Source organism: Rhodococcus triatomae, assembly GCF_014217785.1.
Taxonomy (GTDB): Bacteria; Actinomycetota; Actinomycetes; order Mycobacteriales; family Mycobacteriaceae; genus Rhodococcus_F; species Rhodococcus_F triatomae.
In genome coordinates this window covers 1,652,966-1,709,043 of sequence record NZ_CP048814.1, presented here as the reverse complement: position 1 = coordinate 1,709,043, position 56,078 = coordinate 1,652,966, and the positions used below count along the sequence as shown (strand labels likewise).

Here is a 56,078-nt window from a genome sequence, read left to right as displayed (position 1 = left end):
CAGCCACACGTTGAGCACTGCCGTCCCGGTCGCGATCCGCGCGAACCACGGTGCCGCAACAGTTTCCACGAACGCGTCGGCCACCTCGTTGCGCCACACGAACGAGCTCCACAGAGGATGCTCGACCTTGTCGATGCGCCCGACGATCGCCCACTTCGCGGCCACGGTGACCAGCGCGGCCACCGCGCCCGCCCCGAGCAGCACCACGCCGGACGCCACCGCGGCGAGCCAGAACCCGACACCGGCGAGGGCGTCGAGCGTCAGCAGCACCCCGACGCCGATTCCCACACTGACCATCACCGGAATCAGCCGGCACGTCTCCACCGCGCCACGCGCGATCTTGAGCCGCGTCGGCGGCTCGAACGTGCGGGACATGTCGGTCTCGCCCGGGGACCGACGCAGTCGCACCGGCGGGCTGCCCAGCCAGGAGGACCCGGACTTCGCCTTCGACGGAGCGGCGGAGAGTACGGCGACGAGACCGTACTTGGGGACCCGCCGACCGGGCGCCGTCATGCCCGAGTTGCCGAGGAACGCGCGTTTGCCGACCTTCGCCGACTCGATGTGCATCCAGCCGCCACCGAGCTCGTAGCTGGCGACCATCGTGTCGTCGGCGAGGAACGCGCCGTCCGCGACGGTGGTGAACTTGGGGAGCAGCAGCACGGTCGACGCCTCGACGTTCTTGCCGACCTTCGCGCCCAGCAGGCGCAGCCACGCCGGCGTGAGCAGCCCGGCGTAGAGCGGGAACAGGAAGGTGCGGGCGGCGTCCATGATGCGTTCGGTGGCCCAGACCTGCCAGCCGATGCGGCTGCGCACCGGGTGATATCCCTCGTGCAGCCCGATCGCGAGCGTCCGTACCGCGGCCACCGTGAGCACCGCGTACGCGGCGAGAGCGAGCAACGTCGCGAAGGGCACCGCCGCCAGCGCGGGCAACACCGCCGCCGAGACCGTCGGCGCATCGTGGACGGCCCAGCCGACCAGGACCAGCCCGACCGCGAGGCCGACGAGCGGCATCCCGGCGAGAACCACGGAACTGATGCCGTAGACCGGTACCCACCAGCGGGCACGTGGGGGCGCCTCGTCCGGCCACGGCGTCTTCGCCTTGCCGACCTTCACCGCGCGAGACCCCGCCCAGTACTGGTCCGCCTTCACTCGGCCCGACACCGCGGAGCCCGCGGCGACGTGGGCGTTCTTCCCGATCCGCGTGCCCGGGAACAACGTCGACCGGGCGCCCACCGACGCGCCGGCGCCGATCCTGATCTCGCCGATGTGGACGACGTCGCCGTCGATCCAGTGTCCGGACAGGTCCACCTCCGGCTCGACCGAGCAGCCGTCCCCGAGATCGAGCATGCCGGTGACCGGGGGGAGGGTGTGCAGGTCCACACCGGCACCGATCCTCGCTCCCAGTGCCCGCGCGTAGTAGGTCATCCAGGGTGCACCGGACAGGTTGGCCGCGCCGCTCGCCTCGGTGAGCCGCTGGGCAGTCCACAGCCGGAGGTGGACGCTGCCACCGCGCGGGTACGTTCCGGGCTCGACGCGCCGGAGCAGGAGCCTGGCCCCCGCCACCGAGATCGCCATCCGGCCGAGTGGTGTGAGGAAGGCGACGAATGCCACCAGCACGATCCACCACGACAGTGTCGGCGCCCACGGGACGGGCGCGAACCACGCGAGAATGTTGTTGGCGATCGCCAGCCATGTCACCCATTGCAGGCCGGTGAGCGTCACCAGCGGCACGGTCGCCGCGAGTTGCGCCCACTGACCGGCCCGCGGTGTGGGGACGACCGTGCGCGGTTCGACGGCCGCGGTCGGTGCGAGTTCGTCCAGGTAGTCGGCGAGCGCACCCAGTCGGGGCCGGTCGTACAACTCGGCGACGGTGACCTCCGGGAACCGTTCGCGCAGCGCGGTGACGAGCTGGGCCGCCGCCAGCGAACCCCCGCCGAGTTCGAAGAAGTCGTTCTTCGGTCCGCTGATCCGGGCACCGAGGATGTCCGCCCACAGGCCCGCGACCCACGTCGCGGTCTCGCCGAGTCCGAGCGCGTCCATCGAGTCGTCGTCCGCACCGGGAAGCGGCCACGGCAGCGCGTCGCGGTCCACCTTCCCGGACGTCCGGGTCGGTAGCTCGTCGACGAGCGCCAGCCGGGGAACCAGCGCGGCGGGCAGGTGCTCGCCGAGCGCGGCGTGCGCGGCGACGAGGTCGAAATCGGGGTCGGTGCCGGCCAGGTAGCCGATGAGCACCTGGTGGCCGGCGCCGGTCCGGCGGACCGCGGCCGCGGCGCCCGCGACGCCGGGAAGATTCTGCAGGGCATTGTCGACCTCGCCCAGCTCGATGCGACGTCCGCCGAGCTTGACCTGGTCGTCGGCGCGGCCCTGGAACCGCAGGCCGGATCGTTCGAGCCGGACCAGGTCGCCGCTGCGGTACGCGCGGTCCCAGCCCAGCGACGGCATCGGCGCGTACTTCTCGGCGTCCTTGGCCGGATCGAGGTAGCGAGCGAGACCGACGCCACCGATCACCAGCTCGCCGACCTCGCCCTCGGACACCGGCGCACCGTCGGCATCGACGACGGCCAGGTCCCAGCCGTCGAGGGGGAGGCCGATGGTGACCGGCCCGGTGCCGTCCAGCAGCGCACCACACGCGACGACCGTCGCCTCCGTCGGTCCGTACGTGTTCCACACCTCGCGGCCCGGCGTGGCGAGGCGCTCGACCAGTTCCGGCGGGCACGCCTCGCCACCGAAGATGAGCAGCCGCACAGCCTCGAGCGCCTCGGCCGGCCACAGCGCCGCCAGGGTCGGCACCGTCGACACGATGTTGACGTCCCGGGTGACGAGCCACGGGCCCAGGTCCATCCCGCTGCGCACGAGCGAGCGCGGCGCCGGAACCAGGCAGGCGCCGTGGCGCCAGGCCAGCCACATCTCCTCGCACGAGGCGTCGAAGGCGACCGACAGCCCGGCCAGGACGCGATCCCCGGGGCCGATCGGGTTCTCGCGCAGGAACAGTCGAGCCTCGGCATCGACGAAAGCTGCGGCATTGCGGTGGGTGACCGCGACGCCCTTCGGGGTTCCCGTCGACCCCGAGGTGAAGATGATCCACGCGTCGTCGTCGAGGGAGGGCGGGCGCACGTCCGGGGCAGTGTCACCGTCGGCCGTGTGATTGCCTCCGGTTCCGGTCTCGATCCCGCTCCCGGTGATGATCGCGGCGACACCTGCCTCACCGAACACCAGTTCGGCGCGCTCGTCGGGATCGTCGGCATCGACGGGGACGTACGCGGCGCCCGCCGAGAGCACCGACAGGATCGACACGTACAGCCGGTGTGAGCCGGACGGCATGCGGATCCCCACCCGGTCCCCGGCGCCGACCCCGGCCTCGGTCAGCGCCTGGACCCCGAGATCGATCTCGTCGAGCACCTCCCGATAGGTCAGCTCGAGCGTGCCGTCGTCGATCGCGACCGCGTCCGGATCCGCCTCCGCGCTCGCTCGGAAGATGTCGACGAGCGTGCGTGCGGGAGGTGCGAAGGAGCCCCGCAGCAACTCCTGCGGGACCTGCTGCGACGGGACCTGGTCCGTCGGCGACTGAAGAGACAATCGACTTCCTTCACTGGAGACGCACTGGGCGTTCACGGCAGACACTGGGCGACAGGGTTGTCGCCTGCGACCGGCAGCCGCGTTCCGTGGTTATCTCACGGTTCGGTAACCGGACGGTGAACGAGCCCGAGAACTCGTCCTCCTGGTTCATTCTTCACCCGTCACCTGTCCCGTGCCCGCTGTGTGTCGATGTGCAGGGTGTGTCGAAGTGAGTGTGCCCACTTCGTCGTCTGGGTAGAGGGCGCTGCGCCCTCCGGTCGGGACGGGGATTCTCGACACGACGAGGCGAAAGCGGAGGAGGAAGCCGTGAACTATCTGGCATTGCTGATGGGTGAGGAAGAGGGTCCGGAGTGGGTACCGGGGACCCCCGAGTTCGAGGCCTCGGTGGCCCGGCACGAGGCGTTCTGGGAGCAGTCGCAGTCCGCGATCGTCGGCGGTGGCGCCCTGCACCCGACGTCCGAGGCGGTGACGATCCGGAACGACGGGCACGGGCGACTGGTGACGGACGGCCCGTTCGCCGAACTGGCCGAGGTGATCGGTGGCTTCTACGTCCTCGAGGCCGACGACCTCGATTCGGTGCTGGAGCTGGTCCGGGCCATCCCGGACACGGCCTCGGGGCACACCGAGGTGTGGCCGTTGGCGGAGTGGTCGCCGGCCTCGGACACGTCGGGGCTGTGGCTGGCGCTGATCCGGGAACCGGCGGCCGACGCCACCCCGCCGGGCACCGCCGAGTGGGAGCGCGGGGCAGCCGAACACCGCGAGTTCGGGGAGTGGGCCGGCGACGCGATCCGAGGCGGCGGCGCGGTGTACCCACCACGCGCGGCAACCACGGCGAGCGTGCGGGACGGGGAACTGCTGCTCAGCGACGGCCCCTACACCGAATCGGTCGAGGTGGCCAACGGCCTGTACGTGCTCCGGGCGCCGGACCGCGACACGGCGGTGTCCCTCGCCTCTCGGATCCCGCTGGGCGAACGGGGCTGTGTGGAACTGCGCCGAATCGTCGACGAGACCGGGTGAGGCGATGGGCACGGGCGGGAGTCGTCTGCCTTCCGGCGACCCGGATCCGGCTCGGATCTTCCGGCAGGAGTTCGGGCGGTCGGTGGGTGCGGTCACCCGGATGTGCGGCGATCTGTCCCTGGCGGAGGACGCCGTGCAGGAGGCGTTCGCCGAGGCGGTCCGCCGGTGGCCGGAGACAGGTGTGCCGGAGCGGCCCGGTGCGTGGATCACGACAGTGGCACGCAACCGCGCTCTCGACCGCCTCCGCCGGGAATCGGGGAGGGCGGGCCGGGAGAGGGAAGCGATGACGATGTGGCCCGCCCCCGACCCCGAACCGGAGCCGGGATGGACCGTCCGCGACGACCAGTTGCGCCTGCTGTTCACCTGCGCGCATCCTGCGCTGTCCCCGGCCTCACAGGTGGCGCTGACACTGCGACTGGTGTGCGGGTTGGGGACGGGGGAGATCGGCCGGCTCCTGCTGTCCGCGGAAAGTTCGGTGGCGCAGCGGATCAGCCGTGCCAAGGCCAAGATTCGCGAGGCGTCGATACCGTTCCGGGTGCCGCCCGATCACCAGCTGCCGGAACGGACGGAGCAGGTTCTGGCGTGTATCCACCTCGTGTTCACCGAGGGATACGCCGCCACCGCCGGAACGGTCCTCGTGCGCGACGAGCTGTGTGACGAGGCGATCCGGCTCGGAAAACTGTTGTGCGAGTTGATGCCGGACGAATCCGAGGCGTGGGCGCTCCTCGCGCTCATACAGTTCCAGGACAGTCGTCGCGGTCAGCGGGTGGACGTCCGCGGTGACGTCGTCCCGTTGGAAGAGCAGGACCGCAGCCGGTGGGACCGGGCCGAGATCGGTGCCGCGATCGCCTGTCTGCGAGCGGCGTCGCGCCGTGGTGCCGGGCGCTACGGTGCGCAGGCCCGGATCGCCGCGGTGCACGCCCTCGCGCCGTCGTGGGAATCGACCGACTGGGCGGCGCTGGTCGACGCGTACGACGCACTCCTCGGCTACGGCGACTCGGCGGTGGTTCGACTGAACAGGGCTGTGGCACTGGGGTTTCGGGACGGGTTTGAGGCGGGAGTCGCGGAGGTGGACCGGTTGGAGTCGGCGCGTTCACCGCTACCCGCGCACGCGATGTCCGCCGTCCGTGCGGACCTGTTGCGCCGCGCCGGACGGCTCGAGGAGTCGCGAGTGCACTACCGGAACGCGATCGCCGGAACGGTGAACGAGAATCGGCGGCGATTCCTGGAACGCCGCCTGGCCGAGGTGAGCCGCGAGTGAGCGGACGGGGGGTTTGACAGCGCGCCGGACTTCTGCCAACCTCTCTCACAGGTCATGAGTACCAGCATCAAGCCCCGGCTCGCTGGTCGGCAACCCTCCTCCGCGGTGGGGTGCTCCGGGTGACGACCTGGCTGCGGCTCAGCAGAGCCCGGCAAGCGCGGACTCCGAGGTGATCCACGTCCCATTTCCGTGGGCGCTGCCGTTCCCGACGAGTCCCTGACCACGAGGGATTTCGACATGACTGCTGTACTGGATCGCTGCACCACCGACATCGCCCCGCTCGCCGAGGTCTCGGGCACCTGTGTGCCGCTCCCGAGTGGCGCACAGTGCCGCTACGCGAACTTCGACTACGCGGCCAGTGCCCCGGTGTTGGCGCAGGTCGGCGCCCGGATCGGGGAACTGGTCCCCACCTACGCCAGCGTGCACCGCGGCGCCGGATACGCGTCGCAGGTGTCGACCGACGCCTACGAGCAGGCCCGCGTCGCGGTCGCGGAGTTCGTCGGTGCCCGCACCGGGGGAGGCCCCGGCGACGACGTCGTCGTCTTCACCCGCAACACCACCGACTCGCTCAACCTGCTGGCGGCGTGCGTGCCCGGTGACGTCGTCGTCCTGGACGTCGAACACCACGCGAACCTGCTGCCGTGGAAGAACTCCCGGGTGGTGGTCGCCTCCGACACGATCGAGGAGACGATCCGCTCCCTGGTCGGCGAACTCTGCTCCCGCCCGGCCGCTCTGCTCGCGGTGACCGGCGCCTCCAACGTCACCGGCGAGATCCTCCCGGTGGCACGGCTGGCCGAGATCGCCCACGCCTGCGGTGCCCGCATCCTGGTGGACGCTGCCCAACTCGCTCCGCATCGTCGGATCGACCTGGCGGCGAGCGGGATCGACTACCTCGCCTTCTCCGGACACAAGCTCTACGCACCGTTCGGTGCCGGCGTGCTGGTGGGTCGGCGTGACTGGCTCGATGCCGCGGCGCCGTATCTCGCCGGCGGGGGTGCCGTCCGCGACGTGACCCTGGACCACACCGAGTGGGCGGCGTCGCCGGCCCGGCACGAGGCGGGCACGCCCAACCTGTTCGGTGCGGCCGGACTCGCGGCGGCCTGCGAGGCCCTCACGGATATCGGGTTCGACGAGATCACCCGGCACGAGGCGGCACTCACCGCGCAGCTCACCGAGGGATTGCGCTGCATCGACGGTGTGCGTCTGCTCCGGCTGTGGAGTGATGCCGAGGACTCTGTCGGGATCGTCACCTTCACCGTCGACGGCGTCGCGCCGCGCGAGGTGGCCGCCTACCTGGCCGACCACGGGATCGGAGTCCGCGACGGCAGGTTCTGCGCGCACCCCGTCCTGAATCGGCTCGGCCTGCCGGGCGGCGCGGTGCGTGCCAGCCTGGGGCTGGGCACCGGGTCGGAGGACGTGCGGCGGCTGGTCGACGCCCTCGCCGAACTGGCGACCCGCGGCGGCGCGCACGACGGTGCCGAGCGGGTGACCGGCGGCACTCCCACCGGCGGCGAAACGCGCTAGCATGGGCCGCATGACATCACGGACCGAGAGCGCGGAGCGCGCTCTGTGGTGCCGTCGGCACGTGGATCTGTGCCGTACCTCGTCGGGTATGTGTCCGAACTGACCGATTTTCCGTCAGCGTCGTTCACCTACACATTCCTCGAGGAATCCCCATGTCGCACACCTCTCTCCGTACCCGTACCTCGCTCCGCCAGTTGCACGTCGCAGTGGAGCTGGCGGGCTCCGGTCACCATCCCGCCTCGGCATCGGCCGTCGGCACCCGTCCGGTGATCGGCCCGGACTACTGGCTCGACCTCACTGTTCCCGTCGCCGAGAGCGAACGTCTCGACCTGTCCGCCTACCCGCGCCACGTCGTGCGGATCCGGGCAGCCGACCTGCGTGAGGCTCAGATCGAACGAGCCCGCATCCGCACCGAACTCGCCGACGACGGGCGGGACCCCGACGACGTCACCGTCCTCGTCGATCTCGAGGTCCTCATCGCGGCGGACGCGCGCAGCGCCCGCAGGGAACTGGCCCGGTTGGACTCCGAATGGGGCGCACCGCGCACCCCCGTCTCGCTGCAGTACGTCGGCACTCCGCTCGGTCTCGCCGGGCTGATCGCCGACATCACCGCAGCCGGTGTCGCGGACGGCGTCACCCTGCTTCCGCTCACCCTTCCCGGGGTGCTCGAGCAGGTCGTCGACACCACCTTGCCGTGGCTGGAGAGCCGCGGCCTGACCACGACATCGGAGGCCGTCGATCAGGCGTTGCGTAGCTTCGGGCTGGCGCCGCGCGAACGCGAACTGGCGTCCTGAGCCGGAGCGTTCCGGTCCGCCCGGCCGGATCTGTTCGGTCAGAGCTCCGTCGGTTTGTGATAGCGACCCCGGTGATAGAGCAGCGGGGCAGACGCGGTCTCGTCCTCGTCGTCGGAGTGGACGCGGGTGACCAGCCCGACGACGAGGGTGTGATCGCCCACGGGGATCAGCTGGTCCACCTCCGCTCGCAGCCAGCTCGGGGTGCCGTGCAGCACGGGCTCGCCGGTGTCCAGCCGCCCCCACAGTGATTCGTCCGCGAATCGCTCGGCCGCGCTGCGGGAGAATCGCTGGGCGAGATGTTGCTGGTGTTCACCGAGAAGGTGGACGACCAGTGAGCGCGCCCCGCGCAGCGCCCCGATACTCGACGACGTCTCGGCGATGTTGAACGTGACCAATGGAGGGTCCAGCGACACCGAGGCGAACGACGTCGCGGTGAATCCGACCGGCCCTGCGCCGGCGTCGAGGGTCACGATCGTGACTCCTGCCGGATGGCGTCCGAGTGCTGCCCGGTAGTCCTCGGCGCTGATCCCGTTGGTCATGATTCCCCACTATAGAGGCGGGGAGTTGCCGGGACCGGTGTGCGTCAGTCGACGTCGATCGCGAGCCCGGCGGTGATCCGCAACAGTTCGGGGAAACTGGTGCGGAAGACGGTCTGCGGGTGACCGGCCGCCGCCCAGAGTTCCGGGTACCCGGCGAGGGCATTGTCGAGATACGTCGGCAGATTGGTGGGGTGGCCCACCGGGGCGACCCCACCGATCGGCTGGCCCGTCACTGCGCGCACCACGTCTGCGGGTGCCCGCGTCAGTGTGCCCTCGAGACGCTTTCCGGTGCGTTCGAGATCGACCTGGTGTCCACCCGAGACGAGGAGTAGGACCGGGTCGTCGTCGAGGAGGAACACCAGCGACTTCGTGATGGCACCCACTGGTACGCCGAGTGAGCTCGCCGCCTCGTCCGCGGTGTGAGTGGACTCGGACCGGGTGACGATCACGCCGTGGTGTCCACGGGCGATCAACGTGGCTGCGACGTGAGCCGCGTTGCGGTGCAGTGGCGTCGGCATGTACTCAGCGTAGAAGCTGCCGCCGCCGTCGCGCTCGCCGAGCCGTGAATCCGAACAGCAGCGACAGTCCTACTGCCGAGTAGATCGCCAGTGCGAGAGCGGGTTGCCCGAGCCCGGTGCCGCCGAAGTACACGACCGAACGCACCCCCTCCGTTCCGGCGCCGGGCGTGATCCACCGGCCGATGGTGGCGTAGAAGGCGGGGATCACGTTGGCGCCGAACGCCCCTCCCGCGCTGGGATTCCCCAGGATCACGAACACGGCGATGGCCAACGGGACCGCGGCGATGCCGAGTGACGCCCGAAGTCCGAGAGTGAAGACGGAGGTCGCGAACACGACCCCGGACCCGAGGACCCACAGCGGAAACCAGTGTCCGGCGAAGGTACCGAGCAGATGCGTGGTGATGAGTGCTCCCAGCGCACCGGAGACCAGCGAGTAGACCAGGAGTGCCGCGGTGTGCGCCGCCGCCTGTGCCAGCGACGTCGGCGCCCCGATGAACAGGCCGATCGCCGCGGCGAGGAGGTATCCGCCGACCACCCACCCGATCGCCAGGTAGAAGCCGGACAGCCCACGATTGTCGTGGACGCCGACCGGGATCTCGTCGCGCACGTCGAACTGACGCCCCTGGCTCGCCTCCACCTGTGCGATCACGGATTCGAGGGCCCCGGCGATGGAACTGCCACCCGCACTCGCGACCACGAGGGTGTCGCGCCCGTCCGCTCCGACGACGAATGCGCCCTGGATCTCGCGGGCGTGCATCTGTGCGCGGGCCGAGGCGGTGCTCGGTAGTACCCGGGTGTCGAGGGGGTTCCCGTCCAACTCGTCGAGTTGCCCGGCGACCTCGGCGACCACGTCGTCGGGCACGCCCTCCCCGGCGACGACAGCGATGGCGATGTCGCGGGGGACCGGCTGGTGGAACGCGGCGACGTAGCTGAGGATGAATCCGAGTTGCAGTGCCAGCACGCCGATCAGCAGGGCCGCCATGACCTTGGGGACCCCGTATCTGGCCACCGGGTCGTGCCGCTCGTGCGGGTGTGCCTCCTGCTCGTTCGCCGTCTCCTGCTCGCCCGCTGCTGTCACCGCACCGTCCTTCCGCGTGAGAATCGTCTGTTCCGGAATCTCGGGAGGCAAGGCATTGCCGATACCCGAGGTATTGAATACCGTAGGTATCGTGACTCGGGATGGTCAAGAACAGTGGGCGACGTCACCGCGGCCGGGTCGCGGCGTGGTACGAGCGCGTCTACTCGACGCGGCCGCCGACGAGTTCGCCGAGCGCGGATTCAGCGCGGCCCGGCTCTCCGAGGTCGCCCGCCGCGCCGGCTTCACCAAGGGCGCGGTCTACTCGAACTTCGCGTCCAAACAGGATCTGTTCGCGGAGTTGTTCGCCCAGCGATCCCTGGAACTGGCCGGCCGTGTACTCGCCGAGATCGGTGGAATGGACCCGGCCGACGCCGTGGGGCACAGCGGGCAGCAGATCGCGTCGTCACTGGTGCAGGATCCCGGGTGGTCACTGCTCGTGCTCGAGTTCGGGCTGCTCGCCGCGCGGGAACCGCAGATCGCGCAGGCCTATCTGCGCGAGCGCCGGCACCTGCGGACACGCCTGATCGAGTTGATCGGCGAGCGCGCGCGCGAATGGGGTGTGGAGAACGCCCTCGACGTCCGCACCACGGCGATCTCCCTGATGGCGTTGATCTCCGGGCTGGTCCTCGAACACTCGGTGGACCCGGAGGAAGTGGATCGGAACGCCATGGGGGCCGCCGTCACCGCGCTGTTCGCCGGCGCCGTGGCGCGCGCCGGCCTCGCCTGACCGCCGTTCGGGCCGGGTCTCGTTCACGCCGGGACGGCGGTGTGACCTTCGCCGGGACGGCGGTGTGACTCAGGCCGGGACTGCGGAAACCTCCGCGAGGAAGCCGTCGATCTGTGCCCACGTGGTCTCCCGGGAGCGGACGCCGGCGACGATACCCAGGTGGCTCCCCGGCACCGTGTCGTAGCGGAGTTCCTTCGCACCGGTGAGTGCCGTCTGCCCGGCCTCGACCGATGCGGTCGGGGCGATGACGTCCTCGGTGCCGGCGATCAGCAGCACCCGGTTCCTGATGTCGGCCAGTTCGACGATCCGGCCGTCCAGGTCGAAATAGCCGTCGGCCAGAGAATTTCCGAGGATCAGCTGCGCGCACATCTGCTGGAAGAACTTGGCGGGGTATCCCGGCATCGACCCCATGAACCGGTCGATCGACTCCATGTGCGCCAGCGACTCGGTGTCGTGCAGATTGCGAGCGATGAACATCGGCCGCATCAGTTCCCGCGGCAGTGCCGTGAACCGGTAACTGGCCTGGACGATCGGTGAGGGGAGCCCGCCCAGGAGCCCGGTCGTCGAGGTGAGCGGGCGGTCTCCGGTGAACCGGCCGATGATGCGCAGCGGCGCGATCGTCGGGATACGGGTGTAGTCGATGGGCGTGCCCAGCGCGACGATCGATCCGATCGGCAGGTCGGGCCGCGCCGCAGCGGACAACAGCGAGAGAGTGCCGCCGAGGCTCCAGCCGACGACGTCCACCGGGCTGCCGGAATGGTGTGCCGACACCGTCTCGATCGTCCGCGGCAGGATGTCGTCCGTCCATGCCTCGAATCCCATTCCGCGGTCGGCGTACCGCATCTCGCCGTAGTCCACGAGATAGACGGGGCGGCCGCCCGCGGCGAGGTGTGCCGCCAGGGACTGGCCGGGCCGCAGATCGAAGCATGTTGCCGGAGCGGCGAGTGGCGGGACGAGGAGGATCGGAGTGCCGCCGTCCTCGGCGGGTCCGGTGAACCGGTAGAGGTCGCTGTGGTGCCCCTCGGCGATCCGCGTCGACGGGGTGGGTTCCGTCGGCCGGATCCCGCTCCCGAACGACAGGCCCCAGGCGTTGCGGGTCATGGTTTCCAAGGTCGGTCGCAGGCCGAAGTCGAGCACGCTTCCCCCGTTTCGAGTCGAACACAGATTGGTGTGACGGAAATATACAGATACACCCCTCGAATCTGCAGATCGGGCACTTCCGGGTGGTCCTCGCCCGGCAGTTGTTACCCTTCGGTAATGACCGATGAGAAGTCGTGGACTGCATTCACCGTCGAGCGTGAGGGCGCGGTCGCGCAGGTGACGCTCACCGGGCCCGGCAAGGGCAACGCGATGGGCCCGGACTTCTGGTCCGAGCTGCCGCAGATCTTCGCCGAGCTCGACGCCGACCCCGAGGTGCGCGCCGTGGTGCTCGCAGGCTCGGGAAAGAACTTCTCCTACGGGCTCGACCTGCCCGCCATGAGCGGCGATTTCGGTGCGGTACTCGCGGACAAGGCGCAGGCCGGCCCGCGCACCGAGTTCCACGACCTGATCAAGCGCATGCAGTCCGGCGTCAACGCGGTCGCCGATTGCCGCAAGCCGGTCGTCGCTGCCATCCAGGGCTGGTGCATCGGCGGGGGAGTGGACCTCGTCAGCGCCGCCGACATCCGGTACGCGAGTGCCGACGCCAAGTTCAGCATCCGCGAGGTCAAGGTCGCGATCGTCGCCGACATGGGCAGCCTCGCACGGCTGCCCGCGATCATCGGCGACGGGCATCTACGGGAGCTCGCGCTCACCGGCAAGGACATCGACGCGGCGCGCGCGGAGAAGATCGGCCTGGTCAACGACGTGTTCGCCGATGCGGACGCGGCGCTCGCCGCGGCACGTGAGACGGCACGGGAGATCGCTGCGAACCCGCCGCTCGTCGTGCAGGGCGTCAAGAACGTCCTCGACCATTCGCGGTCCGCGAAGGTCGACGACAGCCTGCGCTACGTCGCCGCCTGGAACGCCGCGTTCCTGCCGTCCGAGGACCTCACCGAGGCCATCACGGCCGTCTTCCAGAAGCGTCCGCCGGAGTTCAAGGGCTCCTGAGCTTCCACCCCGTCGTCAGGAGGCGGAACGCTTGGCCCGGCGTGAGGTGGTGAGCACGCCGGTCACCAGGCCGACCACGAACACCGCGAGCAGGGTGAACCACATCGGCGACTGCACGGTGATCCAGAACAGGTTGATGGACGTCGAGTCCCGGTTCTGCAGAACGAAGATCACGGCGAGGGCCGTCAGTGCCAGCGCGACGATGCGCGCGGGGGTGAACACGGCGGCCAGCGTGTTCGACTGTCGATTCGATTCGGTCACGGCGTACTCCCTCGTGCGAGCCCGGATGGTGCGATACGCCGAATCCTTGCGCACGACGGGAGTTCCCGCGCCGTTTCCGGCCGTTCGCCCCGGCGGGACACGGGCGAGGAGCGGGCCGCGCCCACCGCTCGTCCGGGCCCTTGTCCGGCTACCATCACTCCTGCGCTGCGGAAACGAGGCTGGGGCCGAACGTGCGATCGTTCGCCGCGGTCGGGCCCCGACCCGGACGTCCGAGCGGCAACCGATACGTGCTGCTCCGACGGGGAGCCGGCCGCGACCGAAGGAGCCCCACCCATGCTCGACTCGATCTGGGATCTGTTGTGGTACACGATCGTGGTGTTCGCGTTCGTCGCCTACCTGCTGATCCTCTTCCAGATCCTCGGTGACCTGTTCCGCGACAAGGAGATCTCCGCCGTCGCACGGATCATCTGGATCGTCTTCCTGGTGCTGATCCCGTACCTCACCGCGTTCGTCTACCTGGTCGTGCGTGGCCGCGGTATGACCGAACGGCACATCGAGGCCGATCGGAGTGCGAAGGATGCGGCGGACAGCTACATCCGGGACGTGGCAGGAAAGACCCCCGCCGACGAGATCGCCACGGCAAAAGCTCTTCTGGACGCCGGGACGATCACCCAGGCCGAGTTCGACCAGCTCAAGGCGAAAGCACTCTCCTGAGGGTGCCGACACGACGAAGCGCCGCCGACGGAAGCCGTCGGCGGCGCTTCGTTCCTCTTGCGGTCCTCGCGCGGGCAGCGCGAGTGGATCAGTGCCCGCCCTGTGCCTTCAGCCGGTCGAACGCCTCGGTGATGACCTTCTCGGCCTCGGCCTTGCCGACCCAGTCGGCGCCGGAGACGTGCTTGTTCGGCTCGAGGTCCTTGTAGTGCACGAAGAAGTGCTTGATCGCGTCCAGCTCGAACTGGGACACGTCGCCGATGTCCTGGACGTGGTCCCAGCGGGGATCTCCGGCCGGCACGCACAGCACCTTGTCGTCGCCACCGGCCTCGTCGACCATCTTGAACATGCCGATCGGGCGGGCCTCGACGATGACGCCGGGGAACACCGACTCCGGCAGCAGCACCATCGCGTCCAGCGGGTCGCCGTCCTCGCCGAGGGTGTTCTCGATGTACCCGTAGTCCGCGGGGTAGCCGAAGGACGTGTACAGGTACCGGTCCAGCTTCACCCGACCCGTTTCGTGGTCGACCTCGTACTTGTTGCGCTGACCCTTGGGGATCTCGATCGTGACGTCGAACTCCACGCCGCTTCCTCGCTGTCGTATCGGTGATGATTCGTCGGGAAGGATACCGCCCGGCGATAGGGTGTGAGGTCGCACAGTGGAACGTCGCACGGTGGGGAACTCGGTGCCACCGGGTGCCGCACCGGGTGGTGCCGGGACGAGAGGGAGGCGCGTTGGCTGGCCAGGACAGCAAGAAGGTCGGCAGGTTGGAGGAGCGGCACCGCCGCAACATGCGGATCCTCCTCGCGACGATCGCGGTGGTTGCCGTCGCGATCGCGGCAGTCGTCATCGCCGTCGACCGGACGCGCGGTACCGGGGACGCGGTCTCGGCACTGCCCACCCCGCCGCTCGTCACCGCGGCGCCGCAGGTCGTCCCCCTGCCGGGTGGCGCCCCCGCGCCGACTCCCGCCGGGCTCGCGGCCGCGTTGGGTCCGGCAGCGGCCAACCCCGACCTCGGGTCGTTCAGCGGCACCGTGAGCGATGCCGAGACCGGGCAGGAGCTGTGGAGCGTCGGCCCCGAGTCCCCGAAACTCCCGGCGTCGACCACGAAGGTGCTCACCGCCGCCGCGGCCCTGCTCACTCTCCCCGGCGACCAGCGGGTGCCGACCACACTCGTCGAGGGGGACGAACCGGGGCGGATCGTGCTCGTCGCCGGCGGCGACCCCACCCTGACCGCGATGCCGCCGGGCACCTCCGGCTACTACCCGGGTGCCGCGCGAGTCTCCGATCTGGTGGAGCAGATCCGGTCCCAGGGGGTGCAACCCACCTCGCTCGTCGTCGACACCGGGATCTACAGCGGACCCGCGATGGCGTCCGGCTGGTTCCCCGAGGACGTCGGAGCGGGCTTCATCACCCCCACCGAGCCGGTGATGATCGACGGTGGCCGGTTGGACCCGCTCCGCGACGAGTCGCCGCGCAGTCCGTCACCGGCACTCGACGCCGGCCGCACGATCGCGTCGGCGCTGGGCATCGACCCCGCGACGGTCGTCGCCGGTTCCGCAGCGGAGGGCGCGAACGTCCTCGCCGAGGTGCGATCGGCCCCACTGCGTGACCGACTGCAGCAAATGATGGAACACTCGGACAATGTGCTCGCCGAGGCCATCGGTCGCGAGATCGCGATCCACGCCGGCGCGGCCGGGTCGTTCGACGGCGCCGCCGCGGCGATCGGCCAGGCCCTCTACACGGCGGGTTTCGACATGACCGGCCTCGTCATGCACGACGCCAGCGGTCTGTCGGTGGACGACCGGGTCACACCGCGGTTGCTCGACCAGATCCTCACCGCCGCCGCCGCGGGTGAACACACCGAACTGCGCCCCATGCTCGACTACCTGCCCGTCGCCGGTTCCACCGGCAGCCTCTCCGACCGGTATGCCTCCGGGAACCGGGACGGTGCCGGCTGGGTGCGGGCCAAGACCGGCACCCTCTCCGAGGCCAGCGGACTGGCGGGCTACGTCGTCGACCAGAGTGGTCGGGTCCTGACCTTCGCGCTGCTCTCCAACGGACGGCCACCACACGAGAGCAGGCCCGCGCTCGACGCGCTCGCCGCGACGCTGCGCAACTGCGGGTGCACATGAACGGGGTGGGGCGATGACCGAGATCGAGAGGCAGACAGACGACGGGGACACCGGGGACAACATGTTCCACGGCGCGGTGGACTGGGGCCTGGCCGCGAAGGCCGGTGTGCGCCTGGCCCGCAAGGGGCCGGCGATGACCCGGTACACCGCCGACGCCGCGGATGCGGAACTCGCCGACGCGTCGAGGCGCGCCGAGGGTCCCGTCCGCGACGTCACCGGCCTCGCGGACGGACTGCCCGTCCCCGACGCGCTGGTGCTCGACCGCGCCGGCTGGATCGAGGCGGCCGCGAACTCGATGGCCCAGCTGACCGGTGGGGAGGGCAGCAGCGGACTGATCGTCGGAAAGCCCGCCGGGTTGCAGGCCGGTGCCATGCTCGCCTACCTCTCGTCGGCCGTGCTCGGGCAGTACGACCCGTTCACGGACGACGGCACCCTGCTGTTGATCACCCCCAACGTCGTGGCGGTCGAACGGGCACTGAAGGTGCCGCCCAGCGACTTCCGGCTCTGGGTGTGTCTGCACGAGGTCACCCACCGGGTGCAGTTCTCGTCCTCACCGTGGCTCGCGGACTACATGCAGCAGACGGTGGAGACCCTCGGCTCCGGTGCCGACGAGTCCGTCACCGACATCGCCGGGCGTCTCGCCGACGCGGTCCGCGGCAGAGGCGAGGGCGCGGACGGGTCGGTCGGCGGCATCGTCGGACTCCTCCGGGCCACCCAGGCGCCTCCGCAGCGTGAGGCGCTCGACCGGCTCCTCGTGCTCGGCACGCTTCTCGAGGGTCACGCCGACCACGTCATGGACGCCGTCGGGCCCGCGGTGGTGCCGTCGGTGGCTCGCATCCGCTCGGCCTTCGACGCGCGTCGCCACCGCAAGAGCAACCCGGTACAGCGGCTGGTGCGCGCTCTGCTGGGAATGGACGCGAAGATCGCCCAGTACGTCCGTGGCAAGTCGTTCGTCGACGCCGTCGTGAACCGGGTGGGAATGCAGCAGTTCAACGCCGTGTGGGCCGGGCCCGACACGCTGCCGCTGCTCACCGAGATCGAACAGCCCGACGCCTGGGTGCGGCGGGTGCTGGGCTGACCGTGCGACTCCCGGAGGAGCCCGCGATCCTGGAGGTCCGCCACGCCGTACGGGCCTGGCTGGCCGCACACGCACCGACCGGCCCCGTGACGGTGGCGCTGTCCGGTGGAGCGGACTCGCTCGCGCTCACCGCGGCCGCCGTCGCGGAGGCGGACGTCGTCCACGCCGTGGTGGTCGATCACCGGCTGCAATCGGGTTCCGCCGAGGTCGCGGATCGGGCACGGCAGCGGGCGCTGACGCTCGGATGCCTGTCCGCGGAGGTCGTCTCCGTCGAGGTGCAGGGGCCCGGCGGGGTCGAGGCGGCGGCCCGGCGTGCCAGATATGCAGCGCTCGGCGCGGCCGCACACGGCCGGCCGGTCCTGCTCGGGCACACCCTCGACGACCAGGCCGAGACGGTGTTGCTCGGCCTCGCCCGCGGCTCCGGCGGGCGATCGATCTGGGGCATGAGTCCGTTCGACGAGCCGTGGGGACGCCCCCTGCTCGGTGTCCGGCGCGCCGTCACCCGGACCGCGTGCCGGGAGCTGGGCCTGGACCCGTACGAGGATCCGCACAACTCGTCCCCCGACTTCGTGCGGGTGCGGCTGCGCGCCGAGGTACTGCCCCTGCTCGAGGACGTCCTCGGTGGGGGTGTGTCGGCGGCACTGGCCCGGACGGCCGATCAGCTCCGTGAGGACGGCGCTGTCCTGGACGTGCTCGCCGCGGATGTGGGTGGGGACGCGCGTGGGAGCGGTGACGAAGGCGTCGACGTCGCGGCCCTCGAGCCGGCCGCGCCGCCCGTCCGCAGGAGAGTCCTGCGGTCCTGGCTCCTCGACGCGGGTGCAACGTCCTTGACGGACAAGCAGTTACGGGCGGTCGACGATCTGGTCGGCCGTTGGCGCGGTCAGGGCGGGGTGGCGGTCGGTGGGGGTTCGCCCGAGGCGAGGTTGGTGGTCACCCGGCGGCATGGCAGGCTGAGCGTCGGACTGGACGACCGAGGAAGGGTATGACGGCGTGTACGAGGGCGACATCGCATCGGTGCTGATTTCCGAGGAGGAGATCCAGCAGCGCACCGCCGAACTGGCCGCGGAGGTCGCCGGGCGCTACCCGGACGGCGGACCCGACGGCGACCTGCTCCTCGTCGGCGTGCTCAAGGGCGCCATCTTCTTCATGACCGACTTCGCGCGGGCCCTGACGATCCCTTCGCAACTCGAGTTCATGGCCGTCAGTTCCTACGGCTCGTCCACCTCGTCCTCCGGTGTGGTGCGGATCCTCAAGGATCTCGACAAGGACATCGCCGGACGGCACGTGCTGATCGTCGAGGACATCATCGACTCCGGGCTGACCCTGTCCTGGCTGATGCGCAACCTCTCCACCCGCAACCCGGCTTCCCTCGAGGTCGTCACGCTGCTGCGCAAGCCGGAGGCCGTCAAGGTGGACATCGAGGTGGCCCACGTGGGCTTCGACATCCCCAACGAGTTCGTCGTCGGATATGGGCTCGACTACGCGGAGCGGTACCGCGACCTGCCGTACATCGGCACCCTCGACCCGAAGGTCTACGGCGGCTGACAGGCCACGGCAGTCGAACCTGCCGGAAGTGCCGGGGCGAATCTGCCGGAAGAACCGGGCGGGCACCCGGCGGGCATGACCAGGTGACCTCGCTCTCCTTATACTCGCCGGATGGGTGAGCCCGCGAACAGTCCCGAGACCGCCGTCACGATCGCGCAGCGCGTCCGCGCGGGCACCCTCGACGCCGCCGACGTCGTCGAGAGCACGCTCGATCGGATCGCGCGCCACGACGACGTCTTCCACGCGTTCGTGGACGTCCACGCCGACGAGGCTCGCGCTGCGGCAGTCGCCCTGGACCGGGCGCCCGACCGCGCCGAGTTCCCGCTCGCCGGAGTCCCGGTGGCGATCAAGGACGTGGTCCCGATGGCCGGCCACACATTGCGCGAGGGATCCGCCGCGGCGCCCATGGAACCCGCGACCACCGACCACCCCGTCGTGACCCGGTTGCGACAGGCGGGCGCGATCCTGGTCGGCCGGACCGCCGTTCCGGAACTGTGCGTGTGGGGCACGACCGACGTCCCGGGGCGGATCACCCGCAATCCCCGCAACCCCGCCTACACCGCAGGTGGGTCCTCCGGCGGCGCCGGCGCCGCGGTCGCCGCGGGCATGGTGCCACTGGCCCACGGCACGGACGGCCTCGGTTCCATCCGGATTCCCGCGGCCAACTGCGGAGTGTTCGGGATCAAGCCCGGCCGGGGACTGGTTCCGTCGGAACTGGGTGCCAACAGCTGGTTCGGTATGGGAGAGAACGGCGTCCTCGCGACGACGGTCGGGGACGCGGCACTGATGCTGTCGGTGCTCGCGGCCGAACCGGGCCTCGCGGACGTCGCCACTCCCGAGCCCCTGCGCGTGGGCATCGCACCGTCGTCGCCGAGCCCGGTGGTGTCGGTGGACGAACGGTGGAGCGCTGCGGCGCACGATGCCGGCTCGTTGCTCGCCGATCTCGGTCACCGGACCACGCCGACCCGCTTGCCGTATCCGGTCGACCTGCTGCCACTGCTCGCGCGGTGGACGCTGGGCACCGCCGCCGACGCGGAGGAGTTCGACGACGAACTCCTGCAGCCGCGCACTCGCAGGCACATCGGTGTCGGCCGGATGCTGCGGTCGGTCAACCCCCGTTCGCTGGACCGGCTCGAAGCAGCGTTCTCCCGCGTGTTCGAGGGCATCGATCTGGTGGTCACGCCGACGCTCCTGCGTCCCGGACCCGCGGCCATCGCCTGGAGCGAGAAGTCCTGGGTGGCGAACATGCTGTCCAACGTGCGCTACGCCTCGTTCACGCCGGTGTGGAACCTGCTCGGCTGGCCGGCCGCGAGTGTTCCCTTCGGGGTCCACCCGGTTTCGCGGACACCGACGGCAGTGCAGATCGCAGGTCCACCGGGTGCCGAATCCGCCATCCTGGGCCTGGCCGGTGAGATCGAACGGGCGCGGGCCTGGGAGCGGGTCGCCGATCTGAGCTGAACCCGCCGGGCCGGGGGTCGGGAACCATCCACGGTCGCGGCGCGTTGTTGGTGGTGATGCTGTCTCCGGGTATCCGGACGCTGCCCGGTGGTCCGTGCACCGCTCCCCGAACGGGGAGTCGGGAGTTCGCGGTAACCTGGTTTGTCCGGTTGACACCCGGAACGCGCACTCGGAAGGCCCGCACTCTCGAAAGGACCGGCCACTTCGGTCGACCTGTATGAACCGTAAGACAGTGATTCGCAACCTGGCGATCGTTTTCGGCATCCTGTTGGTGATCTACGCCTTCAGCTACTTCGGGAACGACACGCGGGGCTTCCAGAATGTCGACACGTCCGTCGCGATCGCCCAGCTCGACGCGGAGAACGTGAACAAGGCGCAGATCGACGACCGCGAGCAGCAGATCCGGCTCTGGCTGAACGACGGCAACGACGACACCGAGGGCAGCACCGAGATCCTCGCGAAGTACCCGGAGTCGGCGTCGGAGCAGTTGTTCGACAAGGTGTCCTCGCAGGGTCTCGAGAGCTACAACACCACGGTCACGCAGGACAGCTGGTTCTCCTCGATCCTGCTGTTCATGCTGCCGATGATCATTCTGCTCGGCATCTTCTTCTTCGTGATGAGCCGCATGCAGGGCGGTGGCCGCGGCGGTGTCATGGGCTTCGGCAAGTCGAAGGCCAAGCAGCTGTCCAAGGACATGCCGAAGACCACCTTCTCCGACGTCGCGGGTGCGGACGAGGCCGTCGAAGAGCTGTACGAGATCAAGGACTTCCTGCAGAGCCCGGCGCGCTACCAGGCGCTCGGCGCGAAGATCCCCAAGGGTGTTCTGCTCTACGGCCCGCCGGGAACGGGTAAGACGCTGCTCGCCCGCGCCGTCGCAGGCGAGGCCGGTGTCCCGTTCTTCACCATCTCCGGTTCGGACTTCGTGGAGATGTTCGTCGGTGTCGGCGCCTCCCGTGTCCGCGACCTCTTCGAGCAGGCCAAGCAGAACAGCCCCTGCATCATCTTCGTCGACGAGATCGACGCCGTCGGCCGTCAGCGCGGTGCCGGCCTCGGCGGTGGCCACGACGAGCGCGAGCAGACGCTCAACCAGTTGCTCGTCGAGATGGACGGCTTCGGCGACCGCCAGGGCATCATCCTCATCGCGGCCACCAACCGACCGGACATTCTCGACCCGGCGCTACTGCGCCCGGGCCGGTTCGACCGTCAGATCCCGGTCGGTGCACCCGACCTGGCCGGTAGGCGGGCGATCTTGAAGGTGCACTCGCAGGGCAAGCCGATCGACCAGAACGCGGACCTCGAGGGCCTGGCCAAGCGCACTGTCGGCATGTCCGGCGCAGACCTGGCCAACGTCATCAACGAGGCGGCGCTGCTCACGGCGCGCGAGAACGGCAGCCTCATCACCGAGGCCGCGCTGGAGGAGTCCGTGGACCGCGTCGTCGGCGGACCGCGGCGCAAGAGCCGGATCATCAGCGAGGAAGAGAAGAAGATCACCGCCTACCACGAGGGCGGGCACACTCTCGCGGCGTGGGCGATGCCGGACATCGAGCCGGTGTACAAGGTCACGATCCTCGCGCGGGGCCGCACCGGGGGCCATGCCATGACCGTCCCCGAGGACGACAAGGGCCTGATGACCCGGTCCGAGATGATCGCGCGACTCGTCATGGCGATGGGTGGCCGCGCTGCCGAGGAACTGGTGTTCCACGAGCCGACGACGGGAGCGTCGTCGGATATCGACATGGCGACCAAGATCGCTCGTGCGATGGTCACCGAATACGGCATGAGCGCGAAACTCGGTGCCGTCCGGTACGGACAGGAGGGCGGCGACCCGTTCCTCGGACGCTCCATGGGCGTGCAGTCGGACTACTCGCACGAGGTGGCCCGCGAGATCGACGAGGAGGTGCGCAACCTCATCGAGGCGGCACACACCGAGGCGTGGTCGATCCTCAACGAGTATCGCGACGTGCTCGACGTCCTGGCGTCGGAACTGCTCGAACGCGAGACCCTCACCCGTAAGGATCTCGAGAAGATCTTCACGTCGGTGGAGAAGCGTCCCCGGATCACCCTCTTCAACGATTTCGGCGATCGCGTTCCTTCGGACAAGCCGCCGATCAAGACTCCGCGCGAGCTCGCCATCGAACGCGGCGAGCCGTGGCCCCCGCACCAGGAGCCCGAGCCGGTGCTCAGCGGCGCAGGGGCGCAGGCAACGCCGTCCAACGGGTACCCGCAGCCGCAGGTGCCGCAGGGTAGCGCCCAGAACAGCGGGCCGCAGCATGGTGGACCGCAGCACGCGGGTCCTTCCCACGGTGGCCCCCAGTACGGCGGTCCGTACGGCGGTCCGCAGCATGGCGGCCCCCAGTACGGCAGCCCGCAGCACGGTGGGCCCCACAACGGTGGACCTCAGAACGGTGGGCCGTACGGTGGCTATCCGCAAGGGGGCTACCCGCAGGGCGGCGGCTACCAGCAGCCGGCTCCCGGCTCGTACCAGCCGGGTGTACCCGAGCAGCGGCCCGACTACGGTGCCCCGGCCGGCTGGTCAGCACCCGGCTGGCCGCCGCGTGACGGTGGCCAGGGCCCCGAACAGCAGGGCTGGGAACAGCCCGGCCAACAGTCCCAGCCGCAGGCCGGACAAGGCCCGGCCCCACAGGAGCAGGCCCAGCAGGGCCCACAGGATCAGGCTCGGCCGGGAGACGACGACACCCCCACCCGCGCGTGGGAGGGGCCGGACGGCGGTCGCTGATCAGCGCGACATTAGGCTGGTGCCGCGACATTAGGCTGGTGCCCGGGCACACGGCCCCGGTGATGGAGGAGTGTTCGGTTGTCGGTCAACGATCTGAGCAGTGACGGCCACAGCGGGGCAGGCGTCGATTCGGTGGTGCCATCCGCTGAGGTGGCCACTGCCACCGGGCGGCCGTTCGACCAGGAACGCGCCGAGGCTGCAGTGCGCGAGTTGCTGATCGCGGTCGGCGAGGATCCGTCCCGCCCCGGCCTCGTGGACACACCTGCCCGAGTGGCGCGTGCCTACCGCGAGGTGTTCGCCGGTCTGTACACCGATCCCGACGCCGTCCTGAACACGACCTTCGACGAGGGGCACCAGGAACTCGTCGTCGTGCGCGACATCCCGATGTTCTCCACGTGCGAGCACCATCTGGTCTCGTTCCACGGCGTCGCGCACGTCGGCTACATTCCCGGCCCGACGGGTCGGGTCACCGGGCTGTCGAAGCTGGCCCGCCTCGTCGATCTCTACGCCAAGCGCCCTCAGGTGCAGGAGCGGCTGACCAGCCAGGTCGCCGACGCGATGATGCGCAAGCTCGATCCGCGCGGCGTGATCGTGGTGGTCGAGGCGGAGCACCTGTGCATGGCCATGCGGGGTATCCGCAAACCCGGCGCCCGCACGACGACCTCGGCAGTGCGCGGCACGCTGCAGTCGAGCGCCGCCTCGCGGTCCGAGGCCCTGGACCTGATCCTGCGCAAATGAGCCGTCTCCCCGCGCCAGGACGTACCGCAGTGATGGGTGTCCTCAACGTCACGAGTGATTCGTTCTCGGACGGTGGCCGGTACCTCGATCGCGATGCCGCGGTTGCCCGCGGCATCGAACTCGGTCGTCTGGGTGTCGACGTCGTCGACGTCGGAGGTGAATCGACGCGTCCGGGCGCGACCCGCATCGACCCGGAGATCGAGGCGTCTCGCGTGGCGCCCGTGGTCGCGGACCTGGTCGCGGAGGGACTCTGCGTCAGTGTCGACACGATGCGGGCCTCCGTCGCGGCCGCCGCACTGGAGGCGGGAGCAACGATCGTCAACGACGTGTCCGGCGGTCGCGCCGACCCGGAGATGGCGCGGGTGGTGGCCGAGGCGAGGGCGCCGTGGGTACTCATGCACTGGCGCTCTGCCGCCGATTACGTCCATCGGGGCGCCGCCGACCACTACGACGACGTGGTGCGCGAGGTGACCGCCGAGTTGACGGTGCAGGTGGATCTCGCGATGGCTGCCGGCGTCGAGCCGGCCGACCTGGTGCTCGATCCGGGCCTGGGATTCGCGAAGAACGCCGGGCACAACTGGGCACTGTTGCATGCGCTCCCCGAACTCACCGCACTCGGGTTCCCGGTGCTGATCGGTGCGTCCCGCAAGCGTTTCCTCGGCGCGCTGCTCGCCGACGACACCGGCGCACCCCGGCCTCCGGCCGGTCGCGAGACGGCGACCGCCGTGGTGTCCGCGCTCGCGTCCGTCCACGGTGCGTGGGGTGTGCGGGTACACGACGCGCAGGCGTCGCTGGACGCGATCGCCGTCGCGGGCGCATGGGGGCGCGGGCATGCCTGACCGGATCGAACTGCGCGGCCTCCGGGTCCGCGGCAATCACGGTGTGTTCGACCACGAGCGCCGCGACGGCCAGGACTTCCTCGTCGACGTCACGGTGTGGATGGATCTGGCACCGGCCGCGTCCTCGGACGCCCTCGCGGACACCCTGCACTACGGCGAGCTGGCCGAACTCGCGGCGGGTATCGTCGCGGGCCCACCGCGCGACCTCATCGAAACGGTGGCGGGAGAGATCGCGGACGCCGTGCTCGCCGAGGACGGCCGGGTCGAGCGTGTCGAGGTCACCGTGCACAAACCCGCGGCGCCGATCCCGCTGACCTTCGCCGACGTCGCCGTCGTGGTGGATCGGGCGAGGCGATCGTGAGCCGCGCCGTGCTGTCCGTCGGGTCCAATGTCGGCGACAGCCTCGCCCATCTGCGGTCGGTCGTCGACGCGCTCGCCGACGTGACGGTGTCGGTGTCCGCGGTCTATGCGACGGCGCCGTGGGGCGGTGTCGAGCAGCAGGATTTCCTCAACGCCGTGGTGGTGGTGGACGACCCGGCAACCGACTGCCGCGGATGGCTACGACGGGGACAGGAACTGGAGGCCGCGGCCGAGCGCATCCGGGCACGGCGTTGGGGGCCCCGCACGCTCGACGTCGACATCGTGGTGTGCGACGACGTCCGCAGCGACGATCCCGTTCTGACCCTTCCGCACCCTCGGGCGCACGAGCGTGCGTTCGTGCTGATCCCGTGGTTGGAGGTCGAACCGGACGCCGGACTCGTCGTGGACGATCAGATCGTGCGTGCCGATGCCCTGCTGAGCCGTCTCGACGCCGCCGAGCGGGCGGGGGTCCGGAAGCTCGACCAGGGGTTGCGGCGATGATGAAGCCCACGAGAATCTGGGACCTCCTCGGCCTGGCAGTCCTGGCCGTGGTCGCGACCTGGATCCTGGTGCGTGTGTTCTACGGCTCGTTTCCGCCGATTCCGTTGTTCGCCGGGGCCTCGCTCTATCCGGTTGCCGCGATCGAAGTGGTGCTGGCGTTCATGATCCGGACTCGGGTCGCGAACCGTGAGATCGGCGACGGCCCGCGGCAACTGCACCCCATCACGGCCGCGCGCACGGTTGCGTTGGCCAAGGCATCCGCGCTGGTGGGATCCGCGACCGCGGGCGTGTGGATCGGCTTTCTGCTGTACCTGCTGCCGCAGCAGACGTTTCTGCGGGCGGCGGCGGCCGACACTCCGGGCGCCTGGGTCGGATTGGGCGGCGCCGTGGCGCTCGTCGCTGCGGCTCTGTGGCTCGAGCACTGCTGCCGTACGCCGGACGACCCGGACGAAGCCGCGCACTGACGTTTCCTGCCCGGTGTGACGGGTTCCGACCAGTACCCTGGGGATCATGACGAATGCGGGTCGGCCACGAGCCGCCGCGCGCCGGGGTACGCGCAGCGGTGGCCAGATGATCGTGGCCGCCCTGCTCGCCGTCGCGGTCGCGGCGTCGCTGTTCCTGGTGTTCACCGACAGCGTGCAGCTGTTGCGGGTCGGCATCGTGGTCGCCGCGTGGGGCACCGTGTTCGGGGCCATCGCGCTCACGAAGTACCGCCGCGAATCGGCACTGGACAAGGCGAAGGCGACGGATCTGCAGACGGTGTACGAGTTGCAGCTCGAACGCGAGATCACGGCGCGCCGCGAGTACGAGTTGGCCGTCGAGCAACGGGTCCGGGCCGAGGTCGGCGCAGACGCCGAGGAGATGGCGGCGCTGCGCGCGGAACTGTCCGCCCTGCGTAAGAGTCTCGAGCAACTCTTCGACGGTGCACTGCACACCGAGCGGATCGCCCTGCGCGCCGATTCGACCCGGGTGCAAGAGATTTCGGGTGGCCCGTACTCGAGTTACCAACCGGCGGCATCCGGGCTCTACATTCCCGGTTCGACGAACTCGGGTGAGCGTCCGACGCCGTCGGGACCGATGCTGGCCTCGCCGGACGACGCGCCGGTGACTGCCGAGACCGCGATCATCACCGCGGAGGTGCGGGAGGAGTACGAGACTCGTCGGCCCGCATCCGGTGCCTCCCGGGACGGAAGCCGCGTGTCGCCACCCGAATCCGACGCCGAGCGCACGGACCCGCGCGGCTCCGTGCCGCGGTTCTCCACGTCGGGATTGCCGGACGTGGCGAGCACGCGGGCGTCGGAGCCGGTCGCACGACGCGCGGCGGAACGGGCCCCGGAGCCGGTTCCGGAACCCGAGCCGGTGGCGAAACCACAGCGAGAGCCGGAACCACAGCGAGAGCCGGAGCCGCAGGCCGGGGTCGCGGGCGGTGCCGAGTCCGCCGAGTTCGTTCCGGAAGCAGAGCCGGAAGCGGAGCTGGACGCCCCCCAGGAGCCCGAAGCCACGCCGCGACGGCGCCGCCGGGCCGTCGAGGACGACGAGGCCCCCTCGGGAGCACATTCGAGCGGTCTCACCGTCGCCGAGATCATCGCCAACATGCGCTCGGCCGACGACGCGTCGTCACCCGAGGTCGGAACGGGACGTCGCCGCCGCCGCGCCGAGTAGCCGAGCTCGATCCGCCGGCAACGGCCGGTGGCGCAGATCACGCCACATCGGCGTGGCGGTCACTTCACGAGCGGGACTATCCTCACTCGGTAGAACGTCCGGTACCCGCAAGGCGGGACTGGAACGAACGAGAGGACTCCAGTGACCTCTTTCGGGATCACCAATGGGCCGGCCCCTGCGCGCCTGACGGTAGGCGTCGTCTCGGCAGGCAAGGTCGGCACCGCGCTCGGTGCGGCACTCGAACGGGTCGGTCACGTCGTCGGAGCGGTGTCCGCCGTCTCCGACTCGTCACTGCACCGTGCCCGCACCCGACTGCCCGATTCGCAGATCCTCCCGGTCGCCGACGTCGTCGGACGCTCCGAACTGCTGATCCTGTCGGTCCCGGACTCCGAACTCGCCGCGTTGGTCGCGGGTCTCGCCGCGACCGAGGCCGTTCCCCCGGGCACCATCGTCGTCCACACGTCCGGAGCCAACGGCATCGGAATCCTCGAGCCACTCACCGCGCAGGGCATCATCCCGCTCGCGGTGCATCCGGCGATGACGTTCACCGGCCACGACGAGGACACCGCCCGGCTGGCGTCGGCGTGTTTCGGAATCACCGCTGCCGACGAGGTCGGCTACGCGATCGGTCAGTCCCTCGTCCTGGAAATCGGTGGTGAGCCGTTCCGGGTCCGGGAAGACCTGCGACCGCTCTATCACGCCGCGCTCGCGCACGGGAGCAACCACCTCGTCACGTTGGTCGTCGATGCCGTCGCCGCGCTGCGTGCAGCGCTCGGGGGGCAGGAGCTGCTGGGACAGCAACTCGTCGACGACGACCCGAACGGACTGGCCGAGCGCGTTCTCCAGCCACTGCTGTCCGCCGCCCTCGACAATGCCCTGCGTCGCGGGCAGTCCGCGCTCACCGGTCCGGTCGCGCGCGGTGACACGGAGGCGGTGGCGACCCACCTGCGTGTGCTCGGCGACCTGGATCCCGAGCTCGCCGCGGGATACCGCGCGCTGTCGTTGCGTACCGCCCGGCAGGCGCGGTCCCGGTCCGAACTCATCGAGATGCTGGAAGGTCTGTCGTGACGAGCGCGGTACAGGGCGGCTACGCCCGCGGAGAACTGACCGTCCACCACGATCCTGCGGTACTGACCCGGGTGTCGCGGGCACTGCGTGGCGTCGGGCGTCAGGTGGCGCTGGTACCCACGATGGGCGCGCTGCACGCCGGGCACCTGGAACTGGTACGGGTGGCGAAACTGACCGGTGCCGTCGTGATCGTGTCCATCTTCGTCAACCCGTTGCAGTTCGGTGAGGGGGAGGACCTCGACGCGTACCCGCGCACACTCGATGCCGATCTGCAGTTGCTCCGCGATGCCGGAGTCGAGTTGGCATTCGTGCCGACCGCGACGGCGATGTACCCGAACGGGCCGCGGACCACGATCGTCCCCGGCCCTCTGGGCGCCGAACTCGAGGGCGGCAGCCGCCCGACGCATTTCGCGGGAATGCTCACGGTGGTGGCGAAACTTCTCCAGATCGCGGCGCCCCACGTTGCGTATTTCGGGGAGAAGGACTACCAGCAACTCACCCTGATCCGCCAGATGGTGACCGATCTCGACTTCGACGTGCGCATCGTCGGTGTCCCGACCGTGCGGGAGCACGACGGTCTGGCGCTGTCCTCACGCAATCGCTATCTCGACGACGAGGAGCGGACCGCGGCCACGGCACTGTCCGCCGCGCTGATCGCCGGGGCGCATGCCGGAGCCGGGGGAGCGGACGCGATCGTGGCCACGGCCCGTGAGGTGCTCGCGGCGTTTCCGCAGATCGAGGTCGACTACCTCGAGGTGCGGGCACCGGACCTCACCGAACCGCCCGAGCGGGGCGACGGCCGGCTACTGGTGGCGGCCAGGATCGGAAAGACCCGCCTGATCGACAACGTCGGGGTCGCGGTCGGAACCGGGTTCCTCGAACGGGATTCCGGCACCGGATCCCCCGGTGAAGACGACCTCCTCGCCCACTGACAGCCGCTGCCGATCGCCTCGCCACCCCGACAGACGCCACCCCGGACAGACCGTCACACCGAAGGACAGGGACCACGAACATGTTTCGCACCATGATGAAGTCGAAGATCCACCGAGCCACCGTCACCCATGCGGACCTGCACTACGTCGGTTCCGTCACCGTCGACCAGGACCTGATGGACGCTGCGGACCTGCTCGAGGGTGAGCAGGTGTGCATCGTCGACATCGACAACGGAGCCCGCCTCGAGACCTACGTCATCGCCGGGGAGCGGGGCAGCGGTGTGATCGGAATCAACGGTGCGGCAGCCCATCTGGTGAAGCCGGGTGACTTGGTGATCCTCATCGCCTACGGCGTCATGAGCGAGCAGGAAGTGCGCGACTACGCTCCGCGCGTGGTGTTCGTGGACGCCGACAACAAGCAGGTCGAACTGGGCTCCGACCCGGCGCACGCCCCCGAGGGATCGGGACTGATCACGCCCCGCATGTTGTCGTCCCTGGTGTGAGCATGCTCCTCGCCGTCGACGTCCGGAACACGAACATCGTGCTCGGCCTGTTCACCGGGTCGGGCGAGCACGCCCGGCTGGTTCAGGACTGGCGGATGCGTACGGAACCGGGAGTGACGGCGGACGAGCTCGCGCTGACCGTCCGGGGGCTGCTGGGGGCGGACGCCGAGCAGATCACCGGCGTCGCCGCCCTGTCCACGGTGCCCTCGGTACTGCGTGAGCTGCGGGTGATGCTCTCGCGTTACTGGGACCATGTGCCGCACGTGGTGGTCGAACCCGGCGTGCGAACCGGGGTCCCGCTACTGGTGGACAACCCCAAGGAAGTGGGGGCGGACCGCATCGTCAACGCGCTCTCGGCGCACCACCTCTACGGCGGTGCGGCGATCGTGGTCGATTTCGGGACGTCGACCGTGGTGGACGTGGTGTCCGCCAAGGGGGAGTTCCTCGGGGGCGCGATCGCACCCGGGGTGGAGATCTCGAGTGACGCACTGGCGACCCAATCGGCCGCGCTGCGGCGGGTGGAGCTGGTCCGGCCGCGGTCGGTGGTGGGGAAGAACACCGTCGAGGCCATGCAGGCCGGGGCGGTGTTCGGCTTCGCCGGCCTCGTCGACGGGCTCGTGGGCCGGGTGCGTGACGAATTCGACGAGTTGTCGGGCGACGACGTCGCCGTCGTCGCGACCGGAAGTACCGCACCGTTGATCGCGCCCGAGTCGGAGGAGATCGAGCATCTCGAGCCGGAGCTCACGCTCGTCGGCCTGCGTCTGGTGTTCGAACGGAATCTGGCGCGGCGGGCCGCGGCGAGCCGTCGCGGCGGGCCGCGGTGACCGGGCTTTCCCGCATCTCTTTCCCCGGCCGGGATTCTGTGCCACAATGGCCAGCGTGTATTCGACCATGAGCGCCCAGGAGTGTTGTCGAGGCTGAACGCTGCCTCGGTCAAATTCACACTCCTGGAGTCACGCTCGTGTTGTCCACGTATCCTTCTGCGCCCGTATCCTCATCCACGTCCGTCGTGCCCACGCGTCTGCGTCCGGCCGACCTGCTGCGTATCACCGACGAAGGCGCCTCCGCGGTGCTCGACGGTCGCTACGACGCCCTGCTCCCGGCGGCCTGGCCCACCGACGAGCGGTGGTCCACCCGACTGCATCAGGACGACGACCTCGACGTCTGGCTGATCAGCTGGACCCCGGATCGGTCCACCGAACTGCACGACCACGCCGGCTCGTTCGGTGCGCTCACCGTTCTGACCGGCGCCCTGGACGAATACCGCTGGGCGGGAAACGAACTCAAGCACCGGACACTCGCCGCGGGTGACCAGGCGTCGTTTCCCCTCGGCTGGGTGCACGACGTCATGCGCGCCCCGGATCCGCTCGGCGTCCCACCGGCCCCGACGCTGAGCGTGCATGCCTACTCGCCGCCGCTCACCGCGATGTCCTACTACGAGGTCACCGATCGCGGCACCCTGCGCCGCTCCCGTACCGAACTCACCGAACTCCCCGAGGGAGCATCGAAATGACCATCGACCAGATGCTCGAAGAAGCGCGCTCGAAGTACCGCCGCATGTACGTCTTCGAACTGCAGGAAGCCATCGCACGGGGTGCACACGTCGTGGACATCCGACCGCAGGCACAGCGCGACCGCGAGGGCACCCTGCCCGGCGCCCTGGCCATCGAGCGAAACGTCCTCGAGTGGCGACTCGATCCCGCGAGCAGCGCCCGGATCGCGCTCGCCGTGGACCACGACGTCGAGTGGATCGTCATCTGCTCGGAGGGATACACCTCGAGCCTGGCGGCTGCCGCGCTCCAGGACCTGGGCCTGCACCGGGCCACCGATCTGGTCGGCGGCTACCAGGCGATCAAGTCCGCGGGACTCGTCGGCGCGGTGATCGGGGCCACACACAGCACCCGTGAGCTGGCCACCGTCTCCGCGCACTAGTCGGCCGACGCGGCGGGCGTCGCCGGGTCGATTACCCTGGTGACCTGTGAGTGACGAAGTGACGCAGACGCCGGACGACACCCCAGAGCAGCTCCGCATCCGACAGGAGAAGCGCGCCCGCCTGCTCGCCGAGGGGAAGCAGGCCTATCCGGTCTCCGTCCCGCGTACCCACTCGCTCGCGGAGGTCCGCCGGGCGCACCCGAACCTCGAGCCGGACACCGCTACCGGTGAGCACGTCGGGGTCGTCGGCCGCGTCATCTTCCAGCGCAACACCGGCAAGCTGTGTTTCGCGACCCTGCAGGAGGGAGACGGCACCCAGTTGCAGGCGATGATCAGCCTGGGGGCCGTCGGGGAGGAATCCCTGGCGGCGTGGAAGTCCGATGTCGACCTGGGTGATTTCGTCTGTATCGCCGGCGAGGTCATCAGCTCCCGTCGTGGCGAACTGTCCGTCATGGCCGACTCGTGGGAACTCGCGTCGAAGGCGCTGCGCCCCCTGCCCGTGGCGCACAAGGAGATGAGCGAGGAATCGCGCGTCCGGCAGCGCTACGCCGACCTCATCGTCCGGCCGGAGGCGCGCGAGACGGCGCGCAAGCGGGTGGCCGTCGTGCGTGAGCTCCGTGCGGGGCTGGAGCGACGCGACTTCCTCGAGATCGAGACGCCCATGCTGCAGACGCTGCACGGCGGCGCGGCGGCGCGGCCGTTCGTCACCCATTCCAACGCCCTCGACATCGACCTGTTCCTGCGGATCGCGCCCGAGCTGTTCCTCAAGCGTGCGGTGGTCGGCGGGCTGGAGCGGGTCTTCGAGATCAACCGCAACTTCCGGAACGAGGGTGTCGACTCGACCCACTCGCCGGAGTTCGCGATGCTCGAGACGTACGAGGCATACGGCACGTACGACGATTCCGCCCGGATGATCCGTGAACTGATCCAGGAGATCGCTCTCGCGGTGTTCGGCAGTCATGTCGTGACGTTGGCGGACGGGACGCAGTACGACTTCGGTGGTGAATGGAAGACGCTCGAGATGTACCCGTCCCTGTCGGCGGCCATCGGCGTCGAGGTGACTCCCGACACGACGGTGGACGAGCTTCTCGCCCTCGCCGGGAAGGTGGGGCTCGAGGTTCCCGAGGGCAAGGGCTACGGGCACGGCAAGCTCGTCGAGGAGCTGTGGGAGCACCAGTGCGGCGACCAGCTGTTCGAGCCCACGTTCGTTCGCGACTTCCCGGTCGAGACGTCCCCGCTCACGCGTGATCACCGCAGCAAGCCGGGTGTCACCGAGAAGTGGGACCTGTACGTGCGCGGGTTCGAGCTGGCGACGGGCTACTCGGAACTCGTCGATCCGGTCATCCAGCGGGAGCGGTTCCTCGATCAGGCCCGTCTCGCGGCGGCGGGCGACGACGAGGCGATGGTGCTCGACGAGGACTTCCTGACCGCGATGGAGCAGGGGATGCCGCCCACGACCGGGACGGGCATGGGGATCGATCGGTTGCTGATGGCGCTCACCGGTCTCGGTATTCGCGAAACCATCCTGTTCCCGACGGTGAAGCCCAGTCGCTGAGTAATCGCGGGGCCCGCGCCGATTCGTGCGACTTTCATTCGGTAAAGAGAATTTCATTACCTAGGTATTCGATCTCCTCTCGATCGGGGTAGTCTTTCCAGCGGGAAGTACTCCACATTGAGCACCGCTTCATTCGAGAGGAATTTGATCCCATGGCGAAGAAAGTCACCGTCACTCTGATCGACGACCTGGATCAGGAGGCGCCGGCCGACGAAACCGTCGAGTTCGCACTCGACGGCGTTCAGTACGAGATCGATCTTTCCTCGGAGAATGCGGCCAGGTTGCGGGAGACGCTCGACGAGTGGGTGTCGCATGCACGCAAGGTCTCCGGCCGCCGTAAGGCGCGTGGAGCTGCGGGTACGCCGTCGAAGGGTCGCGCCTCGGCCAGCCGCGAGGAGAGCGCTGCCATTCGTGAATGGGCGCGGCAGAAAGGCTTGAAGGTGTCGGCGCGAGGGCGAATCTCCGCCGATATCGTCGATGCCTACAACAAGGAGAACTGACCTCGAGTCAATTTCCGGCAAACCGGGCGACGAGTGGCGGTAACCAGCCGTTCGATTCCTGGTCGCCGAATGCCGGTAATTCGACCAGACTGACGTCGAACGACGAATGGGGCGCCCGTCCCGAGAAGGTGGGCGCCCCATTCGTCTGCGTTGGTTGTGTTACCAGCCGGTGCGGTCGGCGACGGGCTCGATCCGGTCGAGGGTGAAGCCGCACCACACGGTGTTCTTCAAGCCGATACCGATCTCCGGTGCCGAGGTGAGGGGGTCGTCCGGGTGGAAGTGCCGCGGTGTCCTTGGCCCGATCCTTGGACGACGTGGGCAGCCCGGCCGTTGACGAAGTCTCAACCGCACTGTAAGTACGGGCCGGGGCTGCACATCCCGCAGTGGACGGTGCCCTGCAGGGCCATCGACATGACTACAGGGTCGGGCGATCTACCAGCCGGTGCGGTCGGCAACCTTCTCCATCGCGTCGAAAAGGCTCTCGCACCAGATCGTGTCCGACACCTCCAGTTCGATTTCGAAGGCGGATGCCATCGGATCGTTCGGGTCGTAGTCGGGGCGCGGCGTGATCGAGGTGCCGTATCCGGGTAGGGCCTGAATCTTCGGCTCGGCGGGAACGAGAGACATCAGGAGCCGTCGCTCATTGCTGAGCGTTGTGGAGAGGCTGCAGTGACGTTCGTTGGCTCCTTGGATGATGTAGACAGTTCGGCCACCGATCGTGCCGAACTGGTCTTTGTTCGGGGGGCCGAAATCGCCCATATCCCATACCGCGACGCTGATATCACCTGTTTCGGGTTTGACAATGGAGCCCCAGGAGCATTGGACTGTGTTTTCACCTATTTCGCGCTGAGGTTCGCTCGTCGGTCCGCCGGTTGTCGCCGCCGCTTCTTCGCTACTCAGCAGCGAGCAGGGGTCGAGGCCCGCGAGGTTCGGTGACACCGAGGCAGTTGCCGTCGTAGGGGCATCCTCCGAGTCCGCTGAGTGGGGCGCAGACTCAGCTGCGGTGGTCGTGGTTGTTCCGGCGTCGGCGGCGACTGTGTCGTCGTTGCTGCTGCACGCAGTGACGGCCAGACCGATGGTGGCGACGAGGGTAAGCAGGGTGGTGCGCTTCATGCGCGATTGACTCCTTGGTCAGTGCGAATTGGTACGAACCGGATGAGCTGGCGAGGCGCGGCTACTCCCACTTGAACTGGTACGGCTCTTCGTCCTCCCAATGCACCTCGGGCTTCGGTTCAGGGGTAGTTGGCGCAACTTCGGGGAAGGTCCAGATGAACTCTGTGTCGTCGCGAAGATCTGCCAGCTCCGGTGGCCGGGGCGAGGCAAGGGTCTCGATTTCGGCCCACCTGCACTCGCCGCCTGCAACTCGCGCTGCGTAGGCGCGCAGTTCGTCCGAGGCCAACGAGGAAGCTGCCAAGAACTCCATGAACTCGTCATCGACTTCGGTACGGCTGTCCCAGTCGCCATGGCGAATAGCCTGAGCCTGATGAAGGATGGTTTCCAGGTTCTCGCCTGCTTCGATTATTCGACGATATGGTCCAAGCAGGTGTGGAGGAACTTCGCCCTCGCTGGTCATGATGCTGCCGCCCACGGCTCGTTACCCGTCCCCACTGAGAAGTCATCTTTCGGCCTGTTCACAGCAGGGCCGGAATCTGCGGTGTTTTTTACGTCGCGTATAGTCTTTCCTGTTTTCAGTACCTCGTTGAATGGCTTGAGTGTCTTTTCGAAATTTTCGTTGTATGTTCCGGAAGGCGAAAATATGTAGGGAAGATTGTCTCGCGCCGCTTCGACGAGATCTTTGATTCCATTCATGATCTTGGTAAGTAGATTCTTGGCATCATAGATCACTTTGAGAAGTATCGCAGCTTTCCCGGCAAGGGTGTTCTTTATTACGAACTTGAAAGCTCCGGTGATGCCGCTTTCGAGTTTTACCTGCTTTTCCAGCCAGTCCTTGATCCAGACTACGAGTTCTTTGATTCCGGAGAGGAGTTTGTTGGAAAGGTATGTCAACATCTTCTCGGCAACGCGAAGGCTTGGCCCCCACCATTGCAGCGCCTCATGTTGGCGGGTTGCGTAATCCTGGTAGCGGTCGGCCGCTTTCCCTTTCCACCAGTCCGAGATCTGACTCTTTCCCGATTTCATACTATCGCCACACGCCTCGATCGCGTTGCCTGCATTCTTGTAGGCATCACCGATGCGTTTGAGTTCGTTCCAGTTTCCGTTGAGTGGCTGGATGAGAGTCTCGATGGGGCTCCATCCGCTGACTTCCTTGACAAAAGTATCGACATCGCCGAGCCAGCCCCCAGCTTCGGCGATGACCTCGCGGATATCGCTGCTTCCGTGATCAGGAGCCTTCAGCTCGAAGTCTTCGGGAAGAGCGTACCGAGCCGGGTCCGGGTACGGCTCGGCCGGGCCCGGGGCCGGCGCGTCTGAGCCGTACGGCGAGGTGTCAAAGCTTTTGTCCGCCATATGGGCGTTCAGTGCATCGTAGGTTTGCTTGTCGGTCCTGTGGTACATCCAAGCCGCGCGGTTCAGCTCAACCGCCATGCTTTCGGTTTTCTCGCCGAGGTCGTTGAACTCCTTCGAAACCGCTTCGCGCGCGATCTCGAAAGGTTTGTCCAGTGCTCCTAGTATGGTTCCTGAAAATATGCCAAAGGCTACGGTGTGCTCATCGACATACCTCTTGGCCGAGAAAACGTCCTCGGAAATTGACTTGGTCTGCTTCCCGAGTCCTGCGATTTCACCGGGGCGTGCTTCGAAACTCAAGGTCTTTCTCCTCGGATGCTTCAGTGTTGATCGGTATTCGTGAAATCCTAGGACGGTCGAATCGTCGAAAGCACCTCGTCCGAAATGCGAGCGTCGAGCTTCTCGCCTGGGATTTCTTTCGTATGAACTATAAATACTGCGACTTCTGCGTCGCTGAATCCGGGGACGGCAACAATTTCGAAATTTGCGGCAGAGATATCGCACTCGTCGTCCGTAATGTTGGTCACATGAGCAGAAGTGCGAACGGCAGGGTGGCCATCTATTTCGAAAGTCTGCAGATCCGAGTACGTTACGACGGGTTGCGGATGCCCGGCTTTTGTGTAGGCGTGTTCTGCGATCCTGATTTCGGCGCGTGCGGCATCTTCGAGGCTTTCTCCGTTTCTTCCAGCGGAACCGGAGAAGGCAATATCGGTGTGGTTGCAGGTCGTGCTCTTCAGGCTCCCCGCTGAACCGTACGCAACTGCGCCATAGCTCTCCGTCGACCACCCGATGAAGCCGTCATGGACATTTGTCCATTCTGCGGGAATTGTGTAGGTCCACCCTTGCCTTGTGGCGATCGGTTGTGGCGAGCCCGCGGGCACGACGATCTTCGCGGGTGGCCAGTCGACTGTTTCCATGCCTTCTGGGAGTGGTGCGGTCGGCCGGAACCGCTGGGAGGGCGATAGCTCGGACTCGAGCGCATCACGAAACGCTTGCACGTCGTCCGTCTCATCGTCGGACTCGCCGGGTGCTGCCGACTCGATAGCTTTTGCACCGAGGTACCCGACGCCGTACAGGACGCCGTAGATCGCGCCGCCGGCGAGGGCGAGGATCAGGATCAGTTTGAGCGCGATCTTCGAGAGGCCGCCGATGATGCCCAGGACGGCCTTACGCATCGTCATATCGGCGTAAGGATCGTTGCCGTTCTCGCCCTCCGGCTGTTCGACCTCGGGTTCAGTCGCGGTGCGCTCGACTTCATCCTTGCCTTCAGTTGCCATGTCCATCCGTCCGCCGCAGGGAAGAGAAGATCGTGTCGGGCACACCGGGGTCGACCGGCTCGAGTCCTTCGGCAGTCATCACCATCAACACCATGACCTCGCGATTCGAGAAGGCGGGAACGGCTACAACCTCGAAACGAACGGTTGACGGGCCACGATCGTCACTGACGATGTCTGCGACCCGGGCACTGACGCGAGCGGCCTCGAGCCCGCCGATAGTGGACCGGATGGGCTCTGAACAGGTGACCGTCGGAGCCGGATCCCCGTCGTCCCCGACCACGTGCTCGGCGAGCTCGATTTCGTTGACCGCAGCATCGAGAACCGGAGTTCCGCTGTAGCCGGCAACGCCGGCAAGTCCGATCCATTCTCCGTCGCACGACTGCGACTTCAGGTCGCCGATCGGCTTGTACAGGATCGGGCCGAAGGTGTCGGTCGTCCAACCGGCCATCGACCCCTGCGCGGCGCGCCGGCTGGGTGGGACGTCGTATGTCCAGCCGGAGCTGATGACCAGAGGTTGAGGGCTCCCCTCGGGAACTTCCACGCGGGTGGACGGTACCTTGATCCGTGGCCAGTCCGGCGGCGGATCGACGTCAGGCCGGAACGGAATGCGAACTCGCATCTCCTCTGCGGCGATATCAGCGAAACTCTGCTCGGCGCCGTTCGCGGGTACTGAGCCCTGCGAGTGGGAAGTGCGTTCAACGGGTGGGTCCGCAGCAACGGCTACAGCGGCGACGACCTCGGCCCCGCATCCCGCCACCGTCACACCGCACACCATCACAGTTGCGGTGAAGAAGACACGGACGTTCGGGCGCAGATGCATAGCTCCCCCTGTGCATGAAGTGACTCGACGTCGATGCAAGTGGACGTCGATGCAGCGCGCGTCGAGAGTACTGCCCACCGGTGGCAGCGGCGTGACCAGGCCAGGCTCGAGTGGCCGACCGGAAAGTCGACTCTGTTCGCTTGTGGCGTACAGCGGATGGGAAACGATTCCTCCACCTGCGGCGTTGTTCTGTTCATGCCGGCACCGAACCACCGGTAACCGGTGGAGGAGCGGCAGGGCGTACCTGCGCCAACTACAGTGATGTGTGGGGTCGTGGAACCTCAGCTCGATTCGTCGGGTCGAGCCGGTTCCGTGAGCTATCCGCCAGTAGTGCCGGAGCGAAACGCGGCAGACAGAGACGAGACACCCGGTCTCGGGACCTGACTGCTGGATATGTGAGGGAGAGCGATGTTCGAGAGGTTCACCGATCGCGCACGGCGCGTTGTTGTCCTGGCCCAGGAAGAGGCCAGGATGCTCAACCACAACTACATCGGTACGGAGCACATCCTGCTCGGCCTCATCCACGAGGGCGAAGGTGTCGCTGCCAAGTCGCTGGAGTCGTTGGACATCTCCCTCGAAGGAGTACGCAGCCAGGTCGAGGAGATCATCGGACAGGGCCAGCAGGCGCCGTCCGGTCACATCCCCTTCACGCCGCGCGCCAAGAAGGTCCTCGAGCTCAGCTTGCGTGAAGCGCTGCAGCTCGGACACAACTACATCGGTACGGAGCACATCCTGCTCGGCCTCATCCGTGAGGGTGAAGGCGTGGCGGCGCAGGTTCTGGTCAAGCTCGGCGCCGATCTCAACCGGGTGCGTCAGCAGGTCATCCAGCTGCTGTCGGGATACCAGGGCAAGGAGCCGCAGGAAACGGGCGGCTCCCGCAGCGAGGCGGGTACCCCGTCCACGTCGCTGGTGCTCGACCAGTTCGGCCGCAACCTGACCCAGGCCGCCCTCGAAGGCAAGCTCGACCCGGTCATCGGCCGCTCGAAGGAGATCGAGCGAGTGATGCAGGTGCTGAGCCGCCGCACCAAGAACAACCCGGTCCTCATCGGCGAGCCTGGTGTGGGCAAGACCGCCGTCGTCGAAGGCCTCGCACAGGCCATCGTCAACGGCGAGGTCCCCGAGACCCTCAAGGACAAGCAGCTCTACACCCTCGACCTCGGGTCGCTGGTGGCCGGCAGCCGGTACCGCGGTGACTTCGAGGAACGCCTCAAGAAGGTGCTCAAGGAGATCAACACCCGCGGCGACATCATCCTGTTCATCGACGAGCTGCACACGCTCGTCGGCGCAGGTGCCGCCGAGGGCGCGATCGACGCGGCGTCGATCCTCAAGCCGAAGCTGGCGCGCGGCGAGCTGCAGACCATCGGTGCCACCACCCTCGACGAGTACCGCAAGTACATCGAGAAGGACGCCGCCCTGGAGCGCCGGTTCCAGCCGGTGCAGGTCGGCGAGCCGACGGTCGAGCACACCATCGAGATCCTCAAGGGTCTCCGCGACCGGTACGAGGCCCACCACCGCGTCTCCATCACCGACGGCGCGCTGGTCGCGGCGGCCACCCTCGCGGACCGCTACATCAACGACCGCTTCCTGCCGGACAAGGCGATCGACCTCATCGACGAGGCCGGTGCCCGCATGCGCATTCGCCGCATGACGGCTCCGCCGGACCTGCGTGAGTTCGACGACAAGATCGCCGACGCCCGCCGGGAGAAGGAGTCCGCGATCGATGCGCAGGACTTCGAGAAGGCGGCGAACCTGCGCGACAAGGAGAAGACCCTCGTCGCGCAGCGGGCCGAGCGGGAGAAGCAGTGGCGCTCCGGTGACCTGGACGTCATCGCCGAGGTCGACGACGAGCAGATCGCCGAGGTCCTGGGCAACTGGACCGGCATCCCGGTGTTCAAGCTCACCGAGGAGGAGACCACTCGTCTGCTCCGCATGGAGGACGAGCTGCACAAGCGGATCATCGGCCAGGAGGATGCCGTCAAGGCCGTCTCCAAGGCGATCCGTCGTACCCGTGCCGGCCTGAAGGACCCGAAGCGTCCGTCCGGTTCGTTCATCTTCGCCGGCCCGTCCGGTGTCGGTAAGACCGAGCTGTCCAAGGCGCTGGCGAACTTCCTCTTCGGTGAGGACGATGCGCTCATCCAGATCGACATGGGCGAGTTCCACGACCGGTTCACCGCGTCGCGCCTGTTCGGTGCGCCCCCCGGATACGTCGGATACGAGGAGGGCGGCCAGCTCACCGAGAAGGTGCGCCGCAAGCCGTTCTCCGTGGTCCTGTTCGACGAGATCGAGAAGGCTCACCAGGAGATCTACAACACGCTCCTGCAGGTCCTCGAGGACGGCCGCCTCACGGACGGCCAGGGCCGCACGGTCGACTTCAAGAACACCGTGCTGATCTTCACCTCGAACCTCGGTACGTCGGACATCTCGAAGGCCGTGGGTCTGGGCTTCACCCAGGGCAGCGGTGCCGAGTCCAACTACGAGCGGATGAAGCTCAAGGTCAACGACGAGCTGAAGAAGCACTTCCGGCCCGAGTTCCTCAACCGCATCGACGACATCGTCGTCTTCCACCAGCTCACCACCGAGCAGATCGTCGAGATGGTGGACCTGATGATCGGTCGCGTCGAGACCGCGCTGAAGAACAAGGACATGGACATCGAGGTCACCGACCTGGCCAAGTCCCTGCTGGCCAAGCGCGGCTTCGATCCGGTGCTCGGTGCCCGGCCGCTGCGCCGCACGATTCAGCGTGAGATCGAGGACCAGCTGTCGGAGAAGATCCTCTTCGGCGAGGTGGGCCCCGGCCAGATCGTGTACGTCGACGTCGAGAACTGGGACGGCGAGGGCGCGGGTGAGGACGCGAAGTTCACGTTCCGCGGCGAGCAGAAGCCGGTCACCGTGCCGGACGAGGTCCCCGTCGACCTGGCCAAGACGGCCGCGGGCGACGCGGAGTAGCCGGAGCAGCAGCGACACCAACGGGCGGGCGACGAAAGTTGCCCGCCCGTTTCGCATCCCTCTCGTGTGTATCTGGGTCGGTCCGGCCGAGTGAGGTCGTGCGGATGCGTAGGTTGGGGTGGGGCCGGGTAGCCCGACAGGGACCGCCCACCACGCGAACCGACGAACCTGACGACACGAGGGAGATCCCATGCCCACACGCACCGCACGTACTGCCTGGAACGGATCGCTGCAGGACGGGGGTGGGCAGGTCGAGCTGACGAGTTCGGGTCTGGCGACCTTCGAGGTGTCCTTCCCGAAGCGGGCGGCCGACGACGCGGGTGGCGCCACGAGCCCGGAGGAGCTGATCGCCGCGGCACACTCCTCCTGCTTCGCGATGCAACTGTCGGCACTGATCGGGGAGTCCGGTGGCACCGTCCAGAACCTGGACGTGCGTGCGGACGTCTCGCTCGGCCCGGACGATCCCGGCTTCAAGCTCACCGGGATCGTGCTCACCGTGCGTGGCGAGGTCGACGGGCTGGACGAGACCGGGTTCCAGAACGCGGCGCAGGAGGCGAAACGGACCTGCCCCGTGAGCAAGGCTCTCACCGGGGTGGAGATCACCCTCGACGCCGCACTGGAATCCTGAGGAACACAACGCCACAGATTGACGTTTCAACTTTCGTGAGCAACGAGACGATCGACGTCGAAATCTGGTCGGACATCGCCTGCCCGTGGTGCTATATCGGGAAGACGCGGTTCTCCGCGGCACTCGAGCAGTTTCCCGACAAGGATCGGGTCCGGGTGACCTGGCGGGCATACCAGCTGGCACCGGATACGCCGGTGGGCGCCGGGCGGCGTGAGCTGGACGCACTGGTGGCCGGCAAGGGAATGCAGCCCGAGCAGGTTCGGCAGATGTTCGAGCAGGTCGCCGGGAACGCGGCGTCGGCAGGGCTGCAACTGAACTTCGACACCGCGATCGCGGCGAACACCTTCGACGCGCACCGGCTGATCCACCTTGCCGGTGACCGCCGGGATGCCGTGGTGGACGCACTGTTCCGTGCCCACTTCACCGAAGGGAAGGCGGTCGACGACCGGGAGGTGCTGCTCGACATCGCCGAGAGCGCCGGACTCGATCGCGACGCAGTGAACGCCCAGCTCGATTCCGAGGCGGCCGTTGCCGACGTGCGCGCCGACCTGCAGGCAGCGCGCGACCTCCAGGTCACCGGCGTGCCGTTCTTCGTCGTCGACCGACGGCTCGCGGTCTCCGGCGCACAGCCGGAAGACGTCTTCCGGCAACTCCTCGAACAGGGTGCCCAACTCCCCGAGCAGGGTTCCCCGGCCGAGTGACCGACGCGACCCCGTGGTCGCGATCGAACCGCCTGACACGGCCTGCGGACAGGCGCAGACTGTGAAGGACAGCCGGCTCGGAAGTGCCGTGTGCCGGACGTGACCACGCGGGAGGCATAGTGCTCGAGAGGAAGACTCCGGAACAGGTGTGGCCGGCGCTCCGGGTCGACGACTGGACCGACACTCGCAACACCCTGCACATGTGGACGCAGATAGTCGGCAAGATCCGGATGGCGCACGCGCCGTTGCTCAATCACTGGTGGCAGGTCCCGCTCTACGTGTCGCCCCGCGGGCTGACGACGTCGAGCATCCCCTACGGCGCCGAATCGTTCGACATCGAATTCGACTTCCTCGACCACGAACTGAAGATCCGTACCAGCCGCGGCGGTGCGGCGGGCATCCCGCTGGTGCCGAAGACGGTGGCGACTTTCTACGACGAGACTCTCACTGCGCTGAAGGAACTCGGCGTCGAGACACACATCAGCGCCACGCCGAACGAGGTCGATCCGGCGATCCCGTTCGCGGAGGACACCGAACACCGGTCCTACGACGCAGACGCCGTGCACCTGTTCTGGCGGCAGCTTCTCCAGGCGGACCGCCTGATCCACGAGTTCCGTTCCCGATTCATCGGCAAGGTCAGCCCGGTGCACTTCTTCTGGGGATCCTTCGACATGGCCTGTACCCGGTTCTCCGGACGTACCGCACCCACTCACCCCGGCGGTGCGCCGAACTGCGGCGATTGGGTGATGGTCGAGGGCTACTCGCACGAACTCAGCAGCTGTGGATTCTGGCCCGGTGGCGGTGAGGAAGGCGCGTTCTACGCCTACGCCTACCCGCAGCCCGACGGATTCGCCGACTACCCGGTTCGGCCGGCTGACGCCTTCTGGAGCAAGGACTTCGTCCAGTTCCTGCTGCCGTACGAAAAGGTTCGTGCCGCAACGGATCCGGATGCCGCGGTGCTCGACTTCCTGCAGAGCACCTACGAGGCGGACGCCGAACTGGGCAATTGGGACCGAAACGCGCTCGAGGCGCCTCCGGACCGGCTGGACCCGTTCCAGGTGCACCGCTCGCGCCCCACCGGCTGACGCCCGCTCAGCGTGTGATTCGAGCGGCCCGCTCGGCGTCGTTTCGAGCGGCCCGCTCGGCGCCTGATTCGAGCGGCCCGCTCGGTCAGAAACGCGAAGGCCATACCCAGCACCAGCCACAGCGTCGCCTGTACCGCGAGGGACGAGAGCCGGAACTCCCACAGCAGCGACGCCGGGAAGTCGTCGGCGACCTCGTCGATCTTCGGCAGGATCAGGTAGCCGACGGTGACGACGGCGAGAAAGGCCGCGACCGGGGCGGCGACCCGCACGCTCAGGAACTGCCGATCCCGCACGGCCCGGGCGACCCCGGCGGCGACGGACACCGCGATCAGCCCGAGTACGACCGATGCGAACCACAGCCAGGTGCGCTGCGTGATCGTCTCCGGATCGCCGACGGCCGGCGGGTTCGCGGGATACTTGAAGAACGGAACGGCTTCGACGGCCAGCCACGCGAGCCCCGCCAGAACGAGACCGAACGCGGGCGCGCTCGACGCGGAGACACGCCGGAGGCGGAGGTAGTAGTACGCGACGGAGAACACCGCACCCAGCGCCATTCCGGCCAGCCCGGTGGCGAGGAACAGCCCGAAGCGCTGACCGGTGCGGCTGACGAGAGCCTCGTCCTCGTCGTGAGAATGGCCGCCGGACTCGACGGCGTCGTGCTCGTGCGCCCCGGCCGACTCCTCGATCGCGATGGCCGCGTCGATGTGCGGTTCACCGAGTACGAATGCGACGCCACCGGCGAGGACGCCCCCCACGAGGCCCGCGAGGAGCCCGCGGAGCAGGAGCGTGACCAGCGATTCGGTACGCGACGTCGGCGCGGGGGAATCGGTCAGTGGCATGGCAGACCCAGCAGGTGCCGGCCGTCGTGCATCAGCTCGTGCATGAACATGCCGGTGCGGGACACCGCACCCTGATCGAACCCGACGACGTACAACGCGAGCATCGCCAGCAGAACGATCGCGGCGGAGAGCAGCGCCAGACGTGCCGGATCCACCGATGCTTCCGGCGAGTGAGCGAGTGCCGGATTCCTGCCGAACCATCGCGAGGTAGAGCGAAACTGTGGCACCCGCTCGGTGCCGTGTCAATCGGAGGGATTCAGGACTTCGGGGCCGCGTTCACGTCGAGGACGACCTCGAACTCGAGGAGAGCCGACCCGGTGGCCACCGGGTTGCGGGCCTCGCCCGCATGAGCTTCCTTCGCCCGGCCGTCCCGCCACGCGGCGAACGACTCCTCGTCCTCCCACTGGGTGACGACGAAGTAGCGGTTCTCGCCCGCGGTGGGGCGCAGGAGCTGGAAGCCCAGGAAACCGGGCGAATCGTCCACGGTGTGGGCACGGTTCGAGAACCGCTTCTCGAGCTCGGGACCGGCGCCCTCGGGCACCTCGATTGCGTTGATCTTCACCACTGCCATGACGTGAGACTACTCCGTTACCGTGGCGTCATGGACTTGCACGCACCGCGTGAGGTGGACCTGCATCCGCTGCACGACGAGGGCGGAACCGGACGCCCGATCCTGTTGCTGCACGGGCTGATGGGCAGCGCCCGCACCTGGCACCGGCACCTGCCGTGGCTGCGCGAGTTCGGCCACGTGTACACCTTCGATGCCGCCGGCCACGGGCGGCCCGCGCCACCGGAACTGACCACCGAGGCGTTCGTCGAGGACCTGGTGCGGCATCTCGACGGTGGACGCGAGGCCGGCCGGTTCGACGAGCCCCTGACCGTCGTCGGGCATTCGATGGGCGGGCTGCACGGATGGATGCTCGCGGCCACCCGCCCCGAACTGGTTCGCGCACTGGTGGTCGAGGACATGGCCCCGGACTTCCGCGGCCGCACCGCGGAGAACTGGGCGACGATGATCGCGGCATGGCCGCAGCCGTTCCCTTCCGAAGCCGCGATGCTCGACCACTTCGGCCCGGTGGCGGGGCGGTACTTCCTGGACTCGTTCGACCGCAGGCCCGACGGCTGGTACCTGCACGGCGCGGTGGAGACCTTCCGGGACATCTCGGAGGAGTGGGGCACCCGGGATTTCTGGGAGCAGTGGGCGTCGGTGCGAGTGCCGTCGCTGCTCATCGAGGGCGAGCACACCATCACCCCGGAGGGGCAGATGGCGAAGATGGCCGAGATCGGCCCCGAGGCGACGCACGTCCGGATCGCCGATGCCGGGCACCTCGTGCACGACGACCAGCCGGAGCGCTATCGGGCCGCGGTCGAGGAGTTCCTCACCCGCGTGCGGTGAGGCCGGGCTCGGCACCCTCCCCGGCCAGGGCGAACAGGCCGTCGACGGTCTGTTCCACCAGCCCGTCCACGAGCAGCGAATCCAGGGCCCGATCGCGTTGACCCGGGTCCTGCGGCCACACGATGTCCAGGAGCGGACGCTCGACCGGCCCGGGCGCCTCACGGAGCACTGCCATCAGCTTCCCGCGCACCTGCCGGTCCGTGCCGGCGAACTTCTGCACCTTGCGCCGCTCGCCCATCGCGGCGGGGCGGCCCGCTTCCTGCCACGCGCACCGCGGCAGCGGGCACCGATCGCAGTCCGGGCTCCTGGCGGTACACACCGTGGCGCCGAGTTCCATCACCGCCGCCGAGAACGTCGCGGCGCGAGCCCGCGTCCGCGGCAGCAGCGCCGCGACGTCGTCCATGTCGCGGCGAGCCGGGTTGCCCTGGTCGGCGCGACCGTGCACGGCACGCGCGATCACGCGCCGGACGTTGGTGTCGACGACCGGAACACGCTGGCCGTACGCGAAGCACGCCACCGCCCGCGCCGTGTAGTCGCCGATGCCCGGGAGCGAGAGCAGCGTGTCCACGTCCGTGGGCACCTCGTCGGCGTGATCGGTGGCGAGGACCCGGGCGCATTCGTGCAGTCGCATCGCGCGGCGCGGATAGCCGAGCTTTCCCCAGGCCCGCAGCACGTCGGCCTGGCTGCTCGCCGCCATCAGTGAGGGCACCGGCCACCGCCGCACCCACTCCTCCCAGATCGGCGCCACCCGGACGACCGGGGTCTGCTGCAGCATGATCTCGCTCATCAGGACCTGCCAGGCCGTGACGCCCGCACGCCGCCACGGCAGGTCACGCGCCTCGGCGCGATACCAGGTGAGGAGGGCGTCCGGGTCGATCGTCACGTCTGCTCACACGTCCTCTCGAAAGCTCGAGCGCTTCTCATATCCCAGTGGAAACGTTCCGGCTGCATGCCCGTCATGTGTCCGGGTGCACAATGTGGGCATGCCGAATTCGAATCCGGTCTCCGCATGGAAGGCCTTGCGTCAGGGTAACGAGCGCTTCGTGACCGACGCGTCAGTGCACCCCAGCCAGGGCATCGCCGATCGGGCGAAGCTGGTCGACGCGCAGCACCCCACCGCGGTGCTGTTCGGGTGCGGCGATTCGCGGGTCGCCGCCGAGATCATCTTCGACCAGGGCCTCGGGGACATGTTCGTGGTCCGCACCGCCGGTCACGTCGTGGACAGTTCCGTGCTCGGATCCATCGAATACGCCGTGCACGTGCTGAACGTCCCGCTCATCGTCGTCCTCGGCCACGACGGCTGCGGTGCGGTGAAGGCCACGCTCGACGCTCTCGACCACGGCCAGGTCCCCGGCGGGTTCATCCGAGACGTGGTCGAACGTGTCACTCCGTCCATCCTGATGGGCCGTAACGAGGGTCTGACCACCGTCGACGAGCTCGAGGCACGGCACGTCGCCGAGACCGGCTCGCTCCTGATGCAACGTTCGCGGATCATCGCCGAGCGGGTCGAGAAGGGTGCCTGCGCCATCGTCGGCGTCACCTACAAGCTGTCCGACGGCCAGGTGAAGCTGCAGGGTGTCCTCGGCGATGTGGGAGAAGTCTCGGGCTGAATCATCCGGCGGGCGGCGACACGCCGCGCTCGCTGATCACTCGAGCGACCTCGCCGAACTACCGTTGAGGTCGTGTTCCAACCCAACGGTCCGCTGCCACCCGAGATCTACTGGCGCCGACGCGCGCTCGCTCTCGGCGCCATCGTCCTCGCGCTGATTCTCGTGGTGTGGCTGATCGTGTCCCTGCGTGGCGGGTCCGAGACAGCGGAGGCGGGCACCACGGGTGTCGAAGTGGACGCGACGCCCACGTCGGTCTCGGCGAGCGCCACCTCGTCCGCGAACTCGGGTTCGGGTTCGGGTGGGTCCGGCGGGGGTTCGGGCAGTTCCGACGACGACCGTGACGACGACTCGGAGACCACCGCGACGTCGGAGACGTCGTCTACTCCCGCGCCGCCGGTGGCGCCCGGCCAGTGCGCCGACCAGTCGTTGGCGATCAAGGTGAGCCGCGACAAGCCCACGTACCCGGCGGGCGAGGAGCCGACGTTCACCACGATCATCACCAACATCGGCGATGCGCAGTGCGACCGGGATCTCGGCAGCGGGTTCCAGCAGGTTCTCGTCTATTCGCTCGACGGCAACCGGCGGCTGTGGTCGAACACGGACTGCTTCCCGCAGACCGAGCCGGACGTGCGCTCGCTCGCCCCGGGCGAGCAGGCCGTCTTCAACGTGAAGTGGTCGGTGAAGACGTCCACTCCCGAGTGCGTCGATCAGCCGGAGCCCGTTCGTGAGCCGGTGGGCCCGGGCGCGTACACCGTCGTCGGCCAGATCGGTGAGCTGCGCAGCGCGCCGGAGCCGTTCAACCTCGGCTGACGCGTCGAGCGCGCCTCCCAGGAACAGTGCAGGACGTCAGTCGTAGGGGTTCGTGATCGCCGTTTCGGCGAGGCGGGACAGCCCTTCCCTGATGTGCCGCGCCCACAGCCCACCGATCCCGTCGACGGCCTGCAGGTCCGCTGCCGTCGCCGCGAGCAGCGCCTGCAGGGTGCCGAAGGACCCGACGAGCCGGTGGATCTGACTGAACTGCAACCGCGGTACCCGATGCAGGACCCGGTAACCCCGTGGGCTCATCGGTGCCTCGAGGGCCTCGATCGTCGACGGATAGCCCAGGGCCCGGGCCAGGGTCGTCAGATCGAGCAGATCCGCGTCCGTGATGCGGTCCAGAGCGGCGAGTGACTGCTCGACCTCGGAGATCGAGACTGCGCCCTCGCCCGCGTGGTAGTCGCGCACGATCAGTTCGCGGGCCTGGTCGTTGTCGCCCACCAAGTCCTCGAGTTGGAGCGCCAACTGCCTTCCGTCCGTGCCGAGTTCGAGTACATCGCGCGCGATCTCCACGGACACGCGGCGCACCATCTCGAGGCGCTGGACGACGATCAACGCGTCCCGCAGCGTCACGAAGTCCTCGATCTCGACCACGGACAGCTGCCGGGTGACCTCGTCGAGCCGGGCCTTGTACCGCTCCAGGGTGGCGACGGCCTGGTTGGCCCGAGCCAGGATGGCATCCGAGCCGGCCAGGACGTGCCGGGTCCCGTCGATGTAGACGCTGACGATCGCGGTGGACTGGCTGACCGACACCACCGGGAACCCGGTCTGGATGGCGGTGCGTTCGGCAGCACGGTGTCGGGTTCCGGATTCGACGGTGGCGATGGTGTGGTCGGGGACCAGCTGGACGTTCGCGCGCACGATGCGGGAACCGTCGGTGGACAGCACGACGGCGCCGTCCATCTTCGACAACTCGCGCAGGCGGGTAGGGGCGAAGTCGACGTCGAGGACGAAACCCCCGTCGCACAGGTTCTCCATCCGCTCGTCGTAGCCGAGCACGATGAGGGCGCCGGTGCGGCCACGGAGGATGCGTTCGAGCCCGTCGCGTAGTCCGGTCCCGGGGGCGAGCCGGGCCAGCGTGTTACGCAACGTCGCCGACTGCTCGGCCTCGTTCATCTGCGCAACACTCCTAGTGAGGTAGACGTCACTTTGTCCGGGTCCACCGCCGGAGGGGCCGTGGCGCCGCATTTAGATTAACTGCTCATGAGTAGTACCTGGACTTTGCCCGACGACCTGGCGGCGCCCGAGCGGGCCCCGAGCTTCCCCGCGCCCGGTGGACAGCTGCCGCAACACTGGTCGAAGTGCTTCGGCTGCGGGGACGACCAGCCTGCCGGGATGACGATGACGTTCGTCGCCGGTGAGGGCCTCGACGTCACGGGTCGGCTCGAGGTCGCCAAGAAGTACCAGGGCGGCCCCGGGGTCATCCACGGCGGCATCCTTACCACGGCGTTCGACGAGGCGCAGGGCATGGCGTGCATGAGCCTGGGCACGGCGGTCGTCACCGGCCACCTCGAGGTCGATTTCGCCCGGCCGATCCCGCTCGGGTCGGTTCTCGAGATCCACGCCCGCATCGACGGCACCGTCCGGCGCAAGGTGTACACCAGCGCGGAGGCTCGCATCGTGTCCGGCCCGACGGCCGATCCCGACGCGGTCGTGGCCACGTCGCGGGCGTTGTTCCTCACCGTCGGCGCGGAGCATTTCGAGAAGGTGAAGAACTTCGTCGACGGGACACCGTCGTCGCCGTTCGAGACGTCCTCGGTCTGACCGAGCCGCCGGGCACAGGTCGCCGCGGTCAGATGCCCATCGAGGTGAGCGCCGCGGACAGGGTGCCGACCTCGGTGATCTTCATGTCCGGGTGCGAGCACGCCGATCCGGAGGGCACGATCGCGCGGGTGAATCCGAGCCTGGCCGCCTCGGCGAGCCGTCGGCCGACCCCGGCCACTCGCCGCACCTCCCCGGCCAGGCCGACCTCGCCGAGCACCACAGTTCCGCCGAAGATCGGGCGTTCACGCACTGCGGAGGCAACGGCCACGGCGACGGCCAGGTCCGCGGACGGTTCGGTGAGCCGCATGCCGCCGACGGTGGCGGCATAGACGTCGCTCTTGGACAGGGTCACCCGGCAGCGTCGGTCCAGCACGGCCAGCACCATTGCCACCCGTGCTCCGTCCAGGCCGCTGACCGCCCTCCGGGGTGCCGGCACGCTGGTATAGGCGACGAGGGCCTGCACCTCGCCGAGTAGCGGTCGCTTGCCGTCCATCGCGACCGTGACGGCGGTTCCCGGTACCAGATCGAGCCGGTGATGCAGGAACAGCCCGGACGGATCGCTGACCTCGGCGATACCGTCTTCCTGCAACTCGAAGCAGCCGACCTCGTCCGCTGCTCCGAACCGGTTCTTCACGCCGCGGACCATGCGCAGGGTGGAGTGCTTGTCGCCCTCGAAGTGCAGGACGACGTCCACCAGGTGCTCGAGCGAGCGGGGGCCGGCGACGGCGCCGTCCTTGGTGACGTGCCCGACCAGCAGCACGGGGACGCCGCTGGACTTCGCGAGTGTCGTCAGAGCGCTGGTGACGGCCTTGACCTGGGTGACTCCGCCGACCACGCCGTCGACGTCGGCGGCGAGCATGGTCTGGACCGAATCGACCACCAGCAACGTGGGGCGCACCTGTTCGACGTGCCCGAGCACGGTGGCGAGATCGGATTCGGCGGCGAGATAGACGCGTTCGTGTACCGCGCCGGTGCGGTCGGCACGCAGCCGAACCTGTCCGGCGGATTCCTCGGCGGTGACGTAGAGGGCGCGGTCGTCCGGCCCGCGCCGGGCCCAGCGGTGGACGGCCTCGAGCAGCAGCGTGGACTTGCCGACGCCCGGCTCCCCGGCGAGCAGGACGACGGAACCGGGGACGACGCCGCCGCCCAGCACCCGGTCGAGCTCGCCGATGCCGGTGGGTTTGAGCTTGGTGGTGGTGCTGTCGACCTGGGTGAGTGGCGTGGCCGGCGTGGTGGGCAGCACCGCGCCCGCTCCGGCCTGCGCGAGTGAGGCGCCGGGTCGGGACGCGACGGCAGCGAGGACCGGTGCCGCCTCGGCCATCGACCCCCAGGCGCCACAATCGGGGCAGCGCCCCACCCATTTCGGTACCGTGCACCGGCACTCCGAGCATCGGAACTCGGACTTCGCTTTCGCCACGGTGGCAGCCTAGGTGGAGGGACCGACAGTGGTCGGTGTGGTTGCCGGTCGTCGCGTAGTCGGCCAGCCGCCGCGATCGCCTCGATGACAGAGGAATTGTCGCTGGCACAAGGTTCTCGGCCGGGCGAAGTCTCTGTGATGACGACAAAACCTCTGTGACGGCAGGTCAGGTCTCGCCCAGACAGGGTGCGGGGTCGTCGGGCTCGAGCTCGTTGCCGGTTCGCCGCACCCATTCGCGTTGCCGATGCTCTCAGGTGTACCCGCAAAACGACGGAACCCCCGCCGCGAGTGCGGCGGGGGTTCCGGGGATCGAGTGAGGGGAGGGTCAGTGCCCGCCTTCGCCCTCGATGGGCGACTTGTCGGAGACGTGCCGCTCGAGGACCGGCCCGGCATCGACCGGCACCTCGACGGTGACGGTGCCGGCGTTCTCGAACGTGAAGGTGACGGGGAAGGTGAGCCCCGGCCGCACGCCCTCGTTGAGGTTCTCGAGTTCGACCACCAGGACGTCGACCGGGACGGCCGCGTCCTCGCTGGTGCCGGTCTCGGCCTGCTCGAGAGCTTCGAGCGCGGCCTCGACGTCTTCGACGTTCACGCCGGGTTCCGCGGTGAGCAACGTCTGAGCCGGGATCACCAGGGAACCGACCTGCTCGTCGATCACGACCTCGGACGCGTAATCGGTCGAGATGTCGACGAGGCGGTCGTCGGTGTCGTTGCTCTCGTTGATGACGGTGAACGACAGGATCGCGGTTCCGCCCGGCTCGATGCTGTACTCCTCGGAGTCCGGGTAGACCACGTGGACGTTGCGCAGGGCGAGTTCGCCGAGCTGGGCGGTGTTGCCGTTGACGGCCGATGCCTGGGAGGCCGTCTGGCTGACCTGGCCTGCACCGCAGGCGGACAACGTGAGGGCTGCGCCCGCGGCGAGGGCGATCGCGGTTGCGACTCGGCGAGTCGGCTTGTCGAGAGCTGTCACGAGTTGTCCTCCATGGCGTCAGGTTCGCACTCCACTAGGCAGCGTAGTAGTCAGCCTCGACGGCGCGCGCACAGGGTAGTGGGATTCGTCGTCCGTGTCGCGTTCCTGCGCACGTGAACGCGGATTTTCCCGGCACCGGATGCATGAATCCGACCCACTGTCAACCCCTACGATCAGCCGACGAGGCCCCTGACCTGCGCTGTTGATGGGACGGCCAAATTCCGGCGTGATAAACTCGGTGGATCGAAAGGGGCACGGGACAGATGATTTTCAAGGTCGGAGACACCGTCGTATACCCCCATCACGGTGCGGCGCTCATCGAGGCGATCGAGACGCGCACCATCAAGGGTGAACAGAAGGAATATCTCGTTCTCAAGGTCGCGCAAGGCGATCTCACCGTTCGGGTTCCCGCGGACAACGCAGAGTACGTCGGAGTCAGGGACGTCGTGGGCCAGGAAGGCCTCGACAAGGTGTTCGAGGTGCTGCGCGCACCGCACACGGAAGAGCCCACCAACTGGTCGCGCCGGTACAAGGCGAATCTCGAGAAGCTGGCGTCGGGCGACGTGAACAAGGTCGCCGAGGTCGTGCGTGACCTGTGGCGGCGGGAGCAGGATCGCGGTCTTTCCGCAGGCGAGAAGCGAATGCTTGCCAAGGCCCGGCAGATCCTCGTCGGCGAGTTGGCGCTCGCGGAGGGTACGGACAACGACAAGGCCGAGACCATCCTGGACGAGGTCCTCGCGGCCGCGTCCTGAACACAACCGAACACACACGACGACCGGTGGCCGCAGTGAACGGTGCCGTGGTGGCGCTGGTGCCTGCCGCCGGTCGTGGCGTGCGTCTGGCCGAGGCGATGCCCAAGGCATTCGTCGATCTCGGCGGAACATCGATGTTGACTCGCGCGGTCGACGGCCTCCTCACCTCGGGGGCTGTCGACCGCGTCGTCGTCATCGTCCCCGCCGAACTGTGTGAGTCCACCGCGACGGCACTGCCGCCGGAGGTGACGGTGGTGGCGGGCGGTGCGGAGCGCACCGATTCGGTGCGGGCCGGCCTGGCGGCCGCCCCGGAGGCCGACTACATCCTGGTCCACGACGCGGCCAGGGCGCTGACGCCTCCCGCCCTCGTCGCCGGGGTGGTCGACGCACTCCGGGCGGGACACTGCGCCGTGGTGCCGGTATTGCCGGTGGTCGACACCATCAAGTCGGTCGACTCCGACGGCCGGGTGACCGGGACCCCCGAACGGTCCGGACTGCGTGCGGTGCAGACGCCCCAGGGGTTCGCCGCGGACGTGCTGGTGCGGGCCTACGCGGCGTCCGGAGAGCTGGCCACCGACGACGCGGGGCTGGTCGAACGGATCGGCGAGACCGTCACCTGCATCGACGGCCATCCACTCGCCTTCAAGATCACCACCCCGCTGGATCTGACACTCGCCCGCGCCCTCGTCGCCGAGGGTGCAGCGTCCGGAGAGGAAGTGCCCCAGTGAGAGTCGGCATCGGTACCGACGTCCATCCGATCGAGCCGGGGCGTCCCTGCTGGATCGCGGGCCTGCTGTTCGCGGACGCGGACGGGTGCGCGGGACACTCGGACGGTGACGTCGCCGCGCACGCACTCTGCGATGCCCTGCTCTCGGCAGCGGGGCTGGGCGACCTCGGTTCGGTGTTCGGCACCGACCGGCCGGACATGGCCGGTGCCACCGGGGCCGACATGCTCACCGAGGTGCGGCGCCTGCTCGAGCAGGAAGGCTTCGTGATCGGCAACGCGGCCGTGCAGGTGATCGGCAACCGCCCGAAGATCGGGCCTCGTCGGCTCGAAGCCCAGGCGGTGCTCACCGGTGTCGTCGGCGCGCCGGTATCGGTCTCGGCGACCACCACCGACGGGCTCGGTCTGACCGGCCGCGGGGAGGGGATCGCGGCGGTGGCCACGGCATCGGTGATCGCTCCGGATACCGCCAGGTAGGATGGCCTGTCGTGACCCTGCGCCTATACGACACCGAGACGCGGGCCGTGCGTGACTTCGTTCCGCTGGCCCCCGGACACGCATCGGTGTACCTGTGTGGCGCCACGGTCCAGGGCGAGCCACACATCGGTCACGTGCGCAGCGGCGTCGCCTTCGACGTCCTGCGTCGCTGGCTGGCCGCGCACGACTACGACGTGGCGTTCGTCCGCAATGTCACCGACATCGACGACAAGATCCTGAACAAGGCCGGCGAGGCAGGCCGCCCCTGGTGGGAGTGGGCCGCGACGTTCGAGCGGTCGTTCACGTGGGCCTACGACCAACTCGGCGTACTGCCCCCGTCGGCGGAGCCGCGGGCCACCGGGCACGTCACCCAGATGGTCGAGATGATGCAACGGCTCATCGACAACGGGCACGCGTACGCGGCCGACGGCGACGTCTACTTCGACGTCCGGAGCTACCCCGACTACGGGCGGCTGTCCGGGCACAAGCTCGAGGACGTCCACCAGGGTGAGAGCGCGGGAGCCGGAAAGCGTGACCCGCGCGACTTCACGCTGTGGAAGGCGGAGAAGCCGGGCGAGCCGTCCTGGCCGACGCCGTGGGGCCGTGGCCGTCCCGGGTGGCACCTCGAATGCTCCGCGATGGCCGAGTTCTATCTCGGCGCGTCCTTCGACATCCACTGCGGCGGGTTGGATCTGGTCTTCCCGCACCACGAGAACGAGATCGCTCAGGCCAAGTGCGCCGGGGACGGCTTCGCCCGGTACTGGCTGCACAACGGCTGGGTCACCATGGGCGGCGAGAAGATGTCGAAGTCGCTCGGCAACGTGCTCTCGGTGCCGAACGTCCTGAAGAAGGTCCGTCCGCAGGAACTGCGCTACTACCTCGGCAGCGCGCACTACCGTTCGATGCTCGAGTACTCCGATGCCGCTCTCGACGAGGGCGCGGCCGCATTCCGGCGCATCGAGTCGTTCGTGACCCGAGCCACCGAGCGAGCCGGCGAGGTCGCGGTCGGCAGCTGGACGGAGGCGTTTGCGCGGGCGCTGGACGACGATCTCGGCGTTCCGGCGGCGCTGGCGGAGATCCACGGCCGAGTCCGCGAGGGCAACATCGCCCTCGAATCCGGAGACCTGGATCTGGCTCGCGAGATCGCCTCGTCGATCCGGGCGATGACTGCGATACTCGGGGTGGATCCGCTCGATCCACACTGGCGTCAGGAGTCGGCGACGAGTTCGGCCGCCTCCGACGCGCTCGAGGTACTGGTGCGCGCCGAGCTCGAACGCAGGCAGCAGGCGCGGGCGGAGAAGAACTGGGCGGTGGCGGACGAGGTGCGTGATCGCCTGATCAAGGCGGGCGTCACCGTCACCGATACACCCCACGGACCCGAGTGGTCTCTCGAGGCAGGACAGTAATGGCAGGCAACTCCAGTAGGCGCGGCGCGGTCCGCAAGACCGGCACCAAGAAGGGGCAGGTCGCCGGTTCGGGCGGCAAGCGTCGGCGCGGGCTCGAGGGCCGCGGCGCCACGCCGCCTGCCGAGGCGCGCACCAAGCATCCGGCCGCCAAGCGCGCGGCACGCGCGGCCAAGGCCGCCGATCGTCCCCCGCAGGGCGGACGAGGACGCCCGACCGCGGGCCGGAAGGGTGCGGAAGGGCCGGAGACGGTACTCGGCCGCAATCCGGTTCTCGAGTGCCTGCGCGCCGGGGTGCCCGCGACGGCGCTGTACGTCGCGGTCGGCACGGAGAACGACGACCGGCTCACCGAGTCCGTGCAGTTGGCGGCGGACGAGGGCATCTCGATCCT

General features: G+C 68.6%; 59 protein-coding genes, 1 pseudogene and 1 riboswitch (2 of these 61 running past the window's edge). Of the genes and pseudogenes, 41 read left to right on the top strand and 19 right to left on the bottom strand.

From position 1 onward, the window contains the following. On the bottom strand, nt 1-3,576 hold the 5' portion of the coding sequence (locus tag G4H71_RS07990; protein WP_074700700.1) for a Pls/PosA family non-ribosomal peptide synthetase. Its footprint begins 327 nt before the window's first position; only the first 3,576 of its 3,903 coding nucleotides appear in the window; it begins with the start codon at nt 3,574-3,576; its stop codon lies beyond the left edge, outside the window. A gap of 306 nt (nt 3,577-3,882) precedes the next feature. On the opposite strand from G4H71_RS07990, the gene G4H71_RS07985 reads away from it, so the two are divergent. The 5 genes from G4H71_RS07985 to G4H71_RS07970 all read left to right on the top strand — a co-directional run bounded on the left by G4H71_RS07985 (nt 3,883) and on the right by G4H71_RS07970 (nt 8,172). After that, nucleotides 3,883-4,593 carry a YciI family protein gene (locus tag G4H71_RS07985; protein ID WP_072740040.1) on the top strand — a complete coding sequence of 237 codons (711 nt, stop codon included), beginning with the start codon at nt 3,883-3,885 and terminating at the stop codon, nt 4,591-4,593. Between the two features lie 4 nt (nt 4,594-4,597). Then, the gene (locus G4H71_RS07980) at nt 4,598-5,854 is read left to right on the top strand and encodes an RNA polymerase sigma factor (RefSeq protein WP_072740039.1); all 1,257 of its coding nucleotides are present in this window, start codon (nt 4,598-4,600) and stop codon (nt 5,852-5,854) included. A 50-nt stretch (nt 5,855-5,904) separates the two neighbouring features. Beyond that, nucleotides 5,905-6,018: riboswitch (SAM riboswitch) on the top strand. Between the two features lie 73 nt (nt 6,019-6,091). Beyond that, nucleotides 6,092-7,378, top strand: a complete 1,287-nt coding sequence (locus G4H71_RS07975) for an aminotransferase class V-fold PLP-dependent enzyme (RefSeq protein ID WP_072740047.1) — start codon at nt 6,092-6,094, stop codon at nt 7,376-7,378. Between the two features lies 1 nt (nt 7,379). Beyond that, complete coding sequence (locus tag G4H71_RS22875; protein ID WP_367890094.1) at nt 7,380-7,481, top strand: putative leader peptide; 102 nt, start codon at nt 7,380-7,382, stop codon at nt 7,479-7,481. A 49-nt stretch (nt 7,482-7,530) separates the two neighbouring features. Then, entirely contained in the window at nt 7,531-8,172 is a 642-nt protein-coding gene (locus tag G4H71_RS07970; RefSeq protein WP_072740038.1) for an LLM class oxidoreductase, read from the top strand. Between the two features lie 38 nt (nt 8,173-8,210). On the opposite strand, the gene G4H71_RS07965 is transcribed toward G4H71_RS07970, so the two are convergent. From G4H71_RS07965 to G4H71_RS07955, 3 genes are read right to left on the bottom strand one after another with little or no spacing between them, the layout of a single operon-like run. Continuing rightward, nucleotides 8,211-8,711, bottom strand: coding sequence for a flavin reductase family protein (locus G4H71_RS07965; protein WP_072740037.1), 501 nt, complete (start codon nt 8,709-8,711; stop codon nt 8,211-8,213). Between the two features lie 44 nt (nt 8,712-8,755). After that, complete coding sequence (locus G4H71_RS07960; protein WP_072740036.1) at nt 8,756-9,229, bottom strand: YbaK/EbsC family protein; 474 nt, start codon at nt 9,227-9,229, stop codon at nt 8,756-8,758. 4 nt (nt 9,230-9,233) lie between these two features. Then, nucleotides 9,234-10,211: a hypothetical protein gene (locus G4H71_RS07955; protein ID WP_072740046.1), complete on the bottom strand. Its 978-nt coding sequence runs from the start codon at nt 10,209-10,211 to the stop codon at nt 9,234-9,236. A gap of 187 nt (nt 10,212-10,398) precedes the next feature. Here G4H71_RS07955 and G4H71_RS07950 point away from each other — a divergent pair, with 187 nt between their 5' ends. Next, complete coding sequence (locus G4H71_RS07950) at nt 10,399-11,034, top strand: TetR/AcrR family transcriptional regulator (RefSeq protein WP_072740035.1); 636 nt, start codon at nt 10,399-10,401, stop codon at nt 11,032-11,034. Between the two features lie 69 nt (nt 11,035-11,103). Here the strand turns inward: G4H71_RS07950 and G4H71_RS07945 are convergent, their stop codons facing one another. Beyond that, the gene (locus tag G4H71_RS07945; protein WP_139183352.1) at nt 11,104-12,135 is read right to left on the bottom strand and encodes an alpha/beta fold hydrolase; all 1,032 of its coding nucleotides are present in this window, start codon (nt 12,133-12,135) and stop codon (nt 11,104-11,106) included. A gap of 156 nt (nt 12,136-12,291) precedes the next feature. On the opposite strand from G4H71_RS07945, the gene G4H71_RS07940 reads away from it, so the two are divergent. After that, nucleotides 12,292-13,122, top strand: coding sequence for a crotonase/enoyl-CoA hydratase family protein (locus G4H71_RS07940; RefSeq protein ID WP_072740033.1), 831 nt, complete (start codon nt 12,292-12,294; stop codon nt 13,120-13,122). Between the two features lie 15 nt (nt 13,123-13,137). Here the strand turns inward: G4H71_RS07940 and G4H71_RS07935 are convergent, their stop codons facing one another. Next, a complete protein-coding gene (locus G4H71_RS07935) occupies nt 13,138-13,383 on the bottom strand; it encodes a LapA family protein (protein ID WP_072740045.1) in 246 nt (81 codons plus the stop codon). Nucleotides 13,384-13,677: 294 nt separating this feature from the next. Here G4H71_RS07935 and G4H71_RS07930 point away from each other — a divergent pair, with 294 nt between their 5' ends. Further along, on the top strand, nt 13,678-14,058 hold the full coding sequence (locus tag G4H71_RS07930) for an SHOCT domain-containing protein (RefSeq protein ID WP_072740032.1): 381 nt from the start codon (nt 13,678-13,680) through the stop codon (nt 14,056-14,058). A gap of 88 nt (nt 14,059-14,146) precedes the next feature. Here G4H71_RS07930 and G4H71_RS07925 read toward each other — a convergent pair whose 3' ends face one another. Continuing rightward, nucleotides 14,147-14,638 (bottom strand): inorganic diphosphatase, encoded by a 492-nt coding sequence (locus tag G4H71_RS07925; protein ID WP_072740031.1) that lies wholly within the window; start codon nt 14,636-14,638, stop codon nt 14,147-14,149. 209 nt (nt 14,639-14,847) lie between these two features. Here G4H71_RS07925 and dacB point away from each other — a divergent pair, with 209 nt between their 5' ends. The 20 genes from dacB to G4H71_RS07825 all read left to right on the top strand — a co-directional run bounded on the left by dacB (nt 14,848) and on the right by G4H71_RS07825 (nt 33,599). After that, nucleotides 14,848-16,191 (top strand): D-alanyl-D-alanine carboxypeptidase/D-alanyl-D-alanine endopeptidase, encoded by a 1,344-nt coding sequence (gene dacB / locus G4H71_RS07920; protein ID WP_072740044.1) that lies wholly within the window; start codon nt 14,848-14,850, stop codon nt 16,189-16,191. A gap of 13 nt (nt 16,192-16,204) precedes the next feature. Next, on the top strand, nt 16,205-17,269 hold the full coding sequence (locus G4H71_RS07915; protein WP_072740030.1) for an Rv3626c family coenzyme F420 biosynthesis-associated protein: 1,065 nt from the start codon (nt 16,205-16,207) through the stop codon (nt 17,267-17,269). Between the two features lie 2 nt (nt 17,270-17,271). Next, the gene (tilS, locus tag G4H71_RS07910) at nt 17,272-18,255 is read left to right on the top strand and encodes a tRNA lysidine(34) synthetase TilS (protein WP_072740029.1); all 984 of its coding nucleotides are present in this window, start codon (nt 17,272-17,274) and stop codon (nt 18,253-18,255) included. Nucleotides 18,256-18,259: 4 nt separating this feature from the next. Then, nucleotides 18,260-18,814 carry a hypoxanthine phosphoribosyltransferase gene (gene hpt, locus G4H71_RS07905; RefSeq protein ID WP_072740028.1) on the top strand — a complete coding sequence of 185 codons (555 nt, stop codon included), beginning with the start codon at nt 18,260-18,262 and terminating at the stop codon, nt 18,812-18,814. A gap of 111 nt (nt 18,815-18,925) precedes the next feature. Beyond that, entirely contained in the window at nt 18,926-20,272 is a 1,347-nt protein-coding gene (locus G4H71_RS07900) for an amidase (RefSeq protein WP_072740027.1), read from the top strand. A gap of 217 nt (nt 20,273-20,489) precedes the next feature. After that, entirely contained in the window at nt 20,490-23,009 is a 2,520-nt protein-coding gene (ftsH, locus tag G4H71_RS07895) for an ATP-dependent zinc metalloprotease FtsH (protein WP_072740026.1), read from the top strand. 78 nt (nt 23,010-23,087) lie between these two features. Next, entirely contained in the window at nt 23,088-23,747 is a 660-nt protein-coding gene (gene folE, locus G4H71_RS07890; RefSeq protein WP_083343323.1) for a GTP cyclohydrolase I FolE, read from the top strand. Then, nucleotides 23,744-24,586: a dihydropteroate synthase gene (gene folP, locus G4H71_RS07885; RefSeq protein ID WP_072740025.1), complete on the top strand. Its 843-nt coding sequence runs from the start codon at nt 23,744-23,746 to the stop codon at nt 24,584-24,586. Before folE ends, folP begins: the two co-directional genes overlap by 4 nt. Then, a complete protein-coding gene (folB, locus tag G4H71_RS07880; RefSeq protein WP_072740024.1) occupies nt 24,579-24,947 on the top strand; it encodes a dihydroneopterin aldolase in 369 nt (122 codons plus the stop codon). The genes folP and folB overlap by 8 nt, the downstream gene beginning before the upstream one ends. Beyond that, nucleotides 24,944-25,447, top strand: coding sequence for a 2-amino-4-hydroxy-6-hydroxymethyldihydropteridine diphosphokinase (gene folK / locus G4H71_RS07875; RefSeq protein ID WP_072740023.1), 504 nt, complete (start codon nt 24,944-24,946; stop codon nt 25,445-25,447). Before folB ends, folK begins: the two co-directional genes overlap by 4 nt. After that, nucleotides 25,444-25,911 carry a DUF3180 domain-containing protein gene (locus tag G4H71_RS07870; RefSeq protein WP_072740022.1) on the top strand — a complete coding sequence of 156 codons (468 nt, stop codon included), beginning with the start codon at nt 25,444-25,446 and terminating at the stop codon, nt 25,909-25,911. The genes folK and G4H71_RS07870 overlap by 4 nt, the downstream gene beginning before the upstream one ends. Nucleotides 25,912-25,957: 46 nt before the next feature. After that, nucleotides 25,958-27,109, top strand: a complete 1,152-nt coding sequence (locus tag G4H71_RS07865; protein WP_083343322.1) for a DUF6779 domain-containing protein — start codon at nt 25,958-25,960, stop codon at nt 27,107-27,109. 141 nt (nt 27,110-27,250) lie between these two features. Further along, on the top strand, nt 27,251-28,177 hold the full coding sequence (locus G4H71_RS07860) for a Rossmann-like and DUF2520 domain-containing protein (protein ID WP_072740020.1): 927 nt from the start codon (nt 27,251-27,253) through the stop codon (nt 28,175-28,177). Continuing rightward, complete coding sequence (gene panC, locus G4H71_RS07855) at nt 28,174-29,109, top strand: pantoate--beta-alanine ligase (RefSeq protein ID WP_072740019.1); 936 nt, start codon at nt 28,174-28,176, stop codon at nt 29,107-29,109. The genes G4H71_RS07860 and panC overlap by 4 nt, the downstream gene beginning before the upstream one ends. Nucleotides 29,110-29,189: 80 nt before the next feature. Continuing rightward, entirely contained in the window at nt 29,190-29,612 is a 423-nt protein-coding gene (gene panD / locus G4H71_RS07850) for an aspartate 1-decarboxylase (protein WP_072740018.1), read from the top strand. Nucleotides 29,613-29,614: 2 nt separating this feature from the next. Continuing rightward, nucleotides 29,615-30,436: a type III pantothenate kinase gene (locus G4H71_RS07845; RefSeq protein ID WP_072740017.1), complete on the top strand. Its 822-nt coding sequence runs from the start codon at nt 29,615-29,617 to the stop codon at nt 30,434-30,436. Nucleotides 30,437-30,573: 137 nt separating this feature from the next. After that, complete coding sequence (locus tag G4H71_RS07840; RefSeq protein ID WP_072740016.1) at nt 30,574-31,125, top strand: cysteine dioxygenase; 552 nt, start codon at nt 30,574-30,576, stop codon at nt 31,123-31,125. Beyond that, nucleotides 31,122-31,544, top strand: coding sequence for a rhodanese-like domain-containing protein (locus G4H71_RS07835; protein WP_072740015.1), 423 nt, complete (start codon nt 31,122-31,124; stop codon nt 31,542-31,544). Before G4H71_RS07840 ends, G4H71_RS07835 begins: the two co-directional genes overlap by 4 nt. Before the next feature lie 46 nt (nt 31,545-31,590). Next, on the top strand, nt 31,591-33,099 hold the full coding sequence (gene lysS, locus G4H71_RS07830) for a lysine--tRNA ligase (RefSeq protein ID WP_072740014.1): 1,509 nt from the start codon (nt 31,591-31,593) through the stop codon (nt 33,097-33,099). A gap of 152 nt (nt 33,100-33,251) precedes the next feature. Beyond that, nucleotides 33,252-33,599 (top strand): histone-like nucleoid-structuring protein Lsr2, encoded by a 348-nt coding sequence (locus tag G4H71_RS07825; protein ID WP_072740013.1) that lies wholly within the window; start codon nt 33,252-33,254, stop codon nt 33,597-33,599. A gap of 432 nt (nt 33,600-34,031) precedes the next feature. Here the strand turns inward: G4H71_RS07825 and G4H71_RS07820 are convergent, their stop codons facing one another. The 5 genes from G4H71_RS07820 to G4H71_RS07800 form a co-directional block, all read right to left on the bottom strand. Then, on the bottom strand, nt 34,032-34,712 hold the full coding sequence (locus G4H71_RS07820) for a DUF3558 family protein (protein ID WP_072740012.1): 681 nt from the start codon (nt 34,710-34,712) through the stop codon (nt 34,032-34,034). A gap of 61 nt (nt 34,713-34,773) precedes the next feature. After that, entirely contained in the window at nt 34,774-35,187 is a 414-nt protein-coding gene (locus G4H71_RS07815) for a hypothetical protein (RefSeq protein ID WP_139183351.1), read from the bottom strand. Beyond that, nucleotides 35,169-36,362, bottom strand: a complete 1,194-nt coding sequence (locus G4H71_RS07810; protein ID WP_072740011.1) for a WXG100 family type VII secretion target — start codon at nt 36,360-36,362, stop codon at nt 35,169-35,171. The genes G4H71_RS07815 and G4H71_RS07810 overlap by 19 nt, the downstream gene beginning before the upstream one ends. Before the next feature lie 47 nt (nt 36,363-36,409). After that, nucleotides 36,410-37,339: a DUF8017 domain-containing protein gene (locus G4H71_RS07805; protein ID WP_169847193.1), complete on the bottom strand. Its 930-nt coding sequence runs from the start codon at nt 37,337-37,339 to the stop codon at nt 36,410-36,412. After that, nucleotides 37,329-38,159: a DUF8017 domain-containing protein gene (locus tag G4H71_RS07800; RefSeq protein WP_139278267.1), complete on the bottom strand. Its 831-nt coding sequence runs from the start codon at nt 38,157-38,159 to the stop codon at nt 37,329-37,331. The genes G4H71_RS07805 and G4H71_RS07800 overlap by 11 nt, the downstream gene beginning before the upstream one ends. Nucleotides 38,160-38,567: 408 nt before the next feature. On the opposite strand from G4H71_RS07800, the gene G4H71_RS07795 reads away from it, so the two are divergent. From G4H71_RS07795 to G4H71_RS07780, 4 genes are all read left to right on the top strand, one after another. After that, nucleotides 38,568-41,105, top strand: coding sequence for an ATP-dependent Clp protease ATP-binding subunit (locus tag G4H71_RS07795; RefSeq protein ID WP_072740008.1), 2,538 nt, complete (start codon nt 38,568-38,570; stop codon nt 41,103-41,105). A 190-nt stretch (nt 41,106-41,295) separates the two neighbouring features. Further along, nucleotides 41,296-41,733: an OsmC family protein gene (locus G4H71_RS07790; protein ID WP_072740007.1), complete on the top strand. Its 438-nt coding sequence runs from the start codon at nt 41,296-41,298 to the stop codon at nt 41,731-41,733. Between the two features lie 35 nt (nt 41,734-41,768). Next, a complete protein-coding gene (locus G4H71_RS07785) occupies nt 41,769-42,434 on the top strand; it encodes a DsbA family oxidoreductase (protein ID WP_083343320.1) in 666 nt (221 codons plus the stop codon). Nucleotides 42,435-42,634: 200 nt separating this feature from the next. Further along, entirely contained in the window at nt 42,635-43,519 is an 885-nt protein-coding gene (locus tag G4H71_RS07780) for a DUF5996 family protein (protein WP_246442765.1), read from the top strand. Nucleotides 43,520-43,587: 68 nt separating this feature from the next. On the opposite strand, the pseudogene G4H71_RS07775 reads toward G4H71_RS07780, so the two are convergent. The 3 genes and pseudogenes from G4H71_RS07775 to G4H71_RS07765 form a co-directional block, all read right to left on the bottom strand. Then, nucleotides 43,588-44,358: pseudogene (locus tag G4H71_RS07775) on the bottom strand (CbtA family protein); the annotation flags it as partial. Beyond that, complete coding sequence (locus G4H71_RS07770; protein WP_246442462.1) at nt 44,349-44,513, bottom strand: CbtB domain-containing protein; 165 nt, start codon at nt 44,511-44,513, stop codon at nt 44,349-44,351. The pseudogene G4H71_RS07775 and the gene G4H71_RS07770, both read right to left, overlap by 10 nt. A 101-nt stretch (nt 44,514-44,614) precedes the next feature. Continuing rightward, complete coding sequence (locus tag G4H71_RS07765; RefSeq protein WP_072740003.1) at nt 44,615-44,929, bottom strand: antibiotic biosynthesis monooxygenase family protein; 315 nt, start codon at nt 44,927-44,929, stop codon at nt 44,615-44,617. A gap of 30 nt (nt 44,930-44,959) precedes the next feature. On the opposite strand from G4H71_RS07765, the gene G4H71_RS07760 reads away from it, so the two are divergent. Then, nucleotides 44,960-45,754 carry an alpha/beta fold hydrolase gene (locus tag G4H71_RS07760; protein ID WP_072740002.1) on the top strand — a complete coding sequence of 265 codons (795 nt, stop codon included), beginning with the start codon at nt 44,960-44,962 and terminating at the stop codon, nt 45,752-45,754. On the opposite strand, the gene G4H71_RS07755 is transcribed toward G4H71_RS07760, so the two are convergent. Then, entirely contained in the window at nt 45,738-46,637 is a 900-nt protein-coding gene (locus G4H71_RS07755; RefSeq protein WP_072740001.1) for an iron-sulfur binding domain-containing protein, read from the bottom strand. The two genes, G4H71_RS07760 and G4H71_RS07755, sit on opposite strands and share 17 nt — an antisense overlap. A 100-nt stretch (nt 46,638-46,737) precedes the next feature. On the opposite strand from G4H71_RS07755, the gene G4H71_RS07750 reads away from it, so the two are divergent. After that, the gene (locus tag G4H71_RS07750; protein ID WP_072740000.1) at nt 46,738-47,364 is read left to right on the top strand and encodes a carbonic anhydrase; all 627 of its coding nucleotides are present in this window, start codon (nt 46,738-46,740) and stop codon (nt 47,362-47,364) included. Between the two features lie 72 nt (nt 47,365-47,436). Then, nucleotides 47,437-48,174 carry a hypothetical protein gene (locus G4H71_RS07745; protein ID WP_072739999.1) on the top strand — a complete coding sequence of 246 codons (738 nt, stop codon included), beginning with the start codon at nt 47,437-47,439 and terminating at the stop codon, nt 48,172-48,174. Nucleotides 48,175-48,210: 36 nt separating this feature from the next. Here the strand turns inward: G4H71_RS07745 and disA are convergent, their stop codons facing one another. Continuing rightward, on the bottom strand, nt 48,211-49,296 hold the full coding sequence (gene disA / locus G4H71_RS07740; RefSeq protein WP_072739998.1) for a DNA integrity scanning diadenylate cyclase DisA: 1,086 nt from the start codon (nt 49,294-49,296) through the stop codon (nt 48,211-48,213). Nucleotides 49,297-49,383: 87 nt separating this feature from the next. Here disA and G4H71_RS07735 point away from each other — a divergent pair, with 87 nt between their 5' ends. Further along, nucleotides 49,384-49,944, top strand: a complete 561-nt coding sequence (locus G4H71_RS07735; RefSeq protein WP_072739997.1) for a PaaI family thioesterase — start codon at nt 49,384-49,386, stop codon at nt 49,942-49,944. A gap of 28 nt (nt 49,945-49,972) precedes the next feature. Here G4H71_RS07735 and radA read toward each other — a convergent pair whose 3' ends face one another. Further along, nucleotides 49,973-51,361 carry a DNA repair protein RadA gene (gene radA, locus G4H71_RS07730; protein WP_072739996.1) on the bottom strand — a complete coding sequence of 463 codons (1,389 nt, stop codon included), beginning with the start codon at nt 51,359-51,361 and terminating at the stop codon, nt 49,973-49,975. A gap of 325 nt (nt 51,362-51,686) precedes the next feature. Continuing rightward, nucleotides 51,687-52,331 (bottom strand): copper chaperone PCu(A)C domain-containing protein, encoded by a 645-nt coding sequence (locus tag G4H71_RS07725; protein WP_072739995.1) that lies wholly within the window; start codon nt 52,329-52,331, stop codon nt 51,687-51,689. Nucleotides 52,332-52,594: 263 nt separating this feature from the next. Here G4H71_RS07725 and carD point away from each other — a divergent pair, with 263 nt between their 5' ends. The 5 genes in view from carD to rlmB are tightly spaced (at most 26 nt apart) and all read left to right on the top strand, a layout consistent with a single transcriptional unit that may run on beyond the window. Then, on the top strand, nt 52,595-53,083 hold the full coding sequence (gene carD / locus G4H71_RS07720; RefSeq protein ID WP_072739994.1) for an RNA polymerase-binding transcription factor CarD: 489 nt from the start codon (nt 52,595-52,597) through the stop codon (nt 53,081-53,083). A 26-nt stretch (nt 53,084-53,109) separates the two neighbouring features. Beyond that, the gene (ispD, locus tag G4H71_RS07715) at nt 53,110-53,811 is read left to right on the top strand and encodes a 2-C-methyl-D-erythritol 4-phosphate cytidylyltransferase (RefSeq protein WP_072739993.1); all 702 of its coding nucleotides are present in this window, start codon (nt 53,110-53,112) and stop codon (nt 53,809-53,811) included. Next, nucleotides 53,808-54,284, top strand: a complete 477-nt coding sequence (gene ispF / locus G4H71_RS07710) for a 2-C-methyl-D-erythritol 2,4-cyclodiphosphate synthase (protein ID WP_072739992.1) — start codon at nt 53,808-53,810, stop codon at nt 54,282-54,284. The genes ispD and ispF overlap by 4 nt, the downstream gene beginning before the upstream one ends. Before the next feature lie 11 nt (nt 54,285-54,295). Then, the gene (cysS, locus tag G4H71_RS07705; protein ID WP_072739991.1) at nt 54,296-55,690 is read left to right on the top strand and encodes a cysteine--tRNA ligase; all 1,395 of its coding nucleotides are present in this window, start codon (nt 54,296-54,298) and stop codon (nt 55,688-55,690) included. After that, nucleotides 55,690-56,078 carry the 5' portion of a 23S rRNA (guanosine(2251)-2'-O)-methyltransferase RlmB gene (gene rlmB / locus G4H71_RS07700; protein ID WP_072739990.1) on the top strand. Its footprint extends 583 nt past the window's final position, so only the first 389 of its 972 coding nucleotides appear in the window; its start codon is at nt 55,690-55,692; its stop codon lies beyond the right edge, outside the window. Before cysS ends, rlmB begins: the two co-directional genes overlap by 1 nt.

Bases quoted from the DNA above. Each gene is read 5' to 3' on its own strand.
- G4H71_RS07870 (WP_072740022.1), top strand. From the start codon at position 25,444: ATGATGAAGCCCACGAGAATCTGGGACCTCCTCGGCCTGGCAGTCCTG.
- folP (WP_072740025.1), top strand. From the start codon at position 23,744: ATGAGCCGTCTCCCCGCGCCAGGACGTACCGCAGTGATGGGTGTCCTC.
- G4H71_RS07765 (WP_072740003.1), bottom strand. From the start codon at position 44,929: ATGGCAGTGGTGAAGATCAACGCAATCGAGGTGCCCGAGGGCGCCGGT.
- G4H71_RS07790 (WP_072740007.1), top strand. From the start codon at position 41,296: ATGCCCACACGCACCGCACGTACTGCCTGGAACGGATCGCTGCAGGAC.
- G4H71_RS07940 (WP_072740033.1), top strand. From the start codon at position 12,292: ATGACCGATGAGAAGTCGTGGACTGCATTCACCGTCGAGCGTGAGGGC.
- dacB (WP_072740044.1), top strand. From the start codon at position 14,848: ATGCGGATCCTCCTCGCGACGATCGCGGTGGTTGCCGTCGCGATCGCG.
- G4H71_RS07820 (WP_072740012.1), bottom strand. From the start codon at position 34,712: ATGAAGCGCACCACCCTGCTTACCCTCGTCGCCACCATCGGTCTGGCC.
- G4H71_RS07825 (WP_072740013.1), top strand. From the start codon at position 33,252: ATGGCGAAGAAAGTCACCGTCACTCTGATCGACGACCTGGATCAGGAG.
- G4H71_RS07780 (WP_246442765.1), top strand. From the start codon at position 42,635: ATGTGGACGCAGATAGTCGGCAAGATCCGGATGGCGCACGCGCCGTTG.
- folB (WP_072740024.1), top strand. From the start codon at position 24,579: ATGCCTGACCGGATCGAACTGCGCGGCCTCCGGGTCCGCGGCAATCAC.
- G4H71_RS07750 (WP_072740000.1), top strand. From the start codon at position 46,738: ATGCCGAATTCGAATCCGGTCTCCGCATGGAAGGCCTTGCGTCAGGGT.
- G4H71_RS07900 (WP_072740027.1), top strand. From the start codon at position 18,926: ATGGGTGAGCCCGCGAACAGTCCCGAGACCGCCGTCACGATCGCGCAG.
- G4H71_RS07915 (WP_072740030.1), top strand. From the start codon at position 16,205: ATGACCGAGATCGAGAGGCAGACAGACGACGGGGACACCGGGGACAAC.
- G4H71_RS07835 (WP_072740015.1), top strand. From the start codon at position 31,122: ATGACCATCGACCAGATGCTCGAAGAAGCGCGCTCGAAGTACCGCCGC.
- G4H71_RS22875 (WP_367890094.1), top strand. From the start codon at position 7,380: ATGGGCCGCATGACATCACGGACCGAGAGCGCGGAGCGCGCTCTGTGG.
- carD (WP_072739994.1), top strand. From the start codon at position 52,595: ATGATTTTCAAGGTCGGAGACACCGTCGTATACCCCCATCACGGTGCG.
- G4H71_RS07930 (WP_072740032.1), top strand. From the start codon at position 13,678: ATGCTCGACTCGATCTGGGATCTGTTGTGGTACACGATCGTGGTGTTC.
- G4H71_RS07865 (WP_083343322.1), top strand. From the start codon at position 25,958: ATGACGAATGCGGGTCGGCCACGAGCCGCCGCGCGCCGGGGTACGCGC.
- G4H71_RS07965 (WP_072740037.1), bottom strand. From the start codon at position 8,711: ATGACCAACGGGATCAGCGCCGAGGACTACCGGGCAGCACTCGGACGC.
- G4H71_RS07945 (WP_139183352.1), bottom strand. From the start codon at position 12,135: ATGACCCGCAACGCCTGGGGCCTGTCGTTCGGGAGCGGGATCCGGCCG.
- G4H71_RS07975 (WP_072740047.1), top strand. From the start codon at position 6,092: ATGACTGCTGTACTGGATCGCTGCACCACCGACATCGCCCCGCTCGCC.
- G4H71_RS07795 (WP_072740008.1), top strand. From the start codon at position 38,568: ATGTTCGAGAGGTTCACCGATCGCGCACGGCGCGTTGTTGTCCTGGCC.
- G4H71_RS07805 (WP_169847193.1), bottom strand. From the start codon at position 37,339: ATGGCAACTGAAGGCAAGGATGAAGTCGAGCGCACCGCGACTGAACCC.
- G4H71_RS07970 (WP_072740038.1), top strand. From the start codon at position 7,531: ATGTCGCACACCTCTCTCCGTACCCGTACCTCGCTCCGCCAGTTGCAC.
- ftsH (WP_072740026.1), top strand. From the start codon at position 20,490: ATGAACCGTAAGACAGTGATTCGCAACCTGGCGATCGTTTTCGGCATC.
- disA (WP_072739998.1), bottom strand. From the start codon at position 49,296: ATGAACGAGGCCGAGCAGTCGGCGACGTTGCGTAACACGCTGGCCCGG.
- panD (WP_072740018.1), top strand. From the start codon at position 29,190: ATGTTTCGCACCATGATGAAGTCGAAGATCCACCGAGCCACCGTCACC.
- G4H71_RS07845 (WP_072740017.1), top strand. From the start codon at position 29,615: ATGCTCCTCGCCGTCGACGTCCGGAACACGAACATCGTGCTCGGCCTG.
- G4H71_RS07735 (WP_072739997.1), top strand. From the start codon at position 49,384: ATGAGTAGTACCTGGACTTTGCCCGACGACCTGGCGGCGCCCGAGCGG.
- G4H71_RS07760 (WP_072740002.1), top strand. From the start codon at position 44,960: ATGGACTTGCACGCACCGCGTGAGGTGGACCTGCATCCGCTGCACGAC.
- G4H71_RS07800 (WP_139278267.1), bottom strand. From the start codon at position 38,159: ATGCATCTGCGCCCGAACGTCCGTGTCTTCTTCACCGCAACTGTGATG.
- G4H71_RS07955 (WP_072740046.1), bottom strand. From the start codon at position 10,211: ATGGCGGCCCTGCTGATCGGCGTGCTGGCACTGCAACTCGGATTCATC.
- G4H71_RS07980 (WP_072740039.1), top strand. From the start codon at position 4,598: ATGGGCACGGGCGGGAGTCGTCTGCCTTCCGGCGACCCGGATCCGGCT.
- G4H71_RS07960 (WP_072740036.1), bottom strand. From the start codon at position 9,229: ATGCCGACGCCACTGCACCGCAACGCGGCTCACGTCGCAGCCACGTTG.